Origin of the sequence: Vibrio sp. 10N.247.311.13 (genome assembly GCF_041467595.1) — a bacterium.
In the GTDB taxonomy this organism is placed as follows: Bacteria; Pseudomonadota; Gammaproteobacteria; order Enterobacterales; family Vibrionaceae; genus Vibrio; species Vibrio crassostreae_C.
The window spans coordinates 1-57,671 of the sequence record NZ_JBFSUX010000004.1 but is presented as its reverse complement, the minus strand read 5'-3'; the positions used below and the strand labels follow the sequence as shown (position 1 = coordinate 57,671).

Annotated in this window: 45 protein-coding genes and 1 pseudogene (1 of these 46 running past the window's edge); 28 read left to right on the top strand and 18 right to left on the bottom strand. The window is 45.1% G+C overall.

Annotation, left to right across the window (positions count from 1 at the left end):
- Positions 1-535 carry the start of a phosphate acetyltransferase gene (gene pta, locus AB6E52_RS02950; RefSeq protein WP_102321309.1) on the bottom strand. Its footprint begins 539 nt before the window's first position, so 535 of the gene's 1,074 nt are visible here — the first part of the coding sequence; its start codon is at positions 533-535; its stop codon lies beyond the left edge, outside the window.
- A gap of 154 nt (positions 536-689) precedes the next feature.
- Here pta and AB6E52_RS02945 point away from each other — a divergent pair, with 154 nt between their 5' ends.
- Both AB6E52_RS02945 and AB6E52_RS02940 read left to right on the top strand, forming a co-directional pair.
- Entirely contained in the window at positions 690-1,478 is a 789-nt protein-coding gene (locus tag AB6E52_RS02945) for an IclR family transcriptional regulator (RefSeq protein WP_102321308.1), read from the top strand.
- A 216-nt stretch (positions 1,479-1,694) separates the two neighbouring features.
- Positions 1,695-3,122: an NAD-dependent succinate-semialdehyde dehydrogenase gene (locus AB6E52_RS02940; protein ID WP_102321307.1), complete on the top strand. Its 1,428-nt coding sequence runs from the start codon at positions 1,695-1,697 to the stop codon at positions 3,120-3,122.
- 210 nt (positions 3,123-3,332) lie between these two features.
- On the opposite strand, the gene AB6E52_RS02935 is transcribed toward AB6E52_RS02940, so the two are convergent.
- The gene (locus AB6E52_RS02935) at positions 3,333-5,516 is read right to left on the bottom strand and encodes a malate synthase G (RefSeq protein WP_102321306.1); all 2,184 of its coding nucleotides are present in this window, start codon (positions 5,514-5,516) and stop codon (positions 3,333-3,335) included.
- Between the two features lie 155 nt (positions 5,517-5,671).
- A complete protein-coding gene (locus AB6E52_RS02930; protein WP_102321305.1) occupies positions 5,672-6,625 on the bottom strand; it encodes a LysR family transcriptional regulator in 954 nt (317 codons plus the stop codon).
- A 130-nt stretch (positions 6,626-6,755) separates the two neighbouring features.
- Between AB6E52_RS02930 and AB6E52_RS02925 the strand changes: the two genes are divergently transcribed.
- A complete protein-coding gene (locus AB6E52_RS02925) occupies positions 6,756-8,354 on the top strand; it encodes an isocitrate lyase (RefSeq protein WP_017064278.1) in 1,599 nt (532 codons plus the stop codon).
- A 196-nt stretch (positions 8,355-8,550) separates the two neighbouring features.
- Positions 8,551-9,129, top strand: a complete 579-nt coding sequence (locus AB6E52_RS02920; RefSeq protein WP_102321304.1) for a hypothetical protein — start codon at positions 8,551-8,553, stop codon at positions 9,127-9,129.
- Positions 9,130-9,232: 103 nt separating this feature from the next.
- Here the strand turns inward: AB6E52_RS02920 and AB6E52_RS02915 are convergent, their stop codons facing one another.
- Complete coding sequence (locus AB6E52_RS02915) at positions 9,233-9,625, bottom strand: cystatin domain-containing protein (RefSeq protein ID WP_017066034.1); 393 nt, start codon at positions 9,623-9,625, stop codon at positions 9,233-9,235.
- A gap of 668 nt (positions 9,626-10,293) precedes the next feature.
- On the opposite strand from AB6E52_RS02915, the gene AB6E52_RS02910 reads away from it, so the two are divergent.
- Together AB6E52_RS02910 and AB6E52_RS02905 are read left to right on the top strand one after the other, a co-directional pair.
- The gene (locus AB6E52_RS02910) at positions 10,294-11,505 is read left to right on the top strand and encodes an acyl-homoserine-lactone synthase (protein ID WP_102321303.1); all 1,212 of its coding nucleotides are present in this window, start codon (positions 10,294-10,296) and stop codon (positions 11,503-11,505) included.
- The gene (locus AB6E52_RS02905; RefSeq protein ID WP_102321302.1) at positions 11,498-14,107 is read left to right on the top strand and encodes a hybrid sensor histidine kinase/response regulator; all 2,610 of its coding nucleotides are present in this window, start codon (positions 11,498-11,500) and stop codon (positions 14,105-14,107) included. Before AB6E52_RS02910 ends, AB6E52_RS02905 begins: the two co-directional genes overlap by 8 nt.
- Positions 14,108-14,229: 122 nt before the next feature.
- Here the strand turns inward: AB6E52_RS02905 and AB6E52_RS02900 are convergent, their stop codons facing one another.
- Positions 14,230-14,868, bottom strand: coding sequence for an RpiB/LacA/LacB family sugar-phosphate isomerase (locus AB6E52_RS02900; RefSeq protein ID WP_017067927.1), 639 nt, complete (start codon positions 14,866-14,868; stop codon positions 14,230-14,232).
- A gap of 53 nt (positions 14,869-14,921) precedes the next feature.
- The gene (gene kduD / locus AB6E52_RS02895; RefSeq protein WP_017067926.1) at positions 14,922-15,683 is read right to left on the bottom strand and encodes a 2-dehydro-3-deoxy-D-gluconate 5-dehydrogenase KduD; all 762 of its coding nucleotides are present in this window, start codon (positions 15,681-15,683) and stop codon (positions 14,922-14,924) included.
- 317 nt (positions 15,684-16,000) lie between these two features.
- Between kduD and AB6E52_RS02890 the strand changes: the two genes are divergently transcribed.
- Together AB6E52_RS02890 and AB6E52_RS02885 are read left to right on the top strand one after the other, a co-directional pair.
- A complete protein-coding gene (locus AB6E52_RS02890) occupies positions 16,001-17,332 on the top strand; it encodes an MFS transporter (RefSeq protein ID WP_102321301.1) in 1,332 nt (443 codons plus the stop codon).
- A 185-nt stretch (positions 17,333-17,517) separates the two neighbouring features.
- Entirely contained in the window at positions 17,518-18,399 is an 882-nt protein-coding gene (locus AB6E52_RS02885) for a DMT family transporter (RefSeq protein ID WP_102321300.1), read from the top strand.
- Here the strand turns inward: AB6E52_RS02885 and AB6E52_RS02880 are convergent.
- Positions 18,368-19,576: a GGDEF domain-containing protein gene (locus AB6E52_RS02880; RefSeq protein ID WP_102321299.1), complete on the bottom strand. Its 1,209-nt coding sequence runs from the start codon at positions 19,574-19,576 to the stop codon at positions 18,368-18,370. The two genes, AB6E52_RS02885 and AB6E52_RS02880, sit on opposite strands and share 32 nt — an antisense overlap.
- Positions 19,577-19,894: 318 nt before the next feature.
- Between AB6E52_RS02880 and AB6E52_RS02875 the strand changes: the two genes are divergently transcribed.
- From AB6E52_RS02875 to AB6E52_RS02840, 8 genes are all read left to right on the top strand, one after another.
- Complete coding sequence (locus tag AB6E52_RS02875; protein ID WP_102321298.1) at positions 19,895-20,683, top strand: phytanoyl-CoA dioxygenase family protein; 789 nt, start codon at positions 19,895-19,897, stop codon at positions 20,681-20,683.
- A 20-nt stretch (positions 20,684-20,703) separates the two neighbouring features.
- Entirely contained in the window at positions 20,704-21,693 is a 990-nt protein-coding gene (locus AB6E52_RS02870; RefSeq protein WP_102321297.1) for a zinc-dependent alcohol dehydrogenase family protein, read from the top strand.
- A 301-nt stretch (positions 21,694-21,994) separates the two neighbouring features.
- Positions 21,995-23,899, top strand: a complete 1,905-nt coding sequence (locus tag AB6E52_RS02865; RefSeq protein ID WP_102321296.1) for a bifunctional UDP-sugar hydrolase/5'-nucleotidase — start codon at positions 21,995-21,997, stop codon at positions 23,897-23,899.
- Positions 23,900-24,641: 742 nt separating this feature from the next.
- Positions 24,642-25,340, top strand: coding sequence for an ABC transporter ATP-binding protein (locus AB6E52_RS02860; protein WP_102321294.1), 699 nt, complete (start codon positions 24,642-24,644; stop codon positions 25,338-25,340).
- A gap of 8 nt (positions 25,341-25,348) precedes the next feature.
- Complete coding sequence (locus tag AB6E52_RS02855; protein WP_102321293.1) at positions 25,349-27,883, top strand: ABC transporter permease; 2,535 nt, start codon at positions 25,349-25,351, stop codon at positions 27,881-27,883.
- Positions 27,883-29,016: a lipocalin-like domain-containing protein gene (locus tag AB6E52_RS02850; protein WP_102321292.1), complete on the top strand. Its 1,134-nt coding sequence runs from the start codon at positions 27,883-27,885 to the stop codon at positions 29,014-29,016. The genes AB6E52_RS02855 and AB6E52_RS02850 overlap by 1 nt, the downstream gene beginning before the upstream one ends.
- A 204-nt stretch (positions 29,017-29,220) precedes the next feature.
- Positions 29,221-29,430, top strand: a complete 210-nt coding sequence (locus AB6E52_RS02845) for a hypothetical protein (protein WP_048609786.1) — start codon at positions 29,221-29,223, stop codon at positions 29,428-29,430.
- Positions 29,427-29,609 (top strand): hypothetical protein, encoded by a 183-nt coding sequence (locus tag AB6E52_RS02840; protein ID WP_017060054.1) that lies wholly within the window; start codon positions 29,427-29,429, stop codon positions 29,607-29,609. The genes AB6E52_RS02845 and AB6E52_RS02840 overlap by 4 nt, the downstream gene beginning before the upstream one ends.
- 100 nt (positions 29,610-29,709) lie before the next feature.
- Here AB6E52_RS02840 and AB6E52_RS02835 read toward each other — a convergent pair whose 3' ends face one another.
- Positions 29,710-30,498 carry a helix-turn-helix domain-containing protein gene (locus AB6E52_RS02835; protein ID WP_029235520.1) on the bottom strand — a complete coding sequence of 263 codons (789 nt, stop codon included), beginning with the start codon at positions 30,496-30,498 and terminating at the stop codon, positions 29,710-29,712.
- Positions 30,499-30,596: 98 nt separating this feature from the next.
- Between AB6E52_RS02835 and AB6E52_RS02830 the strand changes: the two genes are divergently transcribed.
- From AB6E52_RS02830 to AB6E52_RS02815, 4 genes and pseudogenes are all read left to right on the top strand, one after another.
- Positions 30,597-31,490: a DMT family transporter gene (locus tag AB6E52_RS02830; RefSeq protein ID WP_017065645.1), complete on the top strand. Its 894-nt coding sequence runs from the start codon at positions 30,597-30,599 to the stop codon at positions 31,488-31,490.
- Positions 31,491-31,538: 48 nt separating this feature from the next.
- A pseudogene (locus AB6E52_RS02825) lies at positions 31,539-31,793 on the top strand (peptide ABC transporter substrate-binding protein); the annotation flags it as partial.
- Positions 31,794-32,199: 406 nt separating this feature from the next.
- Entirely contained in the window at positions 32,200-32,703 is a 504-nt protein-coding gene (locus tag AB6E52_RS02820; RefSeq protein ID WP_019822926.1) for an acyl-CoA thioesterase, read from the top strand.
- Between the two features lie 237 nt (positions 32,704-32,940).
- Positions 32,941-33,213 carry a hypothetical protein gene (locus AB6E52_RS02815; RefSeq protein WP_019822928.1) on the top strand — a complete coding sequence of 91 codons (273 nt, stop codon included), beginning with the start codon at positions 32,941-32,943 and terminating at the stop codon, positions 33,211-33,213.
- Between the two features lie 561 nt (positions 33,214-33,774).
- Here AB6E52_RS02815 and malG read toward each other — a convergent pair.
- The 3 genes from malG to malE all read right to left on the bottom strand — a co-directional run bounded on the left by malG (position 33,775) and on the right by malE (position 37,514).
- Positions 33,775-34,665, bottom strand: a complete 891-nt coding sequence (malG, locus tag AB6E52_RS02810) for a maltose ABC transporter permease MalG (protein WP_017060050.1) — start codon at positions 34,663-34,665, stop codon at positions 33,775-33,777.
- A gap of 11 nt (positions 34,666-34,676) precedes the next feature.
- Positions 34,677-36,248 (bottom strand): maltose ABC transporter permease MalF, encoded by a 1,572-nt coding sequence (malF, locus tag AB6E52_RS02805; protein ID WP_017060049.1) that lies wholly within the window; start codon positions 36,246-36,248, stop codon positions 34,677-34,679.
- An 81-nt stretch (positions 36,249-36,329) separates the two neighbouring features.
- The gene (gene malE, locus AB6E52_RS02800; protein ID WP_017067915.1) at positions 36,330-37,514 is read right to left on the bottom strand and encodes a maltose/maltodextrin ABC transporter substrate-binding protein MalE; all 1,185 of its coding nucleotides are present in this window, start codon (positions 37,512-37,514) and stop codon (positions 36,330-36,332) included.
- A gap of 664 nt (positions 37,515-38,178) precedes the next feature.
- Between malE and malK the strand changes: the two genes are divergently transcribed.
- Positions 38,179-39,291, top strand: a complete 1,113-nt coding sequence (gene malK, locus AB6E52_RS02795) for a maltose/maltodextrin ABC transporter ATP-binding protein MalK (RefSeq protein WP_019822935.1) — start codon at positions 38,179-38,181, stop codon at positions 39,289-39,291.
- Positions 39,292-39,549: 258 nt separating this feature from the next.
- Here malK and AB6E52_RS02790 read toward each other — a convergent pair whose 3' ends face one another.
- Positions 39,550-39,750, bottom strand: a complete 201-nt coding sequence (locus AB6E52_RS02790; RefSeq protein ID WP_010431457.1) for a hypothetical protein — start codon at positions 39,748-39,750, stop codon at positions 39,550-39,552.
- 208 nt (positions 39,751-39,958) lie between these two features.
- A complete protein-coding gene (locus tag AB6E52_RS02785) occupies positions 39,959-41,875 on the bottom strand; it encodes a methyl-accepting chemotaxis protein (protein WP_102321291.1) in 1,917 nt (638 codons plus the stop codon).
- A gap of 454 nt (positions 41,876-42,329) precedes the next feature.
- On the opposite strand from AB6E52_RS02785, the gene AB6E52_RS02780 reads away from it, so the two are divergent.
- The 6 genes from AB6E52_RS02780 to AB6E52_RS02755 are packed head-to-tail and all read left to right on the top strand — an operon-like array spanning position 42,330 to position 49,275.
- Positions 42,330-43,286, top strand: a complete 957-nt coding sequence (locus AB6E52_RS02780) for a MoxR family ATPase (RefSeq protein ID WP_017072421.1) — start codon at positions 42,330-42,332, stop codon at positions 43,284-43,286.
- 10 nt (positions 43,287-43,296) lie between these two features.
- On the top strand, positions 43,297-44,223 hold the full coding sequence (locus tag AB6E52_RS02775; protein ID WP_102321290.1) for a DUF58 domain-containing protein: 927 nt from the start codon (positions 43,297-43,299) through the stop codon (positions 44,221-44,223).
- Positions 44,220-44,705 carry a DUF4381 domain-containing protein gene (locus AB6E52_RS02770; protein ID WP_102321289.1) on the top strand — a complete coding sequence of 162 codons (486 nt, stop codon included), beginning with the start codon at positions 44,220-44,222 and terminating at the stop codon, positions 44,703-44,705. The genes AB6E52_RS02775 and AB6E52_RS02770 overlap by 4 nt, the downstream gene beginning before the upstream one ends.
- Entirely contained in the window at positions 44,698-45,705 is a 1,008-nt protein-coding gene (locus AB6E52_RS02765) for a VWA domain-containing protein (protein ID WP_017065686.1), read from the top strand. The genes AB6E52_RS02770 and AB6E52_RS02765 overlap by 8 nt, the downstream gene beginning before the upstream one ends.
- On the top strand, positions 45,698-47,593 hold the full coding sequence (locus AB6E52_RS02760; RefSeq protein WP_372134462.1) for a VWA domain-containing protein: 1,896 nt from the start codon (positions 45,698-45,700) through the stop codon (positions 47,591-47,593). The genes AB6E52_RS02765 and AB6E52_RS02760 overlap by 8 nt, the downstream gene beginning before the upstream one ends.
- A 2-nt stretch (positions 47,594-47,595) precedes the next feature.
- The gene (locus AB6E52_RS02755) at positions 47,596-49,275 is read left to right on the top strand and encodes a BatD family protein (RefSeq protein ID WP_102321287.1); all 1,680 of its coding nucleotides are present in this window, start codon (positions 47,596-47,598) and stop codon (positions 49,273-49,275) included.
- Between the two features lie 100 nt (positions 49,276-49,375).
- On the opposite strand, the gene AB6E52_RS02750 is transcribed toward AB6E52_RS02755, so the two are convergent.
- The 5 genes from AB6E52_RS02750 to AB6E52_RS02730 form a co-directional block, all read right to left on the bottom strand.
- Positions 49,376-51,520: a GGDEF domain-containing protein gene (locus tag AB6E52_RS02750; RefSeq protein ID WP_102321286.1), complete on the bottom strand. Its 2,145-nt coding sequence runs from the start codon at positions 51,518-51,520 to the stop codon at positions 49,376-49,378.
- 336 nt (positions 51,521-51,856) lie between these two features.
- Positions 51,857-52,606 carry a phosphate ABC transporter ATP-binding protein PstB gene (gene pstB, locus AB6E52_RS02745; protein WP_004732036.1) on the bottom strand — a complete coding sequence of 250 codons (750 nt, stop codon included), beginning with the start codon at positions 52,604-52,606 and terminating at the stop codon, positions 51,857-51,859.
- 90 nt (positions 52,607-52,696) lie between these two features.
- Positions 52,697-53,560, bottom strand: a complete 864-nt coding sequence (pstA, locus tag AB6E52_RS02740) for a phosphate ABC transporter permease PstA (RefSeq protein WP_048661034.1) — start codon at positions 53,558-53,560, stop codon at positions 52,697-52,699.
- A gap of 15 nt (positions 53,561-53,575) precedes the next feature.
- On the bottom strand, positions 53,576-54,505 hold the full coding sequence (pstC, locus tag AB6E52_RS02735) for a phosphate ABC transporter permease subunit PstC (RefSeq protein ID WP_019822958.1): 930 nt from the start codon (positions 54,503-54,505) through the stop codon (positions 53,576-53,578).
- Positions 54,506-54,616: 111 nt separating this feature from the next.
- Entirely contained in the window at positions 54,617-55,438 is an 822-nt protein-coding gene (locus AB6E52_RS02730) for a phosphate ABC transporter substrate-binding protein (protein WP_048661033.1), read from the bottom strand.
- Between the two features lie 467 nt (positions 55,439-55,905).
- Here AB6E52_RS02730 and AB6E52_RS02725 point away from each other — a divergent pair, with 467 nt between their 5' ends.
- Positions 55,906-57,549 carry a methyl-accepting chemotaxis protein gene (locus tag AB6E52_RS02725; protein ID WP_102321285.1) on the top strand — a complete coding sequence of 548 codons (1,644 nt, stop codon included), beginning with the start codon at positions 55,906-55,908 and terminating at the stop codon, positions 57,547-57,549.
- The last annotated feature ends 122 nt before the right edge of the window (positions 57,550-57,671 follow it).

The following is a 57,671-nucleotide window of genomic DNA, read 5'->3' as shown; positions in this document are numbered from 1 at the left end:
GGTTAATCACCAACCCACAGTCACTGAAAATCATGCCGCCTTTAAGATTATGGAAAGGCTCACACAACATCATCAGAAAGAAACTGGACACCAATTCACTGTCTGGCGCGGGGCCGATAATCTGAAGCGCAGCTCGCACCACATCAGACGTGGTATAAACTGCACCATTAACTGTGCCATCCACCAGCCCCTCTCTGACCATCAAATTGGCAAAAACAAGTGGATCTTGAACCAGCTCTAGGGCGTCATCATAGGTCATGCCTTTGGCTTTTCGTAATGTATACAGCCGCTCAGCGAGAACCTCTTTGAGTGACGACGCCTGTGGAGAAACAATATGAATGCCAGCCAGGTTAATGTGGTGAAGTTCTGCAGCAGCGATGATCGCCGATTCATCGCCCACAAGTGTGATGTGAGCGAGCTGTTTGTCGATTGCCATTCTTGCAGCAGCTAGCACTCGCGGGTCCTCCGCTTCACTCAAAACAACACGCTTACGATCTAAATGAGCTTTATCAATAATCCGTTCAATCGCCTTCATCTTTAAATTCCATTTATTGAGATTAATTGTTCCATAATTTATATTTATATTATTGGAATAATAAAAAAGGTCAAATTTTATTCAGATAATTGAAGAATAATGATTTGGTATGTACACTCTTAAGCATAGACATATCGCAAGGATGGATCATTATATGCAAACAGAAACACCACCAGTTCAAGGGGATACACCGACCCTCCGACTTTTTGCACTATTAGAGGTGATAGCGCAAAAAGACGAGTTTATTTCTCTGCAAGGTTTAGTCGAAGAGACCGGATTGCCAAAACCCACGCTGCACCGAATGCTTCAACAGTTAGAAGCGGCGGGCATCATTCAAAGAGATGGCGACGAAAAGCACTACAGCTCAGGTATTCGACTCAGAAAACTTGCCGAAAACCTACTTTTGAATAGCACCATGCACAGCGCGCGACGCACTATCCTTGAGAACCTGAGAGCAGAAGTCGGTGAGAGTTGTAACCTGACCGCTCTTTCAAGTGGCGAAATCATCTATCTCGATCGTGCCGAAACTGAAGCCCCCCTTCGCTTTCACCTGCACCCCGGCTCTCGCGTTCCCGTGCACTGCTCGGCTACCGGCAAACTGTTTTTAGCACACATGTCTAAGTCGCAGCGCAGACGATTAATTGAAAACGTGCCGCTGACTCAATACACCGTGAACACGATTACCGACTATTCGACTCTAGAGAAAGACATTGAAGAAGCGAAAATCCAAGGTTTTGCTATTGATGATGAAGAGTTTTTACCAGGCTTAGTCTGTATCGCTGTGCTGATACCCTCACCAACTGGTCAATCAAACCTAGGCCTAGCGATCCAAGCACCTGTAATTCGAGTGAAACCGGACGAAGCAATAAAATTCTTGCCCGCACTTCAAAAAGCAGCAAAAGCGCTGGCGAAGATCGAAGCTGATAATTGGAGTCAGCAGTAAGCACTTTCTTAAAGAATTTCGAAGTCCATGACTTAGCTGCTCATGGATTTCGAAAGCCCTACTTTGGTAAACAATGCTTGCGCAAACAAGGGCTTCAAAACTATCGAATTAACGACCACAATCTGCGACTAATCAACATTTGGTCGAAGTGTTCTGAACACTCGCCAACCCGCACATCAGCAACACGTCTAAAGTAATCACGACAAAGGAATCACGATGCTAAACATTGATAACCAGCACTTACTCTCTTTTATGGTGACAGAAGCGAACAACGCAGTTGCAGTCACAAACCCAGCAACGGATGAACTCATCGGGAACGCACCGATATCATCAGAAACAGAGTTAGCGAGCGCGATCGAACGAGCTCATGTAGCGCAGAAAGAGTGGGCAAAAATCCCTGCTAAATCTCGTGCTGCACTACTTCATCGCTGGCACCAGTTGATCCTCGAAAACAAGGATGACCTTGCTCGAATCATGACAATGGAACAGGGCAAGCCGTTAGCCGAGGCGACAGGTGAAGTCGTGTATGGCGCGAGCTTCATTGAATGGTTTGCAGAAGAAGCGAAGCGCACTTATGGTGATTCCATTCCTAGCACAGTCGCTGGCAAACGCTTGGTGACCATCAAGCAGCCTATTGGTGTCGCATGTGCGATTACGCCATGGAACTTCCCGATTGCAATGATCACTCGTAAAGCGGCTCCTGCCTTAGCAGCGGGTTGTAGCTTTGTCGTGAAACCTTCAGATGAGACACCGCTTTCTGCGTTTGCTGTGGTTGAATTGGCTTATCAAGCGGGTATCCCTAAGGATCTGCTCCAAGTAGTGCTTGGTGAAAGCCCAGAGCAAGTGGGCAACCTATTCACTTCGCATCCGCTTATCAAAAAAATCTCTTTCACTGGGTCGACCCGTGTGGGCAGTATCTTGATGGCTCAAGCGGCAAAAGGCATCAAACGCACCTCTATGGAGCTCGGTGGCAATGCACCTTTTATTGTGTTTGACGATGCTGACATCGACGCGGCCGTTCAAGGCGCAATGGCGTCGAAGTTCCGTAATGCAGGTCAAACATGTGTCTGTGCGAACCGATTCTACGTTCACAGTAAAGTGTACGATGAGTTTGTGGCTAAATTCGATCAAGCGGTTCAGCAGCTTAAGATTGGTAACGGTTTAGATGAGGGTGTCACGATTGGACCTGTTGTCAGCCTGAATGCGAAGAACAACATCCAAGCTTTGATAAACCGAGCGATTGAACAAGGTGCTGCGCCTGTGACGCCAACTCAGGAGCTTAATGGGCTTTTCATTCAGCCTGTTGTTCTTAAAGATGTAAAACACAGCATGGACATCGTTCAACAAGAGATCTTTGGCCCAGTCGCGCCTGTGATGAAATTCGACACGGACAAAGAGCTTATCGAGATGGCCAACGATACCATTTATGGATTAGCGTCGTACTTCTACAGTCAGAACATTCATCGAGTATGGAACATCGCAGAGGCACTTGAGTACGGTATGGTCGGCATTAATGATGGTCTAATCTCAACCGAAGTCGCGCCTTTCGGTGGTGTGAAACAATCAGGTATTGGCCGTGAAGGTGCGAAAGAAGGCATCGATGAGTACATGGACATTAAGTATCTTTGCTTTGGCGGAAAATAAGGTTGGTAGTAACTAAGTTCTGGCAGTGATTAGGGCTCGGAAATAATTAAGTCTTAGTGAGCACTAACCTACCCCATTCTCCCCCCTTCCCACCACAAAAATGAATCAAAAAAAAGCCGCGCTATAAAAGCGCGGCACCTTGGGCTCGGTTAAAGGGGGTTTCTTTTTTTAGTATTTTACATTCTCTGTTTTTGTTATTCGGTTGCTTCACTATCCCTGCGCTTTCAGTTTTAGACGCATCGCGTGCAGCACTGGCTCGGTGTAACCGCTCGGCTGAGCACAGCCTTCGAATACCAACTGACACGCCGCTGAAAATGCAATGCTGTTTTCAAAATCAGGCGCCATGTTACGGTAACTCGGGTCGCCAGCGTTTTGCTCATCCACCACTGCGGCCATACGCTTCATGGTTTTCATTACCTGAGCTTCCTCGCAAATGCCGTGACGTAACCAGTTCGCAATATGCTGGCTTGAAATACGCAGCGTGGCACGGTCTTCCATCAAGCCGACATCGTTAATATCTGGTACCTTCGAACAACCAACGCCTTGGTCAATCCAACGAACTACGTAACCCAGAATACCTTGGGTATTGTTATCCAGTTCGCTTTGAATATCTTGCGCAGTCAGCTTTTGATTACCAAGTAGCGGGATAGTAAGAATATCATCGACATTGGCTCTCACTCGCTCACGAAGCTCTTTCTGACGGCTTGGTACACTCACTTTGTGATAGTGCAGCGCGTGCAAAGTTGCGGCGGTTGGCGAAGGAACCCAAGCGGTATTGGCACCCGCTTGTGGATGTCCGATTTTCGCGTCCATCATCTTCGCCATATTATCCGGCTCTGGCCACATACCTTTACCAATCTGGGCTTTACCTTGCAGGCCACAAGCTAAGCCAAGATCAACGTTTTGATCTTCGTATGCGCCAATCCAAGTCATGGTTTTCAGCTGTGTTTTAGGAGCAAAAGGCCCCGCTTCCATACTGGTGTGAATCTCATCACCCGTTCGGTCTAAGAAACCTGTGTTGATAAACACAACACGATCTTTAGCTGCACGGATACATTCTTTAAGGTTAACCGAAGTACGACGCTCTTCGTCCATGATGCCGACTTTTATCGTGAATCGATCTAGCCCTAATGCATCTTCAATACGGCCAAACAATTCATTAGTAAAGGCGACTTCTTCAGGGCCATGCATCTTAGGTTTTACGATGTTGATACTGTTCGCAGTCGAGTTTTGGTACGCGCTGTTGCCTTTTAAATCATGCATCGCAATTAACGAAGTGATCATGCCATCCATAATGCCTTCAGGCACTTCATTACCTTCGGCATCAATAATCGCAGGGTTAGTCATCAAGTGGCCGACATTACGGATGAACAACATGCTGCGGCCTTTTAGTGAAATCTCACCACCCGTCACGCTGGTGTATTGGCGATCGGGATTAAGGTTACGAACAATAGTTTTGCCGTTTTTCTCTAGTGATTCTTGCAGATCACCTTTCATCAAGCCTAACCAGTTACGGTAAGCCAATGCTTTGTCTTCACCATCAACTGCAGCAACCGAGTCTTCGCAATCCATAATGGTTGTTAGGGCAGCTTCGACCAACACATCTTTAATACCCGCCACATCAACGCTACCAATCGGTGCGCTTGGGTCAATTTGAATTTCGATGTGCAGATTATTGTGTTTAAGAAGAATGCACGAAGGGGAACTTGCGTCACCTTGATAGCCAATGAACTGGTCGCTATCAATGAGAGTGACTTCTTCGCCGTTATCGAGTGTCGCTATGAGCTTATTGCCGATGCTAGCGTTACTGATGCTGTATTTGGTCACGTCTTTATGAGAGACACCGTTTAATGGCGCTGCGTCATCAAGGAACTCACGAGCATAAGTCACTACTTTAGCGCCACGAGCAGGGTTAAAGCTTCCGCCCTTTTCCGCGCCATCACTTTCACTGATCACGTCCGTTCCGTAGAGCGCATCATATAGACTGCCCCAACGCGCATTGGCTGCGTTAAGTGCAAAGCGTGCGTTCATGATTGGCACCACAAGCTGCGGCCCTGCTTGTGTTGCGATCTCAGGTTCTACGCTCGCTGTCGTCACTTGAAAGTCATCGCCTTCAGGAACCAAATAACCGATCTGCTGTAAGAACTGTTTGTACTCCACAGGATCGAGCGTTTGCCCAGCACGCTCTTGGTGCCAAACGTCAATTTGATGTTGAAGATCTTCACGCTTGATAAGCAATGCGCGATTTTTTGGAGCCAAATCTTCAAGGATGGTTGCAAATGATTGCCAAAAGTCTTCAGCGACAATGCCTGTTCCAGGAATCACCTGCTCATTAATTAATTGGTAGAGGGTGCTATCAATGTTCAAGCTTCCCTGTTGAATACGACTGCTCATAAAATCTCTCTCAAACTAATTTATGGCTACTCAATAAATTTTCGTGACTAGCTCAAATTTACTTTACTGACTTAAACTTACTTAACGGACATGAATTTAGCTAATTTATGCCGGTTATATTGGATATTCATATAAAAAATACCCTAAAAACTGTGTTATTCCGTTACTCCACTCTCGATTTCGTTAGCGACACTTTTAATCAAACGACGCATCCACTGGTGGTCTGAATTGGTTTGTAACAATGGACTCCACGCCATCTTCACCTCAAAGGGTTCAATCGCAAATGGCGCAGGCTTGATCAACAATCTAGGGTTATTGCGCTGCAGTTGAGCGGCTTTGGTAGGAATAGTCAGGATCAGGTTCTTCTGTTGTGCGAAGAGAATCGCCGACAAGTAGTGTCGCGTAAACACCGTGATGTTACGGGTTTTACCAATGCGCATTAGTGCTTCATCTATCCAACCAAGCTTTTGTGCTTCGCTTGGGTTTATCCCGACTCCCGTTCCCATACCAGTCTTACTTACCCAAATATGTTGCGCCTTTAAATAAGACAAAATATCGAAATTGTCGGCTATCGGGTTGTCACAACTAAAGAGGCAAGAAAACCCGTCGTGCCAAAGGCTCATCTGGTGAAACGACTGAGGAATATCGTCAAATCGGTTGATAATTATATCAACGGTACCTTGCTCTACATCCTGATAGCTCACATCACTTGGCGTCATTATATCCAGTCGTATTTTCGGTGCTATCTCGCTCAGTTTTTTCAATAGCGGCTGAATAATGGTCGACTCTGCATAGTCACTCGCCATGATACGAAACACGCGTTCACTGTCTTCTGCATTAAACTCTGTGGTCGGCTGCAGTGTCTTCTCTACATTCGCCAAGATGTTTCGAATCAGTGGCTGCAACTTGTGCGCGCGTTCGGTCGGTATCATCCCTTCACTTGTTCTCACTAATAGCGGGTCTTCAAACAGATCACGCAATCGGCGAAGGCCATTACTCATGGCTGGTTGAGTAATACCCAATTGATTTGCTGCTCGTGTAACGTTTCTTTCACGTAGCAACATGTCTAAATACACAAGCAAATTAAGGTCTATACGAGCAATATTCATAAGAAAAATACCGAATATAATAACTATAAATTAACAAAATTATCACATGAGTGGTTATTCTTTGTCCATAGCAAAGTTTTAATCCAAGCCAATTTGGCAACCATACCCCACGTGAAACTAAGGAATAGTTATGTCGCAAATTACACAAGATATCGAAATGATTGAAGTTGCAAAAAGCGCTGCTGGTGCTCCATGGGATGCAATTAACCCTGAATCTGCTGCTCGTATGCGAGCTCAAAACAAATTCAAAACAGGTCTGGATATTGCGCAATACACGGCAGATATCATGCGTGCAGACATGGCGGCTTACGACGAAGACAGCTCTCAATACACTCAGTCTCTGGGTTGCTGGCATGGTTTCATCGGCCAACAAAAGCTGATTTCTATTAAGAAGCACTTTGATGGCAAGACTGACCGTCGTTACCTATACCTTTCTGGTTGGATGGTTGCTGCACTTCGCTCTGACTTTGGTCCACTTCCAGACCAATCAATGCATGAGAAAACATCGGTTGCAGGCCTAGTAGAAGAACTATACACATTCCTGCGCCAAGCCGATGCTCGTGAACTGGGTGGTTTATTCCGTGAGCTAGACGCTGCGCGTGAAGCAGGTGATGTGAACCTACAAGACCGTATTCAAGACAAAATCGACAACCACGTGACACACGTAGTGCCAATCATTGCCGATATCGATGCTGGTTTCGGTAACGCAGAAGCGACTTACCTAATGGCTAAGCAGATGATTGAAGCGGGAGCTTGTTGTCTACAAATCGAAAACCAAGTAGCCGACGAGAAACAATGTGGTCACCAAGACGGCAAAGTAACGGTTCCACACGCTGACTTCCACGCAAAACTTCGTGCGCTTCGTTACGCTTTCCTTGAGCTAGGCATCGACAACGGCATCATCGTTGCTCGTACCGATTCACAAGGTGCTGGCCTAACAAAAGAAATCGCCGTAGTGAAAGAGCCGGGCGACCAAGGTGACATCTACAACTCATACCTAGATGTTGAAGAGATTGATGTTGCTGATATGGCTGAAGGCGATGTTTGTTTCAACCGTGACGGCAAGCTAGTTCGACCTAAACGTCTACCTTCAGGTTTATACCAATTCCGCCAAGGTACTGGTGAAGATCGTTGTGTATTTGACTGTATCGAAGCAATTAATGCAGGTGCTGACCTACTTTGGATTGAGACTGAGAAACCACACATCGGTCAAATCAAAGAGATGATGGACGGCGTACGTGAAGTACACCCTAATGCGAAACTGGTTTACAACAACTCTCCATCATTCAACTGGACGCTAAACTTCCGTCAGCAAGCATACGATGCGATGGTAGCAGAAGGTAAAGATGTTTCAGCTTACGACCGTGCTAGCCTAATGAGTGCTGAATATGACGAAACTGAATTGTCTAAACGAGCTGATGACAAGATTCGCACATTCCAAGCGGATGCATCTCGTGAAGCGGGTATCTTCCATCACTTGATTACTCTACCGACTTACCACACTGCTGCGCTGTCTACTGACAACCTAGCGAAAGAGTACTTCGGCGACCAAGGCATGTTAGGTTACGTTGCGAATGTTCAGCGTAAAGAAATCCGCCAAGGCATCGCATGTGTTAAACACCAAAACATGTCTGGTTCTGACATGGGTGATGACCACAAAGAGTACTTTGCTGGTGAGAACGCACTAAAAGCTGCAGGTGAAGCGAATACATCGAACCAATTTGATTAATCGCTAACGCTAAAGCCTCCCCCGTCCTTCTCTCTTACTTAGGTAAGATCCGGGGGAAGGCTTTGAGATAAAGCTTGTACTGCCAGCTTTATCTCAAAGCCTCAGATTTGTGTTCCACACCACGGTTAACCGAACAACTTCTGTTTAAGCTAACTGTATACATATTTGTTCAGATTCCTATTTGTTGAGAGTGCCTATGACTTCAATACCTACACACCTACAAGATGCAAAAACACTGTTATCAGAGAATGGTTTCGCGACGGGTGATACTTGGTATCACGGCACATCTTCAGCTTTATTGGCTTCGATTCAAGGCCAAGGTTTAAAACGTTCTGGAGACAAAGCGCTCAACGAAGCAGCTTCAAAAACTATGGCAACCATCGGCAACAACTATACCGAATCGGTTGAGCCAGTGTTTCTCACTCAGAGTAAAGAACTGGCGTACTACTGGGCTCAACAAACCGTTCGTGAGCGAGGTGTTCGCTTCGAAGGTGAAGAACAGCCTATCGTATTAGCGGTAAACCTATCGGAAAAGCAACGTGCTAAAGTAAGACCGGACGTAGGCGCAATGAGCCTATTGATGATGAGTGTGGGTGAGCAATTCATGTCTCACCTCACTGAAATTTATCAAGCCAACAACATTGCAGGCCCCGACATCGAGCTTCGCACTGCCGATCGCATGGACTACCTCAATAAACTCGGTATGGCCTACATTGATGAAGACATCAGCCGAGCTTGTGTTCTGGAGTTAGCCGAGCCCGAGCTGGCCGACTGAAATCGTTCAGTGGATCAGTCTTCTTAAAAACAAAAATGGCTCCCAATACGGAGCCATTTTTATTTGCTATCAGCCTATCTCACAAGACACTGGCGCATCTAGGCTATGAGCACAGAAGACCTTTCTGTGCAGGTTGCGTCATTTCGATGTCACCTTGTAGAGAACGGTAAACGATGGTGTTCCACACTTCACCATTATCCATTTCAAACTCAATAGCGTAATTCAAACCCGCGACAACCTGAGTTCGAACACTCAAGATCTGTTTGAGCTCAGCTGAAGTGTTCATTTGGCCAAGAACTGCGTTTAAAGCTTGCTTAGCTTCTGGTGTAATCTCACTTTGCGACCAACCACCCGTCAGGTTTTTAGTGCTGCAGATGGGGTTCGCATTCTCTTGCGGTTGAGTTGGTACCTCTGATTTCTGACTACACCCAGCTAACGCCACGACACTAAACAAGGTTGCTGTTCCAAGTAATGATGTTAATCGTACGTTCTTCATAAATTCTCTCTACCTCAATCATTTACGAGGGATTACTCGCAATAATGTTTCATATGCAGGCAAGCTTAAACCTCGAATGTCATCACTTCATCAGAGATTATGGTGTAACTACTCTATAAACACAGGAGATTGTCAGGAAAACAAGACGAGCACTGGAGCTCTGCTTTTATCCACCTGATATTTAAATCATTAAAATGAGTAGCGAGAGAATAAGCGAGTAATAATACAGACATAATCAATCAGATAATTACATACTTCACACCAAAAACATTCCTATCACGATTAATAAGATGAGCTCATCTTGATGTGGATTATGATATTGGTTCAAAAAATAGATATTTGAAATTATTTTATAAATCCAAAAGTTTATGCTCGACTTAATCATGTCTGATTTTAAAACTGTGATCCAACCCTACAAGTTGTTGATAATAATGTACTTTGTTCATCTGTGAATTCATTCAAATATGGAAAATCTTTATTGTTAAGGGTGGGTGCAAGTAGTAAAATCTCACCCGATTATGCAACTTACTTCTCACAACATGGACACAAGTAAAGTTACGATTAGCTCTCTCAAAGTAACGTAACTTCAAACACATACCTAAAATCAGTGTCCTATAGATAGTGCAGATCAAATAAAAATAATTATATAAACCTAGGCTAGGTTAAACATGAAATTAACGTCGTCTTTAGGCTCACTGTTGGCTAGCAGTCTGTCTATCGAAATAAAACAGCGAGCGCTGATAGAGCTCGTCATCAGCACTTATCAGCCACATGAGCGCACTGAGCTTTTTCAAAGCGTGACTGAATATCGTAGAAGCCAATTAGAATTGCTTTTCCCAGAGCATCAAAACAAAAGCTACTCTGTATTGTTTGAGGTGATGGACTACCGCGATCTGATTCTGCGCTATCCAAATACACTATCTGCAGAGATTGCTCTTCTAGAGCAGGCTGTAGGGCAGTGCTATATGCATTGGCTAGATTTCTGGTGTGAGTGTGAAATTGCTGCGATCAAAGCAAAATCTCCATTAAATCCAAGCTCCATTTCTCATGTCGACCTCCCTATCAATGACAGTGCTTATTACGGTGCGATCATCGAACAGATAGAACATGAGCCACTTTTGGTAAAAACACCGAGTCACCCACAAGGAATGCCAATCAGCGATGCCATTGCTTTAAGCAATCTCGAGGTGTTCATCAAGGGCGAGAAATGGTTTGAGATGCTGCCTTTATTACACCTTTCTCAGGCAGGTAAGCATTTTATTCTGCTCAAGCATCCAGTCGATGAAGCCTTTCCAACACTGGTTTCCTCTGCGCTGATTCAAGACTGGTCTAAGAATGACACTTGGCTAAGTTACGCACCGCCGTTCAGCAATGAGCAATGGCAATACTGTTTACCCAATTACGGCTGCGATGAACTCGCAGAGTTACAACTTTTCACACCGCCTACACTGTCAAAATGTTACTCTCTCCCAGAATTTGACCAACAATTCCAGTTACAATTGTCCGAATCTCGAGCCATATGTGAAGTTCTGCGCTTAACCGTCAGTGGAAATACCCAACAAAAACTCTACTTCCTCTATCTCGCTCAAAAAGAGCTAATGAGCGTCTTACATCAAGTTGGCTACAAAATTGGTTTCACCATCATTGAACAACCTTTCATGCTTCAGTTTTATCAAACCATTGATTCCAATGCATACTTCCATGCTGGGTATTGCGAATTAAATGATGATGGCACAACAATTTATCGCGGGTTTTGGAATTTCGAGATAATGGTAAAAGCGTTCAATAATGTCGATTTCCGCGGCTACAAACGCGCAGTGCGAGAGAGTAGAAAGTCATTAGAAAAGTTGCGCTCGGCAAAAAAGGATGAACATGTTTGATTTCGGCCTTGAGGCGATCATCTATGCAAAAGCAATCACCCTGCTTGCAACCGTGGCAGTGGTTGTCATGTGGTTGTTCTATTACTGCTATCGCCTGAAACAGAAGAACGAAGTGATCGCAGGGACACACCATGCCCCTTACATCGCGTATTCGATCTGCATTGTTGCGTGGATCAGCAGTAACGCTTATTTCCATACCGACTTATTACCGGAACTTGGGGCCTCGGCCGCCGTGTTCGCCGCAAAGTTTGCCAACCTCGCCTCGTTCTTTGCGTTTGCCTTTGCCTATTACTTCTCGTGCAAACTCGCCGCTGAACAACGTAATGGTAAGGTTCATGTGTGGCAGCAAGCCATTTTCGTCACCCTGACCGTCTACTCCTTCTTTATCAATTTAAGTCCGGGGTTAACCGTTGAACACGTCACCATTGCAGGCCCAAGCCAGTTCGTGATTGAGTTTGGCCCGCATACGCCGTACTTCTTTATTGGGATGATTAGCTTTGTAGTGCTAACACTACTCAACCTGGTGGCCATGCGCGCCAACAGCAGCAAGCTAACTTTAGCCAAAACCAACTATATGATCGCCGGCATTTTAGTCTTCATGCTGTCTACTGCGACGATCCACCTAGGCATGACCTACTTCTTGCGTGATTTCTCGCTCACTTGGCTGCCACCAGCTTTGTCGATAAGTGAAATGTTGTTCGTTGGCTATGCCCTGCTGACCTCGCGCTTCTACAGCGTGAAATACCTGGCGTACATGAGCCTAAATGCGATGTTGGTTTGTGCTGTTTTGGTGATCCCTTTTGGCGCGATATTTATCCCGCTGACAGACGACAGTCAATGGCTTGTTGCTATCCCAATCTGCGCGATTATCGGCATCACGTGGCATGTTCTCTACAAGCGCGTAAGCCACTACGCCTCGTTCTTTGTCTACGGAAACAAGAAAACGCCAGTACAACAGATCCTCTCACTAGAAGACGATTTCAAGCTGTCGATTGATGATGCAATGCGTCGATTAGGTAGCCTATTGCAGATTCCCGAAGACAAGTTGCGTCTGGTGAACAGCAACTACAACGAAACCTTCTACGAAGATTACCTGTCTACCAACAAGTCCGTTTTAGTGTTCGATGAGCTGTCTCAGGAGCTTGATTACACCGCACCAGCCAAGCGCTCGATAAAAGCCCTATATGACAAGATGAGCTCAAACGACACCGCTTTGGTGATGCCTTTATTTGGTCAGGGGAAATCGGTCACGCACTTATTGGTCTCATCACATAAGAGCAACGATAAGATGTTCTCTAACGAAGAGATCTCTGCACTGCAAACCTTGTTAACTCGTGTACAAAGCACCATTGAAGCCGATAGACGCATTCGCCAAAGTCGCGCTCTGGCTAATTCTATCGCACACGAAATGCGTAACCCGCTGGCTCAAGTGCAGCTGCATTTTGAGGTGTTAAAACAGCACATTGATAACCAAGCCCCAGCGAAACAAATCCTAAAGGATATTGAGAATGGCCAAGCGGCGATTCAACGCGGGCGACAACTGATTGATATCATCCTGCGCGAAGTCAGTGACAGTACGCCTGAACACGGCCCTGTGACCATGACTTCTATCCACAAAGCCGTGGATCAAGCCGTAAGCCACTATGGTTTTGAGAATGAAAAGATCATTGAACGCATTCGTTTACCACAACACGCTGATTTTGTAGCAAAGCTCAATGAAACCTTATTCAATTTCGTTATTTTCAACCTGATACGCAATGCAATATATTACTTTGATTCTTATCCAGAAAGCCAAATTGAGATCAGCACCAACACAGGACCTTACGAGAACGTTCTGATATTCCGAGATACTGGCCCAGGCATTGACGAAGCCATTGCACATAAGATCTTTGATGACTTCTTCTCTTACCAAAAAAGCGGTGGTAGCGGCCTAGGGCTTGGCTATTGCCAACGTGTAATGCGTTCATTTGGCGGTCGAGTTGAGTGCCACTCTAAACTTGGGGAGTTTACTGAGTTCCACCTGTACTTCCCGGTGGTGCCCAATGCACCCAAAGCAGACGCACTTCGTACGCCTTACTTCAATGATTGGAAAAGTAATCAAACCACAACTGAAAACAAATCCAATGCAGAAGTTAAGCCAGATAACCAAGCGGAAACGCAAAGTTCAGAGCCAACAAGTACGCTAGCCCCAGAGAACCATTTGGCTCCAACCGTGCTTATCGTCGATGACAAAGAGGTACAACGCACGCTTGTTCAGATGTACCTGAGTCGACTTGGAGTAAATAGCTTACAAGCTAAAAACGGCGAGAATGCTGTCGAGCTGTTCAAAACACACAAGGTCGATTTGATCTTAATGGACGTACAAATGCCGATAATGAATGGTTTTGACGCAAGCCAAATCATCAAGGCACGCTCTCCTCAAACGCCAATCATTGCTTTGTCTGGCGAATCAGGACAGCACGAGTTAGATATGATCAGCAAGTTGATGGATGGTCGCCTAGAGAAACCAACCTCCTTGAACGTGCTGCAACACGTGCTCGATAACTGGCTTGAAAAAGACTGGGCGTCGAATGCTCCCAAAGAAACCGAAGATGAAGAGTAAATTCAGGAAAACACGAATCGCCATTTTTCCAGTTGATTACTGTCTGCCTCACAACTTTCCTTTAATTATTCATCAAAAAGCCAGCCGAACAAGGCTGGCTCTATCAGAACTAAACGCTCTAATTAATCTAAAAGTGAACGAACATAATCAGCGATTTCTTGGTTTTGGCAATGCTCAAAGAAGCATTGTTGGAAACGTTCGCTGCCAACCGCTGTTTTCACTAGATCTTGGTCGATAGCTCTCAGAGAATCAATAAAGTTATCTTTTACCACCGCAGCTTTCACTTCATTCAAAATTGCTGCATTACGTTGCTGTGGTTCTGCACGCTCTAGTGGATACCCATTACCACGCTCGCCTGTGAACGCTTTTTCAAAGATATAACGAATGTTGAGTTCACCTGCCCAGCCAAAGCCTTTAGCAAAAGCGAGAGCGAGAGCATTACCGTTGTTAATTTGGTTAAACAAGAAAGCATCTGATGGCTCTAGGCAGTAACCACAAACCACCCCCGGATGCAGGTTCAGTGACATCAAAGCACCTTGGCCAGTGCCACATCCTGTCACAACAAAGTCAACAGCCTTTGAGTTAATCAGAATGCTCGCCATAATACCTAGATGAATATACGTTAAGTGGTGATCGTTCTCGTCTGTCATTCCTAGGTTGAAGACATCGTGACCAAAACCACCAGCAACTGACTCTAGTTCAGCTGATACCATAGCATTTTTGCCTGCTTGACTGTTTTCCATCATTAAAGCGATTTTCATTTATCTTCTCCTGCAAGATTGCTGCAAACTCAAAATTTAGAATAAAAAACTAATTAGCGTGCTAACCAACCACCGTCAACAGCAATGGTATAGCCATTAATGTAATCCGATGCTGATGATGCTAAGAACACACAAGGACCTGCGATATCTTGCGGTTTACCCCAACGTTCAGCCGGAATACGCTCAAGAATCGCTTGATTACGCTCAGCATCTTCACGCAGAGCTTGAGTATTGTTCGTTTCCATATAACCGGGGGCTATCGCATTCACGTTGATATTATCGCGCGCCCATTCGTTCGCCATCGCACGTGTCACGCCCATCACAGCACTTTTTGAAGCCGTATAGGAAGGAACTCGAATGCCACCTTGGAATGAGAGCATCGATGCAATGTTAATGATCTTTCCGCCAGTACCTTGAGCCTTAAATTGCTTTGCAACAGCCTGAGACATAAAGAACACCGTCTTGGTGTTCACGTTCATTACGTCATCCCAATCTTGCTCTGAGAACTCAATAGCATCTTGGCGGCGAATAATTCCTGCATTGTTCACGAGAATGTCGACTTGGCCAAACTCAGCCAAAGTGCGCTCTATAACCCCTGGAATGCACGCTTGCTCGAGAAGATCAGCACTCACGTTTAGGAACGAATGACCTGCTGCACTCATTTTCTCAATAGTCTCTTCAGGCTCTGTTCGGTTAACACCGACAACCTTACAACCGGCTTCCGCTAGGCCTAATGCAATACCTTGCCCAAGCCCCGTGTTACAGCCCGTCACTATCGCTACTTTACCTTCCAGACTGAATGACTCTAAGATCATGCTCGCTTCCTCAATTACATTGGATTCATTGCGTATCGTTATTACCAATAATTAAATCATACAATAAGATGTAAATACGAGAGCGACGTTATAGAAGTTCGATCTTGCACCAAAATCAGTCGAACAAGTGAAACTGCACCACAAACTAAATGAATAGGGGAAAGTGATTTGAAGACGAGAAACCTATAACCCACTATGAACAATGAGTTCGAAGATCACCCAAACCAGATATTTTAGGGATTTGGCAACAATTCCATGATTTAAAAGAGTAAAAGGGTTATACATAATAATGTGTTATCTAAATTACTGAAATTATCATGACGCTCAAAGAGATCCTTAAAATTCCCAATGTCCGCTACTTCTTGATGTTTAGAAGCAGCTACTTTGCGCGTTTTTACTACCCTATATTCACACTACTTTATTTAGATTACGGGTTAACCCTGTCTCAATTCGCGATGCTCAATGTAGTTTGGGCGGCCACCATTGTGCTTGCTGAAGTACCGTCGGGTGCATTCGCCGATACCTTAGGCCGCAAGAAACTGGTGGTGCTGTCTTCGATTGTGATGTTTGTTGAGATCGCCATGATAGCGCTAGTGCCAACCGGAAACCCCGACTTGGTGTTCATTGTTTTTCTGATTAACCGGATTCTCAGTGGCTTAGCGATGGCACTGGCCAGCGGTGCTGACGAGGCATTGGCCTACGACACTTTAAAGGAACAAGGCAATGAAGAGTTGTGGCCGCGAGTGCTGCAAATCCAGCTTAGTGTCGCCTCAACCGTCGGTATCTTTGTCACGCTGATTGGTGCGGCGATGTACGATGTGAACTTTATGACGAACATCTTTCATTTCCTTGGGCTAGCCGAGCCAGAAAGCACTAAAGATCTGATGCGTATTCCCGTATTCGCCACCCTATTTGTAGCGATGATCGCCATCTATGCCGCGATTAATATGCGCGAAGATAAAAAGGTGATGCCAAGCGACCAAACCAAATTGGGAACCACCATCTCAAGTCTTAAATTGACGATCGATGCGGGTAAGTGGGTATTTGCTACGCCTTACGTGCTGTTCATCTTGCTCTACTACAGCCTATTCGAACACACCTCACGCATGTTCCTAACCATGAACAGCCAATACTATCTGGCCATTGATATTCCAATTATCTACTTCGGTTTTATTGGCGCGGGTATCAGTTTGCTTAAGATTATATTGGCAGGACAAAGCCGAAGATTAGCAGAGAGCATTGAGCCTAAAACCTTCATAGTGGTTATGGGATTGGCCAGCATGGCGACTTATTACTGGATCAGTTTGGGTTGGTCGATTTACGGGGTCATTCCGGCACTGGTATTAATCTTTATCATCATGACGATGAACATTTTCATCAGCTACCACCTGAATAAAAAAACCGAATCACACAACAGAGCCACCGTTCTTAGTTTCAAAGGTTTGATGTTTAACCTCGGATACGGTCTGATCGGTATCTTGTACGCTTACTACTATAAGTTGGTGTCTCAGGGCTACACCGAACAAGAAATAGAACAGAACCTTGCCTTCTTGGCCTCACTGTCTTCGTTTTTCTATTACTTCACCTTACTGTTCATTTCGATAAGCGCACTGTTCTATTTCAAGAACCGAAAAGAGCCCATTTTTTGAGGCGGCTAGCTGTATTGTGTTGAAGTTCAATGAGCTGCCCCTTCAAAGGTTAGCTCGCACAAAGTTCTGATTTACCCAAATAGACTATCGCCTGAAAATGGACGCTCAATAAACAAACAAGCCCCTTCTTCTATTGGTTAAATTTGTTAATATAATCATAATTTTATATAACACACGGAAGCGTCATGTCATTTAGTTGGATAGCCTTTACTCTTCTCGCAGCCTTCAGCCAATCTTGGCGCAATGCCTTTCAAAGCAAGTTAAGTGGCACCATGAGTGTTGCTGGTGTGACGCTGGCGCGTTTTATCTGGGCAGGCCCAATCGCCTTAATTTATCTGTGCGCCCTCTATCAATGGAAGCCAGTATCCACACCTGACTTTTCGGGTGAGTTTGTTTTCTACATTATTGCAGCAGCCATTATGCAGATCCTCGCGACGGGTTTAATGGTGATGTTATTTAAGCTCGAAAACTATGCGATAGGAGCAGGCTTAGCTAAGTGTGAAGCCCCCGTATCTGCTGTGCTATCCGTATTGTTTTTTGGTACTGCTTTAACACTAACAGGTTGGGTCGGCGTGCTTATCGGCACATTAGGCGTACTAATCATGAGTAGTTCTTCTGGTTGGAGAAGCTTATCTCCGAAAGTATTTTTGTTAGGTATGGCGTGTAGTACCGCTTTTGCTTTAACGTCTCTTTGGGTACGTGAAGCAAGCTTGAACATAGGGCTGCCCTTCCCTCACAGCGCTGCTTGGGTGCTGTTTTTGGTGATAACTCTTCAGACATGCATTATCTGTACGTATCTCTTTTTCAGAGAGCGAGACACGCTGCGCCAGATATTCAAGAAATCTAAACTGGTCGTAATGACAAGCCTAGCGAGTGTTATCGGTTCTCTGGGTTGGTTTAGCGCAATGTCACTTCAAGCCGTTCCGTACGTAAAGACGCTTGGGCAAGTCGAAGTGATCTTCATGGTGTTGATATCCTACTTCTGGTTAGGGCAAAGCATCGCACGCAAAGACATTCTTGCACTCATCTTACTCTCTATTGCAGCGGTATTGGTGATGTGGCAGTGACGATCTCGTTAATATGACTAGGACAAATTGAAGTCATATTGCGACCGTTTGTTTTCGCTTGATATAACGCTTTGTCGGCTCGGCTAATAAACCCATTCCAACTCTCATGCGGGTGAAGCTGAGCAACACCAAAACTCGATGTCAGAAACATCTCATGTTCTTGTACTGCTGATACCTCTGAAATAGATAATCGCAGCTTGCAGGCAATAGCCTGTGCTTGGAGAAAATTAAAATTGGGCAATAAAATCATTATCTCGTCTCCGCCAAAACGGAACGCGCTGGCTGTTGGCGATGTTTTTATCGCACTTTGAACCATTTCAGCAAAAGACTTGATCACGAGATCACCCACAATGTGTCCGTGTTGGTCATTGATCGACTTAAAATTATCAATATCCATCATAATGGCACTGACAGGTGCAGTCCCCGCCTGCTTCATGATGACTGGAACCATTTCATCTAATGCTCTGCGATTTCCAAGTGCCGTTAAAGGGTCACTGTAAGACAGGTCATGAATAGACCTAAGCAACCTTGCATTGATCAACCAAAGCATTGTAAAGCTCATCGATACGATAAGAACAATACTCACCAAAAAGGCAAGCTGATGAATGAGTGCAGCCGCCATGAAATCCTGTAGCTCAGCTGAAAATAGCGTCACCATTACTCGGAAAGCCATAAACCCGCCATATATCAAAAATGACAAGGCCATCATCCGAGTTGCTAAGGTCAAGTCATCACGTTGACCCTTCAATACCGCAAAGGCAGTGCAAATAGTCACAAAGGCCAAATAGAAACTAATGAGGATAATTCGAGCCTTGATGGAAGGTTCGTAGTACGTGAAATAAATAAAACATGGCAAAAGAGCCAGCATCATCAGAGTGCTGAGGTAGGTGCATTTTAGTGAGTATTCTCGGAATAAGCATAAGCTATACAAAGCGAGATGAAAGCCAAGCGCAATGACCATGTTAGCGCCAATAACAGTGATCCAATCAGGGAGTTCCCCCCTTAGGCTCAACATCAACGGCCCACTTCCGATAACAAATATTGAAATGGAAAAAATTGAAAGCCCTTTAATGGACTGTTGGGTAAATTGGAACAGCAACAAGCCAATGCAGTAAATGAAAGAGAACAAAATAATAATAAAATTAAGTGTTCTCATATCCAGCGAAAAACCATCCATGATTTTCTATCTTCCATACGCAACCAAATTTCAACATGGTCAATAATCATGCAAACCACAAAAACATTCACCATATGAATCTTTTCATTTTATAAAATAAGGGATAGATCACACATGCGGAGATTTTTATCGCATGAGTCCATGATATGGATAGGCATGTAACACTCGCCCCCATAGAGCTTTATCGCATCACTGAATCTACAGGCTTCTGCACTCGTTACTTGGTTGAATGACAACTGTCTGGCATTATGCGCCCAAGAAATCTCTAGGGCTGTTGACCTTAGTTATTACACAGCAAAGAATGAACGAAGGTAGTCAGTGGTAGAAAACAGCCAACAATTAAGTGACCGTTACGACGAACATGGTTACTTTGTTATCAGAAATTATTTCAATAAAGCTCAAATTGCATCGCTTAGAAAAGTCGTGCTGAAATTTCATGAATCATGGAAAGCAGACAACGAAGAATTCTATAAAGAAGAGGCATTTAACTCGTCTTTAATTACGGGAAGCGAGTATTTGCCTGCCGACGATAGAAGCGTGCTTTTCGACTTCATCAGCTCGAAACAAGTGATGGACGTGGTTGATGCGGTGATTCCGAACAAACCGGCATTCATGAATACACAGCTGTTCTTCAACCCAGTAAACCCGCAGCAAAAAGACTTCTGGCATCGTGACTGTCAATACGACTACGACATTGATGACCAGATGAAAGTCATCATGGAAACCCAGGTATTGCATCTGCGAGTGCCCCTTTTTGATGAGCCAGGTATGGAGCTTATCCCCGGCACGCACAAACGTTGGGATAACGAAGAAGAGTACAATGTTCGCCAAGAAGAAAACGGCAAAGTGAGCAGCGATGACATCTCTGGTGGTAAGCAGATACCGTTAGCCGCAGGTGACTTATTGGTGTTTTCAGCGGATATGATCCACCGAGGCCGATATGGCTTGGATCGTTTGGCTTTGGATATTTTGATCTTCGATTCGGCGGCAGACTATGTCGACTACGTTGATGACGACTGTTTACCGACGCCAGCTATTTTAAGCAATATTAGCGACCCAAGGTTGTTTATGAACACGCTACACTTAAAATCAATGCAGTACTCATAATCCATAAAGGTGCCCAAACTATGACTGACACTAAGCAAAATACCCGAATTAGCCAGTTCCGTTTCGGTCAGCCAAAAGAATCTCTCAAGTTAGAACATGTCGCTTTAGGGGTACTAGACAAAGATAAAGTTCGCGTACAAATTGAAGCGACTAACATCAACCCTAGTGATCTGTTGTCGATTTATGGTGTGGGCCAATACAAACATAGCCATCAGCCGCCGAGAGTACCGGGATTTGAAGCGGTAGGAAGGATTGTAGAATCCAGCAGTGCTAAGTTTATAGTGAATCAACGAGTGCTTGTGGCAACCAGTGGAACATGGCAGAACTATGTCGATGTATCACCAGATAATCTGTTCCAAATTCCTCAACATTTAGACAATGGCTACGCCTGTCAGTTGTACATTAATGCGCTAACCGCATGGGTGCTAACGACAGAAATAGCCAATCTGACCCAAGACGATGTGTTGATCATCAACGCGGGCAGTTCAGCCATCGGTAAGATCTTCTCCCAGTTATCAGCATCACTCGGCTTCAACATCATTGTCGTTACATCACAGCAGACACAATACCCTGCCACTTCCTGTTGGGTGATAGATGCGAACGCTGATCTAGTTTCTCAAATTAAGGCATTAGGCTTGCCTATGCCAACCGTTGCCTTTGATGCGATTGGCGGCTCACCCGGAACCGATCTTGTTCACACCCTTGGCAACAACGGGCGCTTTATCAACTATGGGACGCTGTCGTTGGATTTTTACGAGCCACGCTTCTTTGAGTACGCGAAAAACCAACACATCGATTTCAGCACCTTCTTCTTGCGTTATTGGGAGGAAGCAGAAGGTAAAGATGTTCGCCGTGATAAGTTCACGACCATGCTAGATCACTTCATCACAAACGACATTCAGCTCGACGTTGACCGCTATCTACCATTCGATGAAGTGCAAACCGCGATTGATCTCATTGAATCGAAAACCACACGCCTAGAGGGCAAGATCATCTTACTGCCACAGTAAGTGAGAGTTGGACGATATATACCTTGTTTATTTCAACAGGCAAGACGTTCAACAGCTTACAAGCGTGCTTGTTAATACACCATCGCTTAGGAAGTTTGATTAAAGAAATCGAAGATTGAAAAGATAGCGAAGAGTTGTGGTGCATTTCTCCATAACTTAAGTGGTTACGAGATGGTCATGAATCACATTTATTTGAAACATCAATTAGTTATATCATTATAAATATGATACTGATCACCCATAAGATAACCTCGATTCTATATGGTCGCGTCATACTTAAAACCACGATGTGAACATAATTATGAAAAGACACATACTATCAAGCGCCATCCTACTCTCTCTAGCCTTTCCCACCTTTGCAGCTGATGGCGATATACACGATGTCACGATACTGGGTACTTCAGATATCCACGGTCATTTTATGGCGTGGGATTACGCGGCAGATAAACTCAACACTCGTGGTAGCTTGAGCCAAATCGCGACCAAAGTTGGTGAGATCCGCAAAGAGCAATCTAACATTATCCTTGTCGACGCTGGCGATACCATCCAAGGCAACTTCGTAGAAACCTTCAAAGACGAGCCCGTTGATCCAATGATGCTTGGCTTTAATCACATGAAATACGATGTGTGGGTTTTAGGTAACCACGAATTCGACTTTGGCCTCAAAACCCTCAACAGGGCCGTTACCCAATTTAAAGGGCAGTCTCTCGGTGGCAACATCAAGAACAAAAACGGAAACCCATTCCTGCCTGGTTACACCATCCTAGAACGCGGTAGCATTAAGATCGGCGTGATCGGAATGGACACCCCAATGACGGAGGTCTTTGCGCAAGGTACCAACCGTTTAGAAGGCGTCACTTTCACTAATCCAACCTTGGAAGTGAAGAAAATCGTCAAAGAGATTGATGATAAAGTGGATGCCATCATATTGGTTGCCCATATGGGAATTGAGAACGAGAATGACATTGCCGACACCGGTGTCACCGACATTGCCAATGCAAACCCAGAGCTTGATGCCATCGTCGCTGGCCACATGCACACTCGCATCGATAAAGCCGTTGTAAATGGCGTTATTATTACTGAACCCGACAGATATGGCCGCGCCCTATCTCGTATCGATCTTCAATTTGAAGAGCGCGATGGCACATTCACTCTCGTCAACAAAGACAGCTTCACCTATAAAATTAAAGGTATCGACTCTGATGAGAATATGGACGAGTTATACCAGCCTTACCACAAACAACTCCGAGAAATGGCGAACAGACCTGTCGCTCAACTTACCGGCGTTGATTTAGTCCCAGAAAACGAAATCCGCGGTATCCCTCAAGTCCATGTTCAAGACACAGGCATCAGTGCGCTATTCCAAGAAGCGAGCTTCTTCTATGCACCCAAAGCCAATGTCATTGCACTTCAAATAGACAACGACAATGCAGAGCTCGATGTTGGCCCAATCAAAGCCAAAGACATCGCGTACAACTACCAATACGCAGGTGGCGAAATCACTGTCTATCAGATGACAGGCAAAGAGTTAAGAACCTACATGGAATGGTCTGCAGGCTACTTCAACTCAGTACAACCTGGCGATGTGACCTACAGCTTTAACCCTGAACGTAGAGCTTCAAAATATTCGACCAATGACTTCTTCGCGGGCGTGACTTATACCATCGACCTCACTCAACCTGCAGGTACCCGCATCACCAACCTCGCGTTTGCTGATGGCACACCGGTTACTGATCAAACAGAGATCCGTATTGGTATGAATAGCTATCGAATGGGTCATCTAACCAAGAAAGGCGGCGTGCTAGAAGGTGAATCATTCCCTGTACTCTTTGATACGGAAGCAGAGTATGGAGAAGAAGCAGGCACGATTCGTAACATGACTATCAAGTATCTTAAAGAAGAAAAGAACGGCCAGTATGAGGGTAAGCCTCAACAACGATGGGCACTTTCTGGTTTAGAGAGTCGTTACAATGAACAGCGTGAGATCGTAAAATCATTGATTAATGATAAAACCATATCAATCCCAACCAGTGACGATGGCCGCTACACAAACATCGCTTCTATCAACGTAAAAGAACTGATGTTCAAATCTGACGAAGCCAAACAAGCAGCCATAACCACACGCGAAAAGAAACTGGCGCAGGCGACTGAGCAAGAGAGTAAGCAAATCAAACGCGAAATCACTCTGATTGAAGCGCTCAATTAACCCCTGACCTCAACCAATAACGACTTAACGACGCTTAGAGCGTGGTTAGGTCGTTGATTACGGAAAGTTGAGTACGATCCATATTAATTGACGTTGAAAAATAGAAGTAAAAGCAGACTCTTTGACACACTCATTACTATTGTAAGCAAGTACTTTGCAACTTGAAGGCTACACCGCCTCCCCCCCTTTTAGTAAAACCCAATAAATCATATAGTTATCCACAGGTAGCCCCATTTCTTTATCTTGCCTTCCATCACATGCATGTTGATAATACGAAGAATCTCTCACATAAGGCGAGAGCTTCTTTATAGGTAATAATATGAATAACCCTGAATTGGTTTTCGCTATCGCTGCTTTGTTAGGTGCCTTAGCAAAATTAATCCTCGCAATAAAGTCCAAGTAACTAGATTTTCTTGGGCCTTACTAACCCTGATTGGCTTCAACCAATCGGGGGCGTTTTCTTTTAAAACGAATTGGAATTGGGAAAATTTTTAACATAGATATTTATTATCTATAAACAGCCCCAAAAGCCTCCTAGGTGACTCTAAGCTCCCACTTACACCTGTATTCCATCTCACACTGATCTATTCCCCTCTTTTTGCAGTACAAGTTATTAATAATTCGATATAAATCGCTCTATTGTTTGAAATTGTTGTCTACAGTTTTATAGAGCTTGTCGCTTCAATAATTGCCACAAGTAACGACACCTTTTGATGGTAAGTTTTGGTTATAAGGAAAGGAAATGGAAAGCCCAATTGTCACACTTACACATGCCAGCAAAAGCTTTGTTGATGGCAACGATACCCATCACGTGCTGGAAAATGTCGACTTCGCTTTGGCGACAAGCGCAAGCGTGGCTTTAACAGGGGCGAGTGGCAGTGGAAAGAGTACTTTACTCAACCTAATCGCGGGCTTTGAACCTCTAACTGGTGGCGAGTTGTGGCTCGATAACGAGAACACATCAGATTGGAGAGATCCACAGTGGAGCCGATTCCGCCATCAAAAACTAGGCGTGATCTTTCAACAGTTCAACTTACTAACCCCACTCAACGTAAAACAAAACATCGCCTTCCCGCTCCATTTGAATCAACAAAAATGGAGCGACTGGTGCGATTATTTAGTTGATGCATTGGGTATCAACGAGTTACTCGAAAGACACGTATCCGCCCTCTCTGGCGGTCAGCAACAACGAGTCGCAATAGCGCGCGCGCTAGCCCATAAACCCAAACTATTGCTTGCCGACGAACCCACAGGCAACCTCGACCACAAAGCAGGGTTAGAGGTTATGAAGCTGCTGAGTGAAATCACCACTCAAGGCAACACTGCGGTGCTTTTGGTTACGCACAGCCCAGAATGCGCCAGCTTTATGCAGACAAAATTGGTGTTAGACGATGGTTGTTTAAGGAACGTAGATCTAACCCCAAGAGCAGCAACGTTGTGAGTCATTCAATGAAGCAAACTGGCTTTGCTCAGAACCAGCTCACCCATACCAAACTGACTCTGAATCTATTCGCGGCGCACTATCGTCAATCACCATTGCAAGCCGCAGCGATTCTGATCGGCATTGTGTTAGCGGTCACCTTGTTTGTCGCAGTGCAAGCCATCAACCTCAATGCCAAGCGCAGTTATGCAGAATCGACCGAGCAACTTAGCGCTCAAGCGCAGAACCTTATCATTCCACCAGCAGGGCAAAACTATTTGCCGGAATCGCTCTACTTCAGCTTAAGACAAAGTGGATTAAGCGCAGCGCTACCTGTTATTGAAGGGCGAGTAAGAGACGAGCAAGGTCGACGTTGGTCAGTTCAAGGCAGTGAGTTGATCGCCGCCCTCACTTCAAGATCTCGTCACGCTCGCATCGACGAACAAAGCAACACTCAAACCAAAGAACCAAACATTTCCCTGTTCGACAATGCCTTACCTTTGCCGCAACTCTTAGCGGGTGAACCCATTGTGATGATGAGCCAGTCGCAACACCAGAACTTGGGAGGAGTAGACACACTCACTTTTGATGAAGTGCTCACTCAAGTGGTAGTGCTACCAGATGAATGGCAGCTAGGTAGCCGAATGTTGATGGATATTGGGTTCGCTCAGCAACTGCTTAACAAACAAGGGCAACTGAGCTACATCGCTATTTTTGACACTAAGAACGACACTAACAGCAATGCTCAGGATAAATGGCAAAGCCTTATTGGCGAGCAAGGGCAATGGATATCCAACAACCAAAGCACGGATCTCGGTTCAATTACCGATAGCTTTCACCTTAACCTCACCGCCATGAGTTTGTTGGCGTTTTTGGTTGGCCTGTTCATCGCTTACAACGGTGTGAAGTACAGTTTGCTGAAACGTAATCGGCTGTTGGTACAAATTCAACAAGCTGGGATTGCGCCAAGCATCGTATTTTCAGCTCTGTTAGTCGAGCTGACTGTTTTAGTCACACAGGGCGCGTCGCTTGGTTTCATTCTCGGCATTCAACTCAGCCATTGGCTACATCCCACCGTCGCAATAACGCTTGAGCAACTTTATGGTGCAACACTGCTTCCCGGCACATGGCAGTGGCAATGGTTAGTGCAGGCACTGCTACTCACGCTAGCCGCAACGCTTGTCGCGTGTTGGCAGTACTTTAAACAGCGAGTGCGACAACCCCTCTCTTCCCATGGCGGTTTCTATCAAGCGCCGGAAACGTCTAACGAAAATCAGCTGTTTGTTATCGGGTCAGTATTAACCATTGTCGCGTTAGCAGGGTTATGGCTGAGCGAACATCATCGCTTCACCATGGCATGGCTCGGTGTGTTAGTGGTATCGATTCCTTTGTACCTGCCCAAAACGCTAAGCGTGCTAGCGAACTGGAGCGAAAAACGCACCCAATCGGGGTTAATACAATATCTGTTTGCTGAGCTACGTGAACTTATTTCCCCTCTCTCCCTTGCCATGATGGCGTTGCTTCTCGCTGTCACCGCCAATATCGGAATGAATACCTTAGTCGGCAGCTTTGAATCCACGTTAAAGCAATGGCTTGAACAGCGCTTACATGCCGATATTTACGTTAGCCCTGCCCAAGGTGAAATCGCGAATGTCGAACGTGCGTTAGAGCAGTTTGAAAATGTTGAAACCGTTTATAAGCAATATTATGTCGACGATAACTTGCAGGGTTTACCGACTTTGCTCGGCACTAAAGACAAAGACACACTTGAGCAAACCATGGTGTTCCAATCCCACCTTGATGATTTCTGGACGCGCTTTTACCAAGGTGAATTCGTGGCAATCAGCGAACCTACGGCAGTGAAGCTCGGCTTGTCCCTTGGAAGCCGACTCAAGCTCGACGCGATCCAAGACAAAACACTCATCGTCGGGGCGATTTTCCACGATTACGGCTCACCGAATGGCGAAGTGTTACTTTCACCTAATTTATGGCTCGAAAACGGATTTACTGATTTACCCACCAGCTTGGGAATCAAAGTTTCTGGCGACCCACAAGTGGTGTACGAACAGCTACGCCAACAACTCAATCTGCACCCAAGTCAGCTTTACGATCAAGCACAGATCAAATCGATCGCTTTAGATATCTTCTCACAAACCTTTGCTATCACTCGGGCGCTTAATGGCGTCACTTTAATGGTGGCGGTGATAGGGTTGTTCTGCGCCTGTTTCATGTTGCTCGATGCACGCAAAGCCGCTATTGCAAGGTTGTACGCGCTCGGTGTTAGTCAGAAAAAATTGATGGCGATGGTGGTCGGGCAAATCGTTGTTCTGGTCGCCTTCACTCTGGTTATCGCCTTACCACTCGGCGCTATGGTCGGTTATGTGTTGACGGACATCGTTACCCTGCGCGCCTTTGGTTGGAGTTTAAATTATGTGTGGAATTGGAGTGATGCACTCAGCATCGCAGCCATCACCATTTTAGTGGCTGTGATTGCGACCTTGATCCCACTGTGGCGTTTGGTCAGTAAACCCGTGGTATCCAGCTTGCAAAGTGAGGTGTTGTGATGAATCGATCAATGAGAGTTTTCGTTCTCACACTTGGCATCTTACTCCTTTTAGGGTGTGAGGAGTCCACTCAACCATCAGCTCAAAATATGGGTTCGATACTCGGTACTGGAAAACAAACCGACGATGAAACACAAAAAGAGACTGATCAATTCACACCGGTAGTTAAAGGTATCGACATCGCCTTCCCTGCCGACCATCAAGCACATCCAGATTTTCGTCATGAATGGTGGTATTTAACCGCAAACTTAATTGATGAAGAAGACAATGTGTTAGGTGTGCAATGGACACAGTTCCGCTTTGCGGCTGCACCACATGAAAGTGGCAATAGCACCAAGGAAACTACGTGGCAAAGTCAGCAGATTTACATGGCGCACAGCGCTGTCACCACTAAAAATAAACACTATGCCGATGAAAAATGGTCACGTGACCAAGCTGAACTGGCGGGTGTAAGCGATTCGCCGTTTCGTGTTTACCTCGATGATTGGCAATGGACGTCGACGACCGATGACCTGTTCCCAGCTACATTGGTCGCTAACTCGGGTCAATTTGGATATTCGCTTAAGTTAACCAACAACGCGCCATATCAAAAGCAAGGCGAACAAGGCTACAGCACTAAAAGTAGCGATGGCAAAGTGGCTTCCTATTACTACAGCCAACCATTCATCAATGTATCGGGCGAGGTAACTATTGATGGCGTCACCCATCAAGTTTCCGGCAAAGGTTGGATAGACAGAGAATGGAGCTCGCAGTTTTTACTCGACTCGCAACAAGGTTGGGATTGGTTTGCGCTAAGGCTGAGTGATGAAACCAGCTTGGTGGTATTTCAACTTCGAAACTCAACTACAGGCAAAGCCAGCTATTCTCATGCGAGGTTGATGAATCAAGATGGCTCCGGCATCGCGATTAAGCAGCAAGACATCAGCTTAACCGCCATCAAGCAAACTAAAATCGACGGGCGTGACTACCCAACAGAGTGGCAAGTTTCGATTCCAAGCCAGCAAATAGAACTGACCGTCTCGGCACTCAATCCAAATGCCAAAATGCCGCTGTCGGTTCCTTATTGGGAAGGGCCAATTGAAATCAAAGGTTCTCATTCTGGGTCTGGCTATATGGAGTTGACTGGGTATTAGATTGTGTATTAATACAGGTGGAATCTAACAACAAATACATCGCGATAACCATCAACTAAAACACTTTCAACCAAAACCTCCACCACGGAGGTTTTTTGTTATTCCATATGTTCTATTTACCTTAACGCCTGTTGAAAAATATCTAATTTAACCAAACACTGGGCTCCCCTAAAATACCAATCAAATGGTTAGAGGAGATAGAACATGCTTAGCTCAGTGCACAATGACGAACTCAACAGATACATCGAGAAACTAGACTTAAACCTTACCAAGGATCAGGTTCGTGAACTTGGTTGGCAGCAAAGTAATGAAGAGGTAGGAAAAGAAAAAACAGTATTAGGCTCGTGGTTTTTCTTTTCTTTCTTTGGCTTATGTACGTCTGCATGTCTTGCGCTGCTAATGTATATCTCATGAAGATAAACAAAACAATGACCACGTATAACCAGCATGGAACCTTCAATTGGTTCGAGGTCGACGGAGAAACGTACATACTGTTCAAAGTGGGCAGCAACAGTGCTCTATTGAACCAACACTATGAGGATGTCACCGAACAACAGAGCGAAATATATGGGCTGTTAGGGGCGATTCCATAAGCTCATACTGCACGTATTCACTTATGGTCTATCTATTCACTTGTGGTCTATCTACGCACTAACTAGCGCAAACATCCGTTCTTTTGGCAACAAGACCGAGCTACAACAAACGGTTCTTATACTGCTCTGGCGTTTGGTTCGCGTAACGTTTGAACATGGTGATAAATGGGCTTGCTTGGTTATAACCCAATGTAAGAGCGACCTCTTTAACCGATTGGCCGTTTCTCAACAAGTCCATTGAGTATAGGTAGCGCACTCGCAGTCGCCACTCGGTAAAGCTCATTCCAAGCTCGGTCTGGCAGTGGCGAGAAAGGGTTCTTTCCGTGGTGTGGACACGTTCAGCCCAATCTTTCAGCGTCACTTCATCGGTTGGGTTCTCTTCAACAGAAGCCAATATAGGCGCTAGATACTTATTATCGGTTGAAGGCAAGAAGTGGTGTTCAACCTCACGCTGCGCAAGTTGGTCAAGCAGTACCTGAACGAGCCTTTGGTCTTGCTCGGTTTCCGCAACATTGATCCCACGATCGCGAAAATCATCGATAATAGAAGACACAATCGGCGTGATCTTTATAAGGCTGGTTTTATCTGGCAGGTGTTGCGTGAGTTCTGGGGCGATATTTAGTGAACAGTAGTCCAAAGGCTTACGGTTATAACTGCAATGCATCACCCCGGCCGGTACCCAAATCGCTAGATGTGGTGGCGCTAGAAATCGAGTGCTTTCCGCTTCCATCTCTAATATACCACCACTGATCAATTGAACCTGTCCCCATGAGTGGCTATGAACTCGGGTTTCAGTGTTCGAAAGAAACGCTTCAAAATTCATAAATACGTTGGATGGTGCCTTATCAATTAATAAGGATGGATGAAGGTTTCTGGAGTGTTTTTTCAAACTTGTCTTCCTATCGCGCTTAATGTCTTTATAAAGATACTTGTAAGTATAACGACCTGTCAAACTAGCCGCATCAACTCATTCGCCACGGAATTCACATGCATTACCTATTACCATTTTTTACAGTCTGTATCTGGGGCGCCAATGCAATCGTCAACAAGCTTGCTGCAAGCACCATAGAACCTAGCGCAATGAGTTTTTACCGCTGGTTTTTTGCGATGTTAATTCTCACGCCTTTCTGTATTCGCCCAGTGATGAAGCAGTGGGCTGTCATTAAGCCAAACTTATCTAAATTAGCGTTCCTCGGCTTTTTGGGCATGGTGTTGAACCAATCTCTAGGTTACTACGCAGGCTTAACCACAACCGCCTCTAACATGGCATTAATCACTTCTTTGGTTCCATTGGTCAGTGTATTTTTAAGCGTCCCTTTGCTGCACAAGTCGATTTCTAGTTTGAGTATTGTTGGCGGTGTGTTGTCACTATCAGGCTTAGCCCTGATGTTAGGCAAAGGCGATCCGTTATTCTTCATGCATCAAGAATTGACTCAAGGCGATGGCTATATGCTAATTGCAGCCTTTGTTTATGCTTCTTACTGTGTACTACTGAAACGCTGGAAAATGCCAATCAGTAGCTGGGTGGTGATATACATTCAGGGTCTGTTTGCTGTCGCGATGCTTACGCCACTTTGGCTTACCAGCGAACAACTTTTACCACCGCAACAAGCGCTCCCATTGATAGCTTACGCAGCGGTTGCCGCTTCGATTTTAGCGCCTTGGATGTGGGTGAAAGCGATTGACACCATTGGTGCTGACTCAAGCGCGATGTTCATGAACTTGCTTCCGGTTGTAGCGATCGTATTAGCCGCGACATGGCTTGGCGAAGAGATTAACCAGTTCCACATCATTGGTGGTGTGATGGTGATTTCAGGTGTCATCCTTGCTCAAATCAGAAGAAAACCAAGGCTTGAGGCTCCTCTCCCTCAACAAAGCTAAACGCATTACCCAACGCTCACATTAGGGTAAAAATTCAAACTCACGTTTCACACAGCAAATGAGAGTGGCTACTGTAATCCATACTATGATGAGCCCTTACAGCAAGCGAGTAAAACGGAAGATTAGTCTAAACGCTTTACTTTATATCAGCACGATGAGTCGTTGCTCAACTATTCTTCAGCAGTTATACCTTTATATCATTACAATCACACACGATTAGTGCGAAATACACTAAAAGGCTTCCCAAACAATAATCCGAAAGGAAATATCTACGCGAAGGATCTATACTTTTTAAAACAGTAAAAGTGAGCTGATAAGAAAACAATAATCACTACCACTTTAGTGGTATCTGAGATACAGCCACTTTAACTAAACCAAATCAACAGCGGTTGGTTGGCTAACACAAAAAAGTACCGACATGAGTACCACACGGCTTAGAAACACCTAGCATTACGCTAGGTGTTTTTTTTGCAATCGACCTATCTAGTGACTTAATCAGTATTTCTATTCTCTTGCTTGATATCACTTCATCCATGTTTGCCATTCGCCTGATACGCCTTTAAGTACCAATATTCATCAACTGATCATCTGTTTGAAAAAAATAGTCTTAACCATGAGATTATCCGCTTTAACTTATGTCATCTTAAGTATATTGTTACTAGCAAGTAACAAGCATGTTACGCAGCAAAATAATAATGAAGGAAGATAGATGAGCAGTAGCAATAGCCGACAAGATGGTAAACGAGACGTTACTCTGCGTTTTTTAGCTGAACCCGGAGATGTGAACTTTGGTGGTAAAGTTCATGGTGGTGCAGCAATGAAGTGGATCGATTTAGCAGCCTACGCTTGTTCCGCAGGTTGGAGCGGTAAATACTGTATAACAGCCTATGCAGGCGGAATTCGATTCGTTGCCCCAATTCATGTAGGCAACCTTGTGGAAGTAAGTGCAAAGGTCATTTACACAGGTTCATCTTCAATGCATATCGCTATCGACGTGCAAGCAAGCGACCCTAAAGAGCTCAATAACCGCCTAACAACTCACTGTATCGTTATTATGGTCGCTGTCGATGAGAATGGTAATCCGACTAAAGTGCCAGAGTGGATACCAGAGACGCCAGAAGACATCGAATTACGAGATTCGGCTATTCGCCTAATGAACATGCGAAAACAGATTGGTGAAGAGATGGAAGCTCACGTGAAGTACCTTAAGTAAGGTCCACCAGCTGCCCTCCCCCTACAAAACCTTATTACAATGCCAAGCGCCTGCTTGGCATTGATCTATTTGATACCTTCGTGCTCTACACAGCCAAATCCGCTGCACACCCAATACAGACGATAAGAGCGTGATACCCAGCCAAAGGTTGAAATGAATCGGCACTTGTTCACTGATTTATTTTGACTGTAATAAAGTCGTCATTTTGCTCTGATTAAATACCGCCAATCATAATAGATGCATTTGAATTTCTTGGAGCCACTCTTGAGCGTCATACGCCCCACTCTTAGCGAGTCTACACTGAACAATTTAAAGGCTGTTGAGTACCAATGGGTTAGAACTTTGTACGTCGAAGGCTACGACAGCAATGAAATCAACCACTATATCCAAACGTGTTTCGGTGGAGATCCGACATTTGCCGATCTATTTCGTCGCGTGGCACTCGATCAAGAAAGCATCTATGTGCTATTGCAACACTTAGGTTGTGCTCCTTCTAGTAAAGAGTTCTAACTTCTAAGTCCCACCAAAAACCAGAAGCATAAATAAACCCACCTCCATAACCCTCATGAATGTCACTTGAATATTCTGTAACTACCTCTCGCTTACCCATACATTTTCAGTGCAATTTCAGGTTTTGTTGCATACAAATCATTGAAGTATCACGCATTGGAATATTCACAACATATCAATAGTACAACAGCCACTTATACTGAGTGTCTGATTTGTGAGACTAGTTCATTTCTACAAGTAACCAAAATGAAGTGGTCGGTATTTAGGAGAGAAGTAACTCGAAACTTTGGGTTTTAAAGTAGATATGAGCGCGATAGTTAACGAGTAACGCTGACACAAAAAACAAAAAGTAGCAGGCATAAAAAAACCCAAGTAAATACCTGGGTTAGAGTTACAAAAACCACTAATCATTAATAGCGTAAGGAACCTGATTAGTAGCCAGCTATGCGTAACCTGAGGGTTATTTTTATTACTGATCGGCGGCCAAACCAAATGATGTAATAAAAATGCCAATATAGAGCGACCTAACGGTCGCTCTTTTTCTTTCTTATAGAGTACAGCTTATCCTTTTACACCACCTGCCGTCAAACCACCAACTAACCAACGTTGAGCAAGTAAGAACACGATAGTAATCGGAAGTGCTGATAGTACAGCCGCTGCCGCAAAGTCACCCCATAGGTAGTTCTGAGGGTATAGGTACTGCTGCATACCTACTGCTAGCGTGTAAGAGTTCACATCTGTAAGTAGGATAGACGCTACTGGCACCTCACCCACTGTCGCGATGAAAGATAGGATAAACACAACCGCTAGGATTGGCACAGACAGCGGTAGTAGAACCAGTCTGAATGCTTGCCAAGGCGTTGCACCATCAAGGGCTGCTGCCTCTTCCAGAGAGTTATCAATCGTCTCAAAGTAACCCTTAATCGTCCATACGTGCAGTGCAATACCACCTAGGTAAGAGAAGATTAGACCACCGTGTGTGTTCAAGCCTAAGAACGGAATGTATTGACCAAGTTTGTCAAACAGCGCGTAGATTGCTACTAGAGCCAATACTGCTGGGAACATTTGGAAAATCATCATCGCTTTCAGGATTGTGTTCTTACCTTTAAAGCGCATACGAGCAAACGCGTAAGCCGATGTCGTAGACAGTGTCACAATCAGAATCGATGTGATACCTGCAACCTTCACTGAGTTCCATAACCAAGTTAGCACAGGGAACGGAGGTGACGTTACCGAGCCATCTGCGTTCGTTACTGACATACCCAATGCTAACTTCCAGTGTTCCAATGATGGGTTATCTGGAATCAAACTACCGGTTGCGAAGTTACCTTCACGGAACGAGATCGCGATGATCATCAGTAGTGGGAAGATAATCATTGCCAAGAAGCACCACAACACTGCATGCGTTGCCCACACTCGGTATTTAAGGCCTTTACCTTGTACCATAGCCATTGTCGTGCTCCTTAATCTTGAGACAGTTTAGTGAAACGAAGGTTTAGTAACGCTAGTGCACCAACCAATAGGAAGATAAGCGTTGCGATAGCACTTGCTAGACCGAAGTCTTGACCGCCGCCGCCTTCGAATGCAATTCGGTACGTGTAGCTTACAAGCAAGTCTGTGTAACCCGCTGGCTCAGAAGTACCAATCATGTTCGGGCCACCGTTCGTCAATAGTTGAATCATTACGAAGTTGTTGAAGTTAAAGGCAAACGCTGCAATCAATAGCGGTGTAAGCGGTTTAATCATCAATGGGAACGTAATGCGCTTGAAGTTATCAAGGAAGTTCGCACCATCGATTGCTGACGCTTCGTATAAATCATCAGGAATCGCTTTAAGCAGACCCATACATAGAATCATCATGTAAGGGAAACCTAGCCATGTGTTAACCATCAACACCATGGTTTTCGCTAAGATAGGGTCTGAGAACCAGTTCGGGCTTAAGCCGAAGATATTCTCGAGCACCATGTTGATCTCACCAAAGCTTTGGTTGAATAGACCCTTAAAGATAAGAATCGAGATAAACGCGGGTACGGCGTAAGGCAGAATCAGTAGAACACGATAAATAGAACGACCTTTCAACTCTTCCCATTGCACGATGTTAGCCAATACAAGGCCGATAACTAGCGTGAACGCTACGGTACATACCGAGAAGATAACCGTCCAAATAAAGATGCTGATAAACGGTTCTTTAATGCCGTCATCTTTCCATACACGCTCAAAGTTATGCGTACCAATGCTAACCACGAAACCTGGAGAGATGGTATTACCCGTAAACTCACCATTTGCATCAACAGGCTGGTAGAAACCCACATCCATATTTGGCTTGAGAACTTCACCCGTTTCATTGTTGATTAACGTTTCTTCATCGTCTTGTAGCGTGTAAAGCGGAGCAACAGAAGCAAACTTACGTAAGCCACTCATGCGGATGTCACCACCGTCAGGTAGATTGAAATCAACACCACTGATTGCTGCTCGGTTTTGGATGATCGCTTTGATCTTCTCTTTTTCACCTTGCGCAGACTCGATTACAGATAGGTCCATCTCTGTTTCTGTCATATTGTCTAGAGAAAATACGTCAGTCGCTAACAGTTGATCGCCATCTTTTACAACGATCTGGTGACCGTCATCTGTCTTGTACAAAGTAAATGGGTAGCTCTCACCGCTTTGGAAAGAACGGTCTAAAAGAACGGTTTGAGTACGCTCTAGAGAAAGCTGGTTTTTCGCGCTGTAGTTAGTAAACGCAAGCCCTACGGTGTATGCCAATGGGAAAAGAATGAACAAGATCATTCCGGCAATACCTGGGTAAATATAACGGTGGGCGTAAGTTTTTTTACTACCAAAAATGTAAAGTGCCAAAGCCGTTAAGATCACTGTAAGCAGCGCAAAAGCGAGCTCACCGCGAGAATACATTAGAATTGTAGCGTAGCCGTTTATTAAGCCAACGCTACCAAGCAACCCCCATTTGATGAAGACGCTTTTACTGCCTGGAAGGCTTGATGGTGCTGGGATAGCATCTGTACCTTGAACTGACTGCATAGAGGAACCTGCTAGCGATATAGATAAAAAATAGAAAAGTAAGGAGAGGTTACCCCCTCCTTAAAAGGTAGTGCTTGGGTGTTACTTAACCATACGACCTTCAGCAGCTTTTAGTGCTTGGTCTACTGATTGACGGCCGTCAACTACGTTGCCGATCGCTTCTTCCATGCTGTACCAGAATGTTGTGAACTGAGGGATGTTAGGCATGATTTCACCGTTCATCGCGTTGTCCATTGTTGCTGCAATACGAGTATCGCTGTCTAGTTGACGTTGGAAAGAGTTAAGAGCAACAGCGCCTAGTGGCTTGTCGTCGTTCAGGCTCTTCATACCTTCATCTGTTAGTAGGTAATTTTCCATGAACTCAACAGCTAGGTCGCGGTTTGGAGACGCAGTGCTGATACCACCTGCCCATACACCAACGAAAGGTTTAGACGCTTTACCGTTGAACTTAGGTAGTGTTGTTACGCCATAGTCTACGCCAGCTTTCTTGATGTTTTCCCAACCCCAAGGGCCGTTGATTGTCATTGCAACGTTACCTGCAACGAATTCAGACTCAGCTACTGAGTAATCCATGTCTGCAGAGATAACTTTGTCTTGTACCATCTTCTCGATGAAACCTAGAGACTTCTGAACACCTTCAGTCGCTACGCCCGCATCTTTAATGTCGTAACCTTCTGCAGTCTGTTTGAATGCGTAGCCGCCGTCAGCTGCAAGTAGAGGCCATGTGAAGTAAGCGCCGCCACGTAAAGGCCACATGATCGCTTTCTTGCCGTCTTTCTGAAGTTCAGCGTTAAGTGCTGGGATTTCTTCCCAAGACTTAGGTGGGTTAGGAACAAGTGCTTTGTTGTAAATTAGGGAAACTGACTCAACAGCAACAGGGTATGCGATTGTTTTACCCTCGTATGAAACAGCGTCCCATGCGAAGTCTACGATACCTTCTTTAGTCTCTTTAGAAGGTTTGATATCAACAAGAAGTCCCGCTTCTGCATAGCCGCCAAAACGGTCATGTGCGTAGAAGATCATGTCTGGGCCATCGCCAGCTGCTGCTACTTGAGGGAATTTTTCTTCTAGCTTGTCAGGGAAAGCGACGGTTACTTTAACACCAGTATCTTCTTCGAAGCGTTTACCTACTTCAGCCATGCCTTCATAAGCTTTGTCACCACCTACCCAGATTGTTAGTTGTCCTTCTTCGATAGCAGCATTTGCACCAAAAGAACCCAGAGCAACTATTGTACCTAGAGCTACAGCGCTTAGAGCGTTTTTCATGTGAATATCCTTTTTATATTTATACGTAGGGCACATCTACCAAGATGAGCCAGTTTTCGGAGGTTATGATCTGAGAAAACAGACCCTAGCTCATCATCCTAGCCACTACGCCCTAGCTATTATGGCTTAAATTCGTGATCGCCATCCGGTCAGATTAGAGACTGCAATCACAAAACGTATACTCATCGTGATCAACATCACCGTTACGTGGTGGATTTATTTGAACTGGATCGCCAATTATTAATAACCCCGTATATCTACTCCTCCCCTCCTACTCCCCCTAGTTAATTTCCCATTGGGAGGATGTACCCTTACGCCATTTCACCGAAACTGCATTCATCCAAGAGTGGATAGTAAGAACCCTTTACCGGCAAGTGTTATGCGTTGACGCATTATTCATTTAGTTGGCTTCACTGCCCGCTGGTGTCTTATATTAGCATCGAGCTAAATCTGTGATTGAATCACGGGGGAGGTTTAGCTGAATGTGGGGGAAATGGGCATCAGTTTGGCTATGACGGGTGGGCTTGGTTAAAGAAGCCAAGTCTCACCCACTTTTTTCTTACTCACTCAATACTTACCAATTCCTACAGTTACTGCTGACCCAAAAATTTCTTATAATGATAAGCAGTAAAACTTAAAATTTGATCGATCGAGGACAAGCTAGATGGCGAGTGTCACGTTAAAAAACGTTTATAAATCATATGGTGATGTACAGATTTCTAAGGACGTAACCTTAGACATCAACGAAGGTGAATTCGTAGTATTCGTTGGACCATCAGGTTGTGGTAAATCGACGCTATTACGTTGTATCGCAGGTCTAGAAGACATTACGTCTGGTGATTTGTACATTGGCGACAAACGCATGAATGACGTTGAACCGTCAAAGCGTGGCGTAGGTATGGTATTCCAATCGTACGCGCTTTACCCTCACCTTAACCTATACGACAACATGTCTTTCGGTCTTAAGCTAGCAAACGCAAATAAAGCTGAAATCGACAAGCGTGTTGAACATGCGGCAGAAATTCTTCAGCTTGGTCACCTTCTTGAGCGTCAACCTAAAGCATTGTCTGGTGGTCAACGTCAACGTGTTGCGATTGGTCGTACTCTGGTTTCTCAACCAAACGTATTCCTACTTGATGAGCCTTTATCAAACCTAGATGCCGCGCTACGTGTTCAAATGCGTTCGCAAATCACCAAGCTACAGCGTCAACTGGGTTGTACCATGATCTACGTTACCCACGACCAAGTGGAAGCGATGACAATGGCGGATAAGATCGTTGTTCTTGATGGTGGTTATGTATCTCAAGTCGGTAAGCCGCTTGACCTTTACCACTACCCTCAAAACCGATTCGTTGCTGGCTTTATTGGTTCACCGAAGATGAACTTCATGTCGGTACACATTGAACAAGCTGAAGCAGAACGCGTACAAGTTCAACTTTCTAACGGTATGACTTTCTGGATCCCTGTTGATGGTACGACTGTCAATGCTGGCGATCGTATGTCTCTGGGTATTCGCCCTGAACACTTGATGTCTGCTGAATCAGGTGACGCGACGATTGAAGCTGACGTGATGATGGTAGAGAAGCTAGGTAACGAAACTCAGGTTTACCTAAACCTTGAAAGTGCCGATGCTGATGTTATCTATCGCCAGCCTGACACGTTGAAAATCGAATCAGGTGACAAGTTGGCGATTGGTATTCCAGCGCACCGTTGTCACCTGTTCCACAGCGATGGCCGCGCATGTCGTCGTTTGTACAAAGAATACGGCACAGACTAATCGCTTAGCCTTTTAGGATATAACTTGCCCATATCGAATCCCTCTTACTCAGTAAGGGGGATTTTTTTATGTGCTGGATATTTTTATGTGTTGGATACGAGTTTCACTTACATTGAATAGTTCATGAGTCAGCCACTCGGTCTTTCGCTAGCGGCAATAAAAAAGGTCTAGCAAGCGCTAGACCTTTATCTGTTAGTTAGGCTATGAACCCAACCGCTAATATCACTTCTTTCAGACATGAAACCTGTCTAAATCAACTTAGTGAATTGGCGTATCATTCTGTTTGTTGAACTGGCCAAAATGCTTCTCTAACACTTCAGGTGTCAGTTTGCCTTCCGCTTCTAGTCGCTTGAACTCAGCAACAATTGCTTTTTGCTCTTCAAGTGATGGCAGTTTCACCTCAGGCTCATCGCCCATCTCTTGAGTCATCTGCTCTAGTTCTTTTTCAAAATCGCTCATGATACTTACCTAAATATTAAACCTAACCAGATTTTACTCATTTACGCCCTATGATGCTAGGGCGATTGAGTGCAAAGCCTGAAACCAGATCAAGCGAACGTCAGTTAGAAGAAAACAAGCCCGTAAATAAAAAGAGCTGAATTCACGATTAAATGAATCCAGCTCTTAGTTTATGTCTCTTTCTAAGCCATGCTACAGCTTAAAGGGATTAAAGCTTAAACGAACCAACCATCTTATCTAGACGAGAAGAAAGGTCTCGAAGCTCTTGGCTCGCTTCTGCAAGTTGCTCAGCCGTGCCCGTTGTCACTTCGTTGATTGCGTTAATCTCTTCAATGTTCTGGTTGATGGTGTGAACTACGGTTGATTGCTCTTCCGTTGCCGTTGCCACTTGAGTGTTACGGTCTGTGATATCAACGATACGGTCTGAAATACCACTCAGCACGTCTACCGCTTCATCCGACGCCGATACACCTTCAAGGGTAATCACCTTACCCGCACTCATTGCCGTTACTGCATCTTTCGCATCGCTTTGCAGTTGGTTGATCATCTTTTGAATCTCTTCCGTTGAATCTGCGGTACGGCTTGCTAGGTTACGTACTTCATCCGCTACAACCGCAAAACCACGACCTTGCTCACCGGCACGGGCTGCTTCAATCGCTGCGTTTAATGCGAGTAAGTTAGTTTGCTCTGAAATATCACGGATAACACCCAGAATAGAACCGATGTCTTGAGTTGTAGAAGCCAGTTGCTCTACTACCTGACCCGTGCTTTCGATATCTTGCGCCAAACGGCTGATCGCGTCTTTTGCTTTGTTCACCACAGAGCGACCTACTTCCGTATTGCCTGAAGCTTGGGTAGCCGTTTCTGCTGCGGTTGCCGCGTTCGATGCAATCTCGCTGATGGTCATACCCATTTGGTTAATGGCAGCCACCACTTGAAGCGTTTGGTCACGCTGTTCTTGGCTGTTGTCGTGGGTGATGTGGGCTTTGTTAGAGACACTCTCTGCTGCCACTTGAAGCGCTTGGCTTGTCGAACACACCTCTTTCATCGACTCGTGAATTTTTTCAATGAATCCGTTGAAGCCTTTTGAAAGCTGTGCGATTTCATCGTTGCCTTTCACTTCAATACGCTGTGCCAGGTCGCCATCACCTTCGCCAAGGTCGCCGAAACGCTTAGCCAGAAGTTTAATCGGTTGAGTAATGCTGTTCGCCAGAACTACGCCCATTAGGATAAACACTAATGCCACAACCGCAGTCATGATCAGCATCTTTTGTGCAGTCGCATCTAGCTCTGCAAATACTTCATCAGTCGGAACGACACCAATAACAAACCAGTCCATTGACGACACATACAAGCTCGCCACGAACAGCTCTTGGCCTTGGCTTTCAGTGGTAATCAGGTTAAAGCCCGACTTGTTCAGTAGTTGACTTGATTGAGGGCCGTAAAGTTGTTGAAGTGAAGAGTCACTGCGAGAACGCTCACGGTGAATTTGAACATCACCTTGGCTATCGGTTAAGAAGACAAAACCGGTATTTTCAATCTTGAAACCGTTCAGCAGGCTAACCATGTCATCCATCGACTTTGATAGACCAGACATCGCCAAACCAGAAGGCTGCTGATAGTTAGCAAACATCTTCACTTCGCCATTGGCTTCTTGGAACATGCTCACCATGGTCGGCTGTCCAGATTGCGTAAAGCCAAAGAACCAACCATCTTGTTGTTGGTTTAACTGACGTAGGAAACCATTTTGATTCCAGTAGTAAGCCGTTTGACGGTTCGCCACTGATGCATCGTTCAACTGATACTGGTTACGAACATTGTTCAGCTGTTTAACCAGTTTATTTTCTAGTGCCGGATCGCGATCGGTCGATTCGATAGCATCAGAAATAAATTCATTTGAAGCAATTTGCTCCGCCGCTAGCAATAGCTGAGAGACTTCTCGGTCAATTTCACCATTGATTCGCTCTAGCATTCCTGGAAGTTCAATATCGATCAATCGATGACTTAATACATCTCTTGCTTGTTGTTGTGCCATTGCGCCGACAATCACTGTCGATGCAAGAACCGCAAAGGTAATTCCAAGTACAACTTTTTGCTTGATACTCAGAGAGTTAGTTTTAAACATATTTGGACCTTTAAAAAGAATCGCTCGTTATTGGTATACCCTGAACAGGACTTTTTTAGTGCACTCCAACAAGCAATGCACAATCTGAGTGATGTATCGGCCACAACCAATAAAACTAGAGACTTTCTCTCAAAAAATTGCAAATGTGATGTAACAATTAGAAACATTCACCTTGAACATGAATTAACTAAGCAAATACCGCATTGTCGAGAGTCGATTTTAGCTCTCAGCCCTTAGATCCACCCGAACTCAAACCACTATCCACCGCCTAGCTTTTGTATATAAAAACCAATTGATATGGTAATAATCACAACCTAACGATGTTTTTAGCTAACCACTTGTAAATCTTTCCAATTTTGAAAAAATAAATTACGCAAATGTACTGGAACTTTTTCCTCGAAATCAGTGACCAATACACAAAATAAAAATCAAATGGATACCCAGAGAGTCCAAAATGCACAAAACAAATTTCGAAGTCCTTCAAAACTATCTAGAGTCTCAAATCATTGGTCAAAAAGAGCTCGTTAAGCAACTGATGATCGCCCTTTTAGCGGATGGTCATATCCTCGTTGAAGGACCTCCCGGCTTAGCAAAAACTCGCGCAGTAAAATCATTGGCTGACTGTGTTGAGGGCGACTTCCACCGTATTCAATTCACTCCCGATCTATTACCAGCCGATTTGACGGGTACCGACATTTTTCGTCCTGAGACTGGAGAGTTCACCTTCCAATCAGGCCCGATTTTCAACTCGCTGATTCTAGCGGATGAGATCAACCGAGCTCCGGCGAAAGTTCAAGCGGCAATGCTGGAAGCAATGGCAGAGAAGCAAGTAACTGCCGGTCGAAAAACCTATGCGCTGCCTGAGCTATTTTTGGTAATGGCAACACAGAACCCAATTGAACAAGAAGGGACTTACCCGCTACCGGAAGCTCAGTTAGACCGATTCTTGCTTCACCTAGAGGTTGAATACCCAGATATGGAAAGCGAGCTTGAGATCTTACGACTCAACCGTGGTGAGGCTCAAGGTAACGAATCAGCTCAGCCACAACAGATATCTCAGCAAACGATCTTTGAAGCGCGCCAAGAAGTGCTCAACATTCACATGGCAGACACCATTGAGCAGTACATCATCAGACTGGTTATGGCGACTCGCCAACCTAAGCAATACAGCGACCAACTTGATCAATGGTTAGACATGGGTGTTAGCCCGCGTGCAACCATTGCGTTAGATCGTTGTGCCCGCGCTCACGCTTGGCTTGCAGGACGAGATTACGTCACGCCACAAGACGTTCAAGCGATGGCATTCCCTGTGTTACGCCACCGTCTACTGCGCAGCTACCACGCACAAGCTGAAGGTGTCACCGCAAACCAAGTGATCGCACACCTTATTTCATTGGTTGGCAGCGCATAGGGATACGCGCATGAATAATCAACTACCCAACCATAGTGACGGCGTCACGTTAAATCTGGATGAGCTGCTGCAATACAAAGCGCAGTCTGTTCGCTGGTTGCCTCCCGCCAAGAGCCTTTGGTCACAGCTTAACGGCCAACACGAGAGCAACCGTAAAGGTCGCGGGATGAATTTCTCTGAAGTTCGTCAATATCAAGCGGGAGATGACATTCGCAGCATTGATTGGCGTGTAACAGCCAGAACGGGCAAAGCGCATACCAAACTTTTCTCTGAAGAACGAGAACAGCCTGTCATTTTATTCTTGGATCTATCAAGCAGTATGATTTTCGGCTCAACCTTGTTGCTGAAATCGGTTCAACTTGCACACTTTGCTAGCCAACTGTGCTGGCTTACTGTGGCTCAAAAAGATCGAATTGGCGCGGTGATCGATACTGGCAAAGAGGTCATTGAGATTAAGCCAAGTGCAAGCAACCATGCTCCACTGCGTATTTTGCAAAAAGTCATAGAAATCAATAATGCAGCGCTGACTCATCACGACAATCATAATGACACAACCTTAGAGCATGGGCTGAAATCTCTGCACCAGCTTTGCCCTAAAGGAAGCGATATTATTATGCTCAGTGACTTTGTGCGTTACCAAGAAAGTGACTACTCACTTATCAGTCAAATTCGCCGACACAACAGAGTACGTCTTGTGCATTTCTACGACCCGCTAGAGCAAGGTGAAACCACCTATAAAGGCTCTAAACAGGTCACCGATGGTAGCAAAACTCAATGGTTTAATTTCTCTTCTAATAAAGAAAAGCAAAAGCTTAACCATGCTTTTTCGCTTAAGAAACAGCAGCTGCAACAGATGGGGTTGTCTCTCGCGATACCTTATAGCTCGCTGTCGACTGCGCAGTCACTCATGAGCCAGATATCAGGAGCTCAGTCATGAAACAGCCCTTAGATTTAAGTCCGGTTATTGCGCCAGATGCACCGACTTGGTGGCCTTTGGCGTGGGGTTGGTGGGCAGTGGTTATCACAGCCATTGCCCTGATTGCTTTGGTGTTTTTCATTGTAAAACGTAGAAAAAACAATCAACAGGCGAAGCAAGAAGCACTGTCTTACTTTAGTAATAGTCAGTCCCAAGATGGCTTGTCTCCGAGCAAAGCACAACGCATCCTTCGTCAAGCAGCACTGAGCTATTTCCCTCGTGAAAAAATTGCAGGTTTGTCTGGTGATGATTGGTTGAAGTTCTTAGATGCGCAATTGGCGAAGCCGTTATTTGTAGCAAAACAATCCCAGTGGCAACAAGCGCTCTATCAAGATGTAGCCCTAATGAACGACGAACAGAAAAAGGCTCAACAGCAATTGGTTAATGATTGCGAAACTTGGCTTCGCAAAGCACTTCCTCCAAAGCGAGGTCGTTATGAGTGATTTTCTAAGCACTATGTTTCTAAGCAGGGACTTGCTAAACATCGAGTTCGTTTGGTGGTGGATGTTCTTCATCGCGCCACTGCCGTTGCTCGTTTACTTGTTCTCACCAAAGTCAGAATCGAGCAATGCCCTAAGGCTTCCATTTCTGCCAGAAGACAGCAATACCAAAACACCGAGCAGTCGCTTACCAAAGGCGTTGTCCGTGATTATCTGGCTTCTGCTGGTTACGGCGAGCGCACGCCCTGTATGGTATGGCGAACCGGTAGAGTTTCAACCGAAACATCGTGATTTGATGTTGGTTGTCGACCTCTCCTACTCGATGAGCCAAGAAGACATGCAGTTCAATGGCGAATACATCGACCGCTTGTCGGCGGTGAAACGCGTATTGAGTGACTTTATTGAGCGTCGTAAAGGTGACCGAGTCGGATTGGTACTATTTGCTGATCACGCCTATCTGCAGACGCCACTGACGTTAGATAGAGACACGCTTTCACAACAGCTCAATCAAGCGGTGTTAAAGCTGATTGGTACTCAAACCGCGATTGGTGATGGTATTGGCCTTGCCACCAAAACCTTTGTCGATAGCGATGCGCCCCAGCGTGTAATGATTCTACTCAGTGACGGCAGCAATACCGCCGGGGTATTAGACCCGCTAGAAGCCGCGGATATTGCAAAGAAATACGACGCGACGATTTACACCGTGGGTGTCGGTGCCGGCGAGATGATGGTCAAAGAGTTCTTCATGACGCGCAAGGTCAATACTGCTCAAGACTTGGATGAACGTACACTAATAGAAATTGCCAAACGCACCGGCGGTCAGTACTTCCGAGCGCGTGACAGCAAAGAGTTAGCGACGATTTACGACACCATTAACCAGTTAGAGCCCGTGACGAACGCCACTAAGATCTGGCGACCGCAACAAGAGTGGTTTGTATGGCCACTGTCGGCGGCAATGTTCTTCGCATTTATGCTGTTAGCCATTAGGAGAAACAATGTCTAACTTTACTTTTATCTACCCATATTGGTTCTTGGCGCTTGTCGTGCTGCCCGCTATTTGGTGGCTGAGCAAGACACAATCTAAGCAAGGATTACTCGCGTCACACATCGCGCGATACTTGGCACCAGAATCGAGTAAGCCATCGAAAAATCGCAGTACTTACTTCGGAATTTGGTGGCTGGTCGGCGTTATTGCATTAGCTGGACCAAGCTTCGAGAAAAACGAACAGCCGAGCTTTGAAAAAACGCAGGCACGAGTTGTGATCATGGATATGTCGATGTCTATGTATGCCACCGACATTAAGCCGAATCGCTTAACTCAAGCGCGATACAAGGCTCTGGATCTGCTTTCATTGTGGAAAGAAGGGCTAACAGGCATGGTGGCGTATGCTGGGGATGCTTACACCATTAGCCCGCTAACGTCAGACATCAACACCATCAAAAACCTAGTGCCTAACCTATCGCCAGATATCATGCCTTATCAAGGTGGTGATGCCGCATCAGCCGTTAAGCTTGCGATTGATATGATGACTCGCGCGAAGATCTACCAAGGTGATTTGGTATTGATTGCTGATGACATCGATGACCAAGAGAAGAAGCAGATCGACTCCCTACTCTCTGGCAACGATTGGACATTGTCGATTCTAGCTGTAGGGAGTGAAAACGGTGCGCCAATCTCGTTACCTACGGGGTCGATGCTGCAAAGCGACTCAGGACAAACCGTGGTGGCAAGAACCAACTTGAAGAACATGCGCGAGCTTACACGCAGCTATGGTGGCACGTTCACTGAAGTTCAATTTGATAACTCAGATGTTGAACACATCGCGAGCTACCTCGACCGCGTTGCAACAACATCGGAAGTAACCAAGACCAAGAACTCACTCAACACCAGAGTGAACAACGGTTTCTGGTTACTGCCTTTGCTATTACTTCCGGCACTTGGATTATTCAGGAAAGGGGTTATTTGGTGTGCCTTAGCTGGAGTTATCTCTTTTAGCCAACCAAATACTGCGTTTGCGAACCCGTGGAAAACCAATGATCAAGTAGGCTATCAGCTGTATCAGGACGAGGACTTCCAACAAGCTGCTGAACAGTTCACCCAACAAGAGTGGAAAGGCATTGCTCAATACAAAGCCGGTGATTTCGAAGCCGCAGAGCAGACGCTGCAAGAGCTTTCTAGTGAAGATGCTCGCTACAACCTTGCTAACGCTCAAGCCCAACAAGGTAAGTACGACCAAGCGATCCAAGAGTATCAACGTATTCTTGAAAGCAACCCTGAACATGCTTATGCGAAGAAGAACCTAGAGATTGTCGAACAGGCTCAGAAGCAACAGCAACAGCAACAGCAACAGCAACAGCAAGGCGATTCTGACTCCAAAGACCAGAATGACCAAAATCAGCAAGGTCAGCAAGGTCAGCAAGGTCAGCAAGGTCAGCAAGGTCAGCAAAATGATTCTTCGCAAAGCTCTCAGGATCAACAACAAAGCTCCAGTGGCAAGTCGCAAGATCAAAGCAGTAACCAAGATCAACGCGGTAGCCAAGACCAAAACTCATCTCAAGGCCAACCTGAAAATCACTCTGACTCTGAAAAGTCTAAACAAGACGACAAGCAAGCCACGCAACAAAGTAACAGTGATCAGCCGAAACAGAGTGACCAAGAAGGCGCTACACCTCAAAGTGCTAGCGCACAACAAGCTTCAAAAGAAGATGGTGAGCAAAGTAGTCAGCAAGCTGTAGCACAAACCTCAGATCAACCTCTGTCGAGCGACCCTGACATGCGAAAACTTGAGCAAGTAGAAAGCGCCCGTGACCCGAGCCAACTGCTTAAAGCGCAAATGATTTTACAAGCACGACAAAAAAGTGCTCCTAACAACCAGAACAAAAAGTGGTAACCATGCGATTTTTAAACAAGCCATTTTTATCCGTACTCCTAACATTGTTGTTGGGAGCTTTCTCGTCCTTCTCAGTATTGGCTGCAAACGCCGTGGCGAGCGTTTCACATAACAGTGTCACCAAAGATGAAGTGTTCCTTCTTAGAGTTGCAACCGATGAAAAGGTCTCCTCTGATGCTCTAGATCTAACAGCGCTCCAGCAGGATTTCTATGTTGGCACACCAAACTTTGGGTCGTCGATGCGAATCGTCAATGGCAGCCGTTCGGTATCAAGTGAATGGAACATTAGCCTTGCTCCACTGCGTTTGGGTAAGTTGCAAATCCCGAGTTTTGATATTGAAGGGGCAAAAACCAAGCCTATCACCATCAATGTTGCAATTAACAAAGCCGCTCCAACTCAACATGATATGGCAGAGTTTCAACTTAATCTAAGTAAGAACTCACTATACCCACAAGAGACCGCAGAGCTTGATGTAAAGCTGATCATTAAAGCGGATCCAAGAAGGCTTCAAGATCCGAAAATCGCGCCACCGAGCTCTTCAGGCTTAGATGTGGAACCTATTGGGGAATCGAAGCAATTTCAAGACGTTCTCAATGGAAAGGAGGTGACGGTAGTTCAACAGTCATTCCGTATCTCGTCACAAAAAGCAGGTCAATTTAAGCTGAACGGGCCGAAGCTAACAGGAGCTGTTGTTTACTCAACCAACAACTCCAGTACAACGCGTCTGTTCCAGCTCGACACGCCCGTTGAAACCTTAGATGTCACCGTCAAAGAGGTGCCAAAAGGCTACCAAGGTGAGTGGTTACCAACATCAAACTTCAAACTGATTCAACAATGGTCAGATAGCCAAGGCAATCAACTGGGAAATAGTAATGGTTTAGAAGGCGACAACCCATCCATTGAAATGGAAGCGGGTGACTCGTTAACTCGTACCATCACCATGACGGCTAGCAACTTAACGCAACATCAGCTGCCAAAACTGAATATCACCTACCCTAAATCGGTACGTGTTTATGAAGAGAAGCCGCAATTTGGCACAACTCAGTCAGGTGATTCTGTCGTTGTTTACAAGCAAGTATTGATTCCGAAAGAGGCTGGAAATATCTCGCTTCCTGATGTGTCTCAAGCTTGGTTTAACACCGATTTGCAATCAGAACAAACCAGTAAAGCGCAGGGGCTAGAGTTGGCGGTAAAAGCAAGTGATCGCGCAGCGTCAAGCACTCCACCAGTTACGGCTACGCCCGCCCAACAACTAAGCCCGACGGTTGTTACTGTGGATAGCCCTGGGATCTGGCCTTATCTCACTGCTCTGTTTGCTGTTTTATGGTTAATCAGCTCAGCGATGGCTTTCTATTTCTGGTCACGACGTGGTGTAACGACAAAACCAACACACATAGTTGAACGTCAATCAGATACGGCAGACGCGCTTATTGAAGCGCTGAAAACGAAAGATGGCGTGATGACCAGAACCTTATTTGAACAGTGGAAAGCTGAAAACCCAGATCTGAGTGATGAGACAATAGAAGTGGTTGAAACTGAGCTAACGAAGCTCAATCAGAGCCTCTATGCTGAAGCTGATTCACCAAGTCAGTCATGGGATCCTTCTGAGTCGCTCAAAGCAGTTAAAAAACCAAAGCGAGTCACAAGCAAAGCACGCAAGAGCACATTGGAAAAGCTTTAGTTAACCAGCAATCTAAGTAAAAAAAGAAAGAAGCCGTGATGACCACCTTGTGATCATCACGGCTTCATTCGTTTTACGCTAGAGAGAAACAGATACCGCACTAAGAAATTGAAACTGCGACCTTTTTACGTTTCAACGCAGAAACGATTCGATTTCTCCCAGAGTCTTTGGCTTGATACAAGGCTTTGTCTGCCTTGCCATACAGTAGGTCGAAGTCAAACTGGCGCTGATCAGAAGTTATAGAAGCATACCCGACAGACGCGGTTAGATACTGGCTGGTACTGCTTTCACAATGGAGGATCTTCGCCTCTTCAATGCACTTTCTGATCGACTCTGCTCGCCGCTTGGTTTCAGAGTGATGGGTACCAATCATCAACAACATAAACTCCTCTCCCCCAATACGACAGAAGGTCTCTTGTTCATTGTAAACATGGTTATTTAGTATCTTACCTATCGAGCGTAAAGCAGCGTCACCTTCGGTATGGCCATAAACACTGTTGTACAAACCAAAGTGGTCGAGGTCGACAAGGATCAATCCAAATGTGACTTCATATTGTGTGGCAAACGCTCCTTGATCGTCGCAGTTCAAATCTTCTAACACTTGCGACAACATACGGCGGTTTCCAAGGCGCGTCAGCGGGTCTAATTTAGAAATGATATCCAACTGTTCGTTGGCTCTTTCAAGCTCTTGAGTGCGCTTACTAACCTCTTGCTCAAGCGTTTCATTGAGCTTTTTAAGCTCCTCTTGCGCCATGGTTCTTTGCAACACCTCTGCAAGGCTAGAAGCAAAGATACGAATCACTTCGCGAAGCTGGGAAGTTAAAGGGCTGCGTGTTAACAAGTTATCTGCGGCAATAAATGCAATCGGCTCACCCGTATTGGTGGTGAGCATGGTCATTGCCGTCCAACCTACCCCAACAATATTAAAGTCATGATAGATAGGTACTGATTCTTCAAACGCAACTTGATTGGGACAAGCGCGAGCCGCTGAAACAATGTTGCGTTCCACCAGCTCTGAACGATAGTAGGACTCGTCGACAATATCGCCTTTTATATCCGTACCCCAAGTACCTTGCATGTAGCTGCAATTCTTATCGGTCAGGAAAACCGCCAATCGGTCGATGCCTAGGTGTTGAATAGCAAAGCTAACCGCAGACTTACACACCTCACTAACACTGTCGCAGCGAGACAACTCCACCATGCTCGAGTGCAGCATGCGTATGTTCTGCTCTTGGCGTTTACGAATGTATATCTGAGAGAGCAGCGAGCCAAAGGACTCAAGCATCTGCTTTTGATAATTGGTTATGGGTGAACGGTGGATGTAGTTATCCATCGCAATCCAGCCGACCGGTTTATCCCCTTCACGCAAGATAAGCATCCCATTCCAGCCCTGCCCCACCACCTTGCCTTCGGTGTAGAGTGGCGCTTGTTCAATAATGACTAAGTTGGTGTGGTTGTCAGATAGCGCCTCAATGTATTCGGCCTCAAGCTGGTGTAAATCATATTGAGTATGATGTTCACTGTTGGTTTTACCCGTTTCGTCAGTGCCGTAAGTACCACTAAAACAGCGCTTTTTCATATCAAGTAACATGAAGATCGCACGATCAAAGCCTAGGCGATCGCGTACGGCTTCTACTGATGCTTTATAGAGTGCATCTAAAGTTTCTGGATTAGAAAGCTCTAACGCCACCTGATGAACTAGCTTCATGTTCTCGACAAACAATTCACGAAGCTTAATCTCATCAAGGTATTGAGCTTCTCGTGTGTCTCTGTGTTTGATCTCAAGTGCCGCGTTCTTCTCAGCACGAATACACTGCCAGCGAGCGGCGGCAAGTTGAAGAACATCTAGATCTTGGTCGAAGGTTTGATTGATCTTTTCGGCATCGCAATTTTGAATAATTAAATAAGTTCTACAGGCAGGCGCATTGTCGAGCATCATGATGAACGACTCCCCACCGAGCACTTTTATGTGATCCCAGTTACAAGTATTGATTGCCATAGGTAAAACACCGTCTGCGGTATCAAACTGTGAAACCCAAGGCCAAAATGTAGAGGGGTAATACTCAAGAGAGGTTAATTCGCCATGACAAAACAGCGGCAACGAATCGCTTTCCGGTATCGGCTCAGCAAATATCCCTATCCCTTTTGGAGCAAGCATTTTAGCCAAGTACTCAAAAAGAGACTCTGCCAACAGACGGTGATCGCGCGTAGCAGATATTTGTTTTGCAAAGGCTTTTACAGGCACAGCTTCCGTCCATTGGCTATTGAGAATACAGCAAAAATACAGAAGCCTTGATATGCAATCAATGTAACTAAAAATGAGATGTTAAGCGGGTCGCAATTTCACTTTTTACATTATCACAAGCATGAGAAGGACTACAAAAATGGGATTTCCTGCCCAAATTTTCATCGACATTGAGGCTTTTTTAAAGGCATAAAAAAGCCCCACATAAAGTGGGGCAAAACTTCCATCGCTTATAGTTATAGTGATAATTCTGTCGATCTATTCGATTATCTAACCTGCGTATCAGTTAGCGTGCTGGTTTTGCTAATAGGCCAAACACAGCACTTAAATAATCAATTAACCAAAGTCACCGTTTACGTAACCTTTAGTACGATCATCTTTTGGTTCGCTGAAGATAACACTCGTTTCGTTGTGCTCTACAAGCTCTCCCATTAGGAAGAAAGCAGTACGGTCTGAGATACGACGCGCTTGCTGCATTGAGTGCGTTACGATAACGATAGTGAAGTCTTTCTTCAGGTCTTCCATCAATTCTTCAATCTTGTGCGTCGCGATTGGGTCAAGAGCCGATGTAGGTTCATCCATCAGGATTACATCCGGTTCCATTGCAATAGTACGAGCGATACATAGACGTTGTTGCTGACCACCAGACAAGCCAAATGCGTGTGCTTTAAGACGATCTTTTACTTCGTCCCACAGTGCTGCACTGCGCAGTGAGCTTTCTACTACTTCATCAATGTGCTTCTTGTCTTTGATGCCTTGAGCACGCAAGCCGTAAGCCACGTTCTCGTAGATGCTCATTGGAAATGGGTTTGGCTTTTGGAATACCATGCCTACACGAATACGTAGGTCAGCCACATCAATATTGCCGTAGATGTTTGTACCATCCATATCCAGCTTACCTTTGATAGTAACGCCTTCAATTAGGTCATTCATGCGGTTCAAGCAACGTAGTAGCGTTGACTTACCACAACCAGATGGGCCAATCAGTGCCGTAACCTGACGAGTAGGAATTGGCAGGTTGATAGATTTAAGCGCTTGGTTGTCGCCGTAAAACAGGTCTAGGTTCTCAATATCAAATTTGTTCATGTTCGTAATCTCTAAATTCTTAAATTCGTGTCTAACTTGATGCTTTCTTTATCACGGGGGCTCTCTTTATTGATGAGCCAGCTAATGAGCTTAGTAAGTTGCCGTGTTGAAGCGTCTCGCAATCAGTTTTGTAACCATGTTGATCAAGAGAACCAGTACGATTAGGACTGTCGCCGTGCCGTAGGCTTGGTTCCACTCATCGATAGTAAATAGCTCTGTTGTCAGCTTATATAGGTGAACCGTTAGTGTACGGCCAGAATCGAATACCGACTCAGGAACACGTGCCACCATACCTGCTGTTAAAAATACAGGTGCTGATTCGCCAATTACACGACCAATACTAAGAATGACCGAAGTTAAGATACCTGGCATTGCGCTTGGTAAGATCAAACGCCAGATAGTGTAGATTTTTGAAGCGCCAAGGCCATATGAGCCTTCACGGTAAGTTTGTGGCACTGCCATCAATGCTTCTTCTGTAGTACGAATGATTACAGGAAGAATCAGGATACTTAGCGTTAGTGCACCCGACAGAATCGAGAAGCCAAGACCAAGAATCGAAACAAAGAAGGTCATACCAAACAGACCAAAGATGATCGATGGGATACCAGCTAGCGACTCAGTACAGAATCGAATCACTTTCACCAATCGGCTACCTACTTTCGCATATTCAGTTAGGTATATCGCCGTCATGATGCCTAGTGGCGCGGCTACCGCAATCGATGCAATTACCATGTAGATCGTGGCAATGATCATTGGGAAAATACCACGCTCTTCACCAGTACGAGTGTAATCGTCAGTGATGAAGTTCCAATCTACGTATTGCAGACCGTTCGATAGGATGTACCAAATAATCCAGAATAAGAAACCAACGGTTACAGCCGCAGCTGCCCAGATAAAACCTTTTAAGATGTTATCTTTGATTTGACGTGCTTGCTTTAATTTTACGCGATCCATATTACTTATCCTCGCCTACTTCGCTTTTTCACGGTTAAGATAAAGTAGAGCACCATTTAACATCATGATGAACACTAGAAGTACAACACCTGTTGCGTACAGTGCGTTAGCGTGAACGCCACTTGCGTAAGACATTTCAATTGCAATGTTTGCTGTTAGCGTACGAGCCGAATCCAAAATACCTTCTGGCATTGCTGGCGCGTTACCCATAACCATGATGATTGCCATCGTTTCGCCAAGTGCGCGACCGATACCCAAAATCACACCAGTCATAATGCCTGAACGTGCAGCAGGAACGAGTAGCTTAAAAATTGTGTAGATTTTCGAAGCGCCCAGTGCAAGTGAACCTTCTTTGTATGTACGAGGTACAGCACGAATCGAAGTTTCAGAAACCGTGATAACGGTAGGAAGAATCATGATACCCAGAACAATGATACCTGCCAGGATAGTATTACCGGCTGGTACTTGGAAAATGTTCTGAATCATTGGAACGATAATTACCAGACCGAAGAAGCCGTAAACTACCGACGGGATACCAGCTAGAAGCTCAACTGCTGGTCGAATAATATCTGCCAGACGCTTTGGAGCAATCTCAGCAATAAAAATAGCGGTTAATACACCAACTGGCACACCAACAACTACAGCTCCAAGTGTCGAAACGATCGAGGCAACGATCATGGTTGCAACACCGAATAGAGCTGGAGGTAACCAGTCAACACCCAGAACGATGCCAGAAACACCCGCCTCTTGGAATGCAGGGATACTCTCTGCAACGATAAAGTAAGCGATAACGGCTAGTGATACGATGCCGATTACAGCACTCGATAAGAACAAGCCGTGGAAGATTCTTTCTCTCCAGTCGATGCGCTTCTTAGCACGTAGACTTGGCTTGTTGATTTGAGTCGCTTCAGTATTCATAAGCTTTTCACTATTTGCGATGGTCATATATAAAATCTCAAACTTTGTGGCTCAACAAGAGCTCGAAATAGACAAAGTTGAAAGAAAAGGCTCAGCCTAAGTTAGGCTGAGCAATAATTAAGTGTTGGTCAGTTAAGATTAGTTAACTGTGATGTAGCCTTTTTTGTCAGCGATAGCTTGAGCTTCGTCTGCAACCATCCAGTCTAGGAATTGTTGAGTTTCAGCTGTTGGAGCGCCTGCTTTGTAAAGAACTAGGAAAGGACGAGCAACTTTGTAAGAGCCGTTCTTAACGTTATCAACTGATGCTTCTGCGCCGTCGATAGTTAGAGCTTGAACTGTGTTGTCTACAGTACCAAGAGAGATAAAGCCGATAGCGTATGGGTTGCTAGCTACAGAAACTTTAAGTGCGCCGTTACCGTTTGCAACTTGTGCACGTTGAGAGATAGCCGATACTTTCTTGTCGCCAATCTTCTTCTTAAGTTTCATGATGTCTTCGAATGCACCACGTGTACCAGATGCAGTATCACGAGTGATTGCTACGATTGGCTTGTCTGCACCACCAACATCTTTCCAGTTAGTGATGTCGCCTTTGTAGATTGAAGTGATTTGCTCAGCTGTAAGAGCAGATACTTCGTTATTTGGGTTAACAACAACTGCGATACCGTCACGAGCGATAACGAGCTCTTTCAGGTCAGCTGTTTTCTCTTCTTCTTTTAGGTCACGAGAAGAGATACCAAGGTCAGCACTTCCATTTTTTGCTGCTTTGATGCCTGCAGAAGAACCCGGTGCTTGAATTTCGATGAACACTGGTTCGCCTTTATTCATGTAGGTTTCTGCAAAAACTTCAACCAGTGGAGAAGCACTGTTAGAGCCAACTACAGAGATAGTTTCTTTAGCTGAAGCTGTATTCACTGTTAGAGCGCCTAGTAGTGCGATTGCACCGATAACTGTCTTTTTCATCACAAATTTCCTTTAGTGGCGTTATTGCCGTAATGTTGTTTTGCTTGAACGGTGCCCACTTTAGAATCTGAATGTGACAGTTGTGTTTCACTTAATTGAAGGCTATATGACAACTACAATTTATTTTCTTGTTTTCCCCCTACCAAATAAACCTTGAAGTAATAAATTAGCCTCACTTATAGGCACTGAATATTCATTCCAACCTATTTAAGCCAAACCGCTCAATATCTCGCCATCCCTTTCATTACCTAATACCACACAGGGTTCTGTGTTAAATAACCCTATCTTAAAAATGGCTAAAGCCTTGTTTGTACGATAAATAATCAGAATTTATGAAATACCTATCGCATATATCAAAATCGAATCTATTACTGATTGAATTGTCATTCTCAGAAGTTAGAATCACTGACTAATAACAATAATAACAATTGCTTCTGCTCATTTATTTATTCAAAGAGGGACATTACATGCGCCAACTTCTCAGTGGCTTATCGATAAAAATACAAATTCTCATTCCAGTACTCTTTTCTGTCGTATTACTTTTGACGGGTGTCATCATCGGTGGTGACAAACTGGAAAACGCTTTTAAAGATGTATCAACAGCAACCGATCAACTCATCCTACATAAAGAAGAACTCAGTGAAATCGTCGACAACAGCTATGGCATGCGCATCAAAGCGATCTACAGCCTATTCAATGCTGATGACGTAAAAACACTGGTTGAAACACTAAACCAAAAACGCGACCAAAATACTCGCCTACTGAACTCATTAGACACAGTGCCAGGCATGCAAGATGAAGTAGCCGCAATGAGCAAAGCGATGAATCACTATGTCGATTTTTCTCGCACCACTATGCTTCCTCTATTAAGAGCAAAACATGGCAGCGCAGCGCTACCTTCTGACTTTGATAACCGCTATCAGATCGCAATCGACCAATATCGTCACGCGGGTAACGAAATGGTGCAAGCTATCAACCTCCTCTCAAAGCAACTGAACCGTATTGCCACTCAAGAAGTGGACATCAATGGCCAGCAACACACCAGCACACTCAACACCGCAACCATCGCACTGTTAGTGATTCTTTCAATCGCATTAGTCATCAGCTGGACGCTAGCTGGCATCATTGTTAAGCCGCTTAGCAATATCCAAGAAACCATGCGCGAAGTAGCAAAAGGTAACCTGCTAGTAAAAGCGGAAGAGCATGGCGACAACGAAATATCTCGCCTTGCCCAAGACGTAAACAAATCCGTTGAGCAATTGCGCGACACCGTAAGTTCACTATCTCGAATCAGTATTGAAGTGGCGTCTGCATCAACAGAGCTAGCGGCTGTAATGACACAATCCAGCGTTAACTCAGACCAAGAGAAGCAAGAAGTGGAGCAAGTCGCTTCTGCTGTAAACCAACTAGAAAGCACCGCATCGCACGTTAATGAGAACGCAGTACAAGCTGACTCAGCGTCTAAGCAAGCCGACGAAATGGCAACACACAGCATGAGCTTGTTTAATGAAAGCAACAAAGCTAACGAACAGATGGCGATTCAGCTAAGCGAAGCTGCAAATGTTGTGGGCACGCTAAAAGAGCACTCTGAACAGATTGGCAAAGTGATTGAGGTGATTCAAAGCATCTCTGAACAAACTAACCTGCTTGCGCTTAACGCAGCAATCGAAGCCGCACGAGCTGGTGAGAGTGGCCGTGGTTTCGCAGTTGTAGCCGATGAAGTTCGAATGCTGGCTGCTCGTACGCAAGATTCAACCAAAGAGATCCAAGCAATTATCGAAGGCTTGCAGGTTCAATCTGGCAACGCTAACGAGAGCATGAGCAGTTCATTAGCTATGCTAGAGCACAACCAAACACTCTCAGGCGAGGTGAGCGCAGCACTTTCTGGTATTGCTAACTCAGTAACCGACATGACAGAAATTAACACTCAAGTTGCCTCTGCCGCAGAAGAACAAAGCCAAGTGACAGCAGACATCAACCGTAATATCTCAAACATCTACAGCCTAGTAAGCCAAAACGTAACCGGTATTACTCAAGCCGCAGCAGCGAGCCACGAGCTATCTAACCTAGCCGAGCAGCAAAAGCAGCAGTTGGATTATTTTAAGGTTTAAGGGATAAAGACAATTAGCTTTACTTACCTTGCAACTCACCCATAATAAAAAACCAGTCACTCTTGACTAATGCCGTTCACTTAAGAGTGAACGGCATTTTTGTTCTTAGCATACCGTTGTGG

Excerpts from the sequence above, each read along its gene's own strand:
- AB6E52_RS02815 (WP_019822928.1), top strand. The coding sequence starts at position 32,941 with ATGCATTTGAATTTCTTGGAGCCACTCTTGAGCGTCATACGCCCCACT.
- AB6E52_RS02865 (WP_102321296.1), top strand. The coding sequence starts at position 21,995 with ATGAAAAGACACATACTATCAAGCGCCATCCTACTCTCTCTAGCCTTT.
- AB6E52_RS02760 (WP_372134462.1), top strand. The coding sequence starts at position 45,698 with ATGTCTAACTTTACTTTTATCTACCCATATTGGTTCTTGGCGCTTGTC.
- malF (WP_017060049.1), bottom strand. The coding sequence starts at position 36,248 with ATGCAGTCAGTTCAAGGTACAGATGCTATCCCAGCACCATCAAGCCTT.
- malG (WP_017060050.1), bottom strand. The coding sequence starts at position 34,665 with ATGGCTATGGTACAAGGTAAAGGCCTTAAATACCGAGTGTGGGCAACG.
- AB6E52_RS02765 (WP_017065686.1), top strand. The coding sequence starts at position 44,698 with ATGAGTGATTTTCTAAGCACTATGTTTCTAAGCAGGGACTTGCTAAAC.
- AB6E52_RS02920 (WP_102321304.1), top strand. The coding sequence starts at position 8,551 with ATGACTTCAATACCTACACACCTACAAGATGCAAAAACACTGTTATCA.
- AB6E52_RS02860 (WP_102321294.1), top strand. The coding sequence starts at position 24,642 with ATGGAAAGCCCAATTGTCACACTTACACATGCCAGCAAAAGCTTTGTT.
- AB6E52_RS02910 (WP_102321303.1), top strand. The coding sequence starts at position 10,294 with ATGAAATTAACGTCGTCTTTAGGCTCACTGTTGGCTAGCAGTCTGTCT.
- AB6E52_RS02945 (WP_102321308.1), top strand. The coding sequence starts at position 690 with ATGCAAACAGAAACACCACCAGTTCAAGGGGATACACCGACCCTCCGA.
- kduD (WP_017067926.1), bottom strand. The coding sequence starts at position 15,683 with ATGATCTTAGAGTCATTCAGTCTGGAAGGTAAAGTAGCGATAGTGACG.
- pstC (WP_019822958.1), bottom strand. The coding sequence starts at position 54,505 with ATGACCATCGCAAATAGTGAAAAGCTTATGAATACTGAAGCGACTCAA.
- AB6E52_RS02785 (WP_102321291.1), bottom strand. The coding sequence starts at position 41,875 with ATGTTTAAAACTAACTCTCTGAGTATCAAGCAAAAAGTTGTACTTGGA.
- AB6E52_RS02930 (WP_102321305.1), bottom strand. The coding sequence starts at position 6,625 with ATGAATATTGCTCGTATAGACCTTAATTTGCTTGTGTATTTAGACATG.
- AB6E52_RS02770 (WP_102321289.1), top strand. The coding sequence starts at position 44,220 with ATGAAACAGCCCTTAGATTTAAGTCCGGTTATTGCGCCAGATGCACCG.
- AB6E52_RS02840 (WP_017060054.1), top strand. The coding sequence starts at position 29,427 with ATGAAGATAAACAAAACAATGACCACGTATAACCAGCATGGAACCTTC.
- AB6E52_RS02935 (WP_102321306.1), bottom strand. The coding sequence starts at position 5,516 with ATGAGCAGTCGTATTCAACAGGGAAGCTTGAACATTGATAGCACCCTC.
- AB6E52_RS02755 (WP_102321287.1), top strand. The coding sequence starts at position 47,596 with ATGCGATTTTTAAACAAGCCATTTTTATCCGTACTCCTAACATTGTTG.
- AB6E52_RS02845 (WP_048609786.1), top strand. The coding sequence starts at position 29,221 with ATGCTTAGCTCAGTGCACAATGACGAACTCAACAGATACATCGAGAAA.
- AB6E52_RS02820 (WP_019822926.1), top strand. The coding sequence starts at position 32,200 with ATGAGCAGTAGCAATAGCCGACAAGATGGTAAACGAGACGTTACTCTG.
- AB6E52_RS02780 (WP_017072421.1), top strand. The coding sequence starts at position 42,330 with ATGCACAAAACAAATTTCGAAGTCCTTCAAAACTATCTAGAGTCTCAA.
- AB6E52_RS02890 (WP_102321301.1), top strand. The coding sequence starts at position 16,001 with ATGACGCTCAAAGAGATCCTTAAAATTCCCAATGTCCGCTACTTCTTG.
- AB6E52_RS02730 (WP_048661033.1), bottom strand. The coding sequence starts at position 55,438 with ATGAAAAAGACAGTTATCGGTGCAATCGCACTACTAGGCGCTCTAACA.
- AB6E52_RS02855 (WP_102321293.1), top strand. The coding sequence starts at position 25,349 with ATGAAGCAAACTGGCTTTGCTCAGAACCAGCTCACCCATACCAAACTG.
- AB6E52_RS02870 (WP_102321297.1), top strand. The coding sequence starts at position 20,704 with ATGACTGACACTAAGCAAAATACCCGAATTAGCCAGTTCCGTTTCGGT.
- AB6E52_RS02850 (WP_102321292.1), top strand. The coding sequence starts at position 27,883 with ATGAATCGATCAATGAGAGTTTTCGTTCTCACACTTGGCATCTTACTC.
- AB6E52_RS02775 (WP_102321290.1), top strand. The coding sequence starts at position 43,297 with ATGAATAATCAACTACCCAACCATAGTGACGGCGTCACGTTAAATCTG.
- AB6E52_RS02915 (WP_017066034.1), bottom strand. The coding sequence starts at position 9,625 with ATGAAGAACGTACGATTAACATCATTACTTGGAACAGCAACCTTGTTT.
- AB6E52_RS02885 (WP_102321300.1), top strand. The coding sequence starts at position 17,518 with ATGTCATTTAGTTGGATAGCCTTTACTCTTCTCGCAGCCTTCAGCCAA.
- AB6E52_RS02940 (WP_102321307.1), top strand. The coding sequence starts at position 1,695 with ATGCTAAACATTGATAACCAGCACTTACTCTCTTTTATGGTGACAGAA.
- AB6E52_RS02880 (WP_102321299.1), bottom strand. The coding sequence starts at position 19,576 with ATGGATGGTTTTTCGCTGGATATGAGAACACTTAATTTTATTATTATT.
- AB6E52_RS02905 (WP_102321302.1), top strand. The coding sequence starts at position 11,498 with ATGTTTGATTTCGGCCTTGAGGCGATCATCTATGCAAAAGCAATCACC.
- AB6E52_RS02925 (WP_017064278.1), top strand. The coding sequence starts at position 6,756 with ATGTCGCAAATTACACAAGATATCGAAATGATTGAAGTTGCAAAAAGC.
- pstB (WP_004732036.1), bottom strand. The coding sequence starts at position 52,606 with ATGAACAAATTTGATATTGAGAACCTAGACCTGTTTTACGGCGACAAC.
- malE (WP_017067915.1), bottom strand. The coding sequence starts at position 37,514 with ATGAAAAACGCTCTAAGCGCTGTAGCTCTAGGTACAATAGTTGCTCTG.
- AB6E52_RS02830 (WP_017065645.1), top strand. The coding sequence starts at position 30,597 with ATGCATTACCTATTACCATTTTTTACAGTCTGTATCTGGGGCGCCAAT.
- AB6E52_RS02790 (WP_010431457.1), bottom strand. The coding sequence starts at position 39,750 with ATGAGCGATTTTGAAAAAGAACTAGAGCAGATGACTCAAGAGATGGGC.
- AB6E52_RS02725 (WP_102321285.1), top strand. The coding sequence starts at position 55,906 with ATGCGCCAACTTCTCAGTGGCTTATCGATAAAAATACAAATTCTCATT.
- pstA (WP_048661034.1), bottom strand. The coding sequence starts at position 53,560 with ATGGATCGCGTAAAATTAAAGCAAGCACGTCAAATCAAAGATAACATC.
- malK (WP_019822935.1), top strand. The coding sequence starts at position 38,179 with ATGGCGAGTGTCACGTTAAAAAACGTTTATAAATCATATGGTGATGTA.
- AB6E52_RS02900 (WP_017067927.1), bottom strand. The coding sequence starts at position 14,868 with ATGAAAATCGCTTTAATGATGGAAAACAGTCAAGCAGGCAAAAATGCT.